The 51792-nt window shown below is 67.5% G+C and carries 57 protein-coding genes and 2 pseudogenes; 41 read left to right on the top strand and 18 right to left on the bottom strand.

The window, feature by feature from the left end; genetic code table 11:
• From FPV26_RS11505 to FPV26_RS11375, 28 genes are all read left to right on the top strand, one after another.
• Positions 1-756 (top strand): terminase gpA endonuclease subunit (locus FPV26_RS11505; protein WP_181952648.1); only part of this gene is annotated, 756 nt, incomplete at its 5' end.
• A gap of 12 nt (positions 757-768) precedes the next feature.
• Positions 769-1260: a hypothetical protein gene (locus FPV26_RS11500; RefSeq protein WP_147654022.1), complete on the top strand. Its 492-nt coding sequence runs from the start codon at positions 769-771 to the stop codon at positions 1258-1260.
• The gene (locus tag FPV26_RS11495) at positions 1260-1652 is read left to right on the top strand and encodes a hypothetical protein (protein ID WP_147654021.1); all 393 of its coding nucleotides are present in this window, start codon (positions 1260-1262) and stop codon (positions 1650-1652) included. The genes FPV26_RS11500 and FPV26_RS11495 overlap by 1 nt, the downstream gene beginning before the upstream one ends.
• Positions 1652-1873 carry a phage head-tail joining protein gene (locus FPV26_RS11490; protein ID WP_147654020.1) on the top strand — a complete coding sequence of 74 codons (222 nt, stop codon included), beginning with the start codon at positions 1652-1654 and terminating at the stop codon, positions 1871-1873. The genes FPV26_RS11495 and FPV26_RS11490 overlap by 1 nt, the downstream gene beginning before the upstream one ends.
• Positions 1873-3360, top strand: coding sequence for a phage portal protein (locus FPV26_RS11485; RefSeq protein WP_147654019.1), 1488 nt, complete (start codon positions 1873-1875; stop codon positions 3358-3360). The genes FPV26_RS11490 and FPV26_RS11485 overlap by 1 nt, the downstream gene beginning before the upstream one ends.
• A gap of 10 nt (positions 3361-3370) precedes the next feature.
• Complete coding sequence (locus tag FPV26_RS11480; RefSeq protein WP_147654018.1) at positions 3371-4579, top strand: S49 family peptidase; 1209 nt, start codon at positions 3371-3373, stop codon at positions 4577-4579.
• Position 4580: 1 nt separating this feature from the next.
• The gene (locus FPV26_RS11475) at positions 4581-4958 is read left to right on the top strand and encodes a head decoration protein (protein ID WP_147654017.1); all 378 of its coding nucleotides are present in this window, start codon (positions 4581-4583) and stop codon (positions 4956-4958) included.
• A 2-nt stretch (positions 4959-4960) separates the two neighbouring features.
• Complete coding sequence (locus FPV26_RS11470) at positions 4961-5962, top strand: major capsid protein (protein WP_009518238.1); 1002 nt, start codon at positions 4961-4963, stop codon at positions 5960-5962.
• Positions 5962-6240 (top strand): head-tail joining protein, encoded by a 279-nt coding sequence (locus FPV26_RS11465; RefSeq protein WP_147654016.1) that lies wholly within the window; start codon positions 5962-5964, stop codon positions 6238-6240. Before FPV26_RS11470 ends, FPV26_RS11465 begins: the two co-directional genes overlap by 1 nt.
• A gap of 10 nt (positions 6241-6250) precedes the next feature.
• On the top strand, positions 6251-6676 hold the full coding sequence (locus FPV26_RS11460; protein ID WP_009518236.1) for a hypothetical protein: 426 nt from the start codon (positions 6251-6253) through the stop codon (positions 6674-6676).
• Between the two features lie 7 nt (positions 6677-6683).
• Positions 6684-6881, top strand: coding sequence for a DUF7210 family protein (locus tag FPV26_RS11455; protein WP_147654015.1), 198 nt, complete (start codon positions 6684-6686; stop codon positions 6879-6881).
• Positions 6882-6883: 2 nt separating this feature from the next.
• Positions 6884-7639 carry a phage tail tube protein gene (locus tag FPV26_RS11450; RefSeq protein WP_147654014.1) on the top strand — a complete coding sequence of 252 codons (756 nt, stop codon included), beginning with the start codon at positions 6884-6886 and terminating at the stop codon, positions 7637-7639.
• Positions 7640-7649: 10 nt separating this feature from the next.
• Complete coding sequence (locus tag FPV26_RS11445; RefSeq protein ID WP_147654013.1) at positions 7650-8057, top strand: DUF6631 family protein; 408 nt, start codon at positions 7650-7652, stop codon at positions 8055-8057.
• 29 nt (positions 8058-8086) lie between these two features.
• A complete protein-coding gene (locus tag FPV26_RS12700) occupies positions 8087-8251 on the top strand; it encodes a hypothetical protein (protein WP_181952647.1) in 165 nt (54 codons plus the stop codon).
• Positions 8248-8889, top strand: coding sequence for a DUF6441 family protein (locus FPV26_RS11440; RefSeq protein ID WP_147654012.1), 642 nt, complete (start codon positions 8248-8250; stop codon positions 8887-8889). The genes FPV26_RS12700 and FPV26_RS11440 overlap by 4 nt, the downstream gene beginning before the upstream one ends.
• Positions 8889-11585 carry a phage tail protein gene (locus tag FPV26_RS11435; RefSeq protein WP_147654011.1) on the top strand — a complete coding sequence of 899 codons (2697 nt, stop codon included), beginning with the start codon at positions 8889-8891 and terminating at the stop codon, positions 11583-11585. The genes FPV26_RS11440 and FPV26_RS11435 overlap by 1 nt, the downstream gene beginning before the upstream one ends.
• Before the next feature lie 3 nt (positions 11586-11588).
• Entirely contained in the window at positions 11589-12656 is a 1068-nt protein-coding gene (locus tag FPV26_RS11430) for a hypothetical protein (RefSeq protein ID WP_147654010.1), read from the top strand.
• Positions 12653-14215 carry a hypothetical protein gene (locus FPV26_RS11425; RefSeq protein ID WP_147654009.1) on the top strand — a complete coding sequence of 521 codons (1563 nt, stop codon included), beginning with the start codon at positions 12653-12655 and terminating at the stop codon, positions 14213-14215. Before FPV26_RS11430 ends, FPV26_RS11425 begins: the two co-directional genes overlap by 4 nt.
• Before the next feature lie 2 nt (positions 14216-14217).
• On the top strand, positions 14218-15006 hold the full coding sequence (locus tag FPV26_RS11420) for a DUF2163 domain-containing protein (RefSeq protein ID WP_147654008.1): 789 nt from the start codon (positions 14218-14220) through the stop codon (positions 15004-15006).
• A 16-nt stretch (positions 15007-15022) separates the two neighbouring features.
• Positions 15023-15250, top strand: a complete 228-nt coding sequence (locus FPV26_RS11415) for a hypothetical protein (RefSeq protein ID WP_147654007.1) — start codon at positions 15023-15025, stop codon at positions 15248-15250.
• Positions 15247-15462: a hypothetical protein gene (locus FPV26_RS11410; protein ID WP_147654006.1), complete on the top strand. Its 216-nt coding sequence runs from the start codon at positions 15247-15249 to the stop codon at positions 15460-15462. Before FPV26_RS11415 ends, FPV26_RS11410 begins: the two co-directional genes overlap by 4 nt.
• Entirely contained in the window at positions 15462-17735 is a 2274-nt protein-coding gene (locus FPV26_RS11405) for a phage tail protein (RefSeq protein ID WP_147654005.1), read from the top strand. The genes FPV26_RS11410 and FPV26_RS11405 overlap by 1 nt, the downstream gene beginning before the upstream one ends.
• The gene (locus tag FPV26_RS11400) at positions 17735-18367 is read left to right on the top strand and encodes a glycosyltransferase family protein (RefSeq protein ID WP_147654004.1); all 633 of its coding nucleotides are present in this window, start codon (positions 17735-17737) and stop codon (positions 18365-18367) included. The genes FPV26_RS11405 and FPV26_RS11400 overlap by 1 nt, the downstream gene beginning before the upstream one ends.
• Before the next feature lie 3 nt (positions 18368-18370).
• On the top strand, positions 18371-18721 hold the full coding sequence (locus tag FPV26_RS11395) for a DUF2793 domain-containing protein (protein WP_147654003.1): 351 nt from the start codon (positions 18371-18373) through the stop codon (positions 18719-18721).
• Positions 18722-18788: 67 nt separating this feature from the next.
• Entirely contained in the window at positions 18789-19091 is a 303-nt protein-coding gene (locus FPV26_RS11390; protein ID WP_147654002.1) for a DUF6127 family protein, read from the top strand.
• A complete protein-coding gene (locus FPV26_RS11385; RefSeq protein WP_147654001.1) occupies positions 19088-19564 on the top strand; it encodes a hypothetical protein in 477 nt (158 codons plus the stop codon). The genes FPV26_RS11390 and FPV26_RS11385 overlap by 4 nt, the downstream gene beginning before the upstream one ends.
• Positions 19561-20043: a lysozyme gene (locus FPV26_RS11380; RefSeq protein ID WP_220429090.1), complete on the top strand. Its 483-nt coding sequence runs from the start codon at positions 19561-19563 to the stop codon at positions 20041-20043. The genes FPV26_RS11385 and FPV26_RS11380 overlap by 4 nt, the downstream gene beginning before the upstream one ends.
• A 363-nt stretch (positions 20044-20406) precedes the next feature.
• Positions 20407-21360, top strand: coding sequence for a hypothetical protein (locus tag FPV26_RS11375; protein WP_147654000.1), 954 nt, complete (start codon positions 20407-20409; stop codon positions 21358-21360).
• On the opposite strand, the gene FPV26_RS11370 is transcribed toward FPV26_RS11375, so the two are convergent.
• A complete protein-coding gene (locus FPV26_RS11370; protein WP_147653999.1) occupies positions 21357-22055 on the bottom strand; it encodes a restriction endonuclease subunit S in 699 nt (232 codons plus the stop codon). The genes FPV26_RS11375 and FPV26_RS11370 overlap by 4 nt on opposite strands.
• Entirely contained in the window at positions 22055-23659 is a 1605-nt protein-coding gene (locus tag FPV26_RS11365) for an HsdM family class I SAM-dependent methyltransferase (protein ID WP_181952646.1), read from the bottom strand. Before FPV26_RS11365 ends, FPV26_RS11370 begins: the two co-directional genes overlap by 1 nt.
• 604 nt (positions 23660-24263) lie before the next feature.
• Between FPV26_RS11365 and FPV26_RS11360 the strand changes: the two genes are divergently transcribed.
• From FPV26_RS11360 to FPV26_RS11315, 10 genes are all read left to right on the top strand, one after another.
• Positions 24264-25481 (top strand): tyrosine-type recombinase/integrase, encoded by a 1218-nt coding sequence (locus FPV26_RS11360; RefSeq protein ID WP_147653997.1) that lies wholly within the window; start codon positions 24264-24266, stop codon positions 25479-25481.
• A gap of 401 nt (positions 25482-25882) precedes the next feature.
• Complete coding sequence (locus tag FPV26_RS13020; protein ID WP_147653996.1) at positions 25883-26161, top strand: helix-turn-helix domain-containing protein; 279 nt, start codon at positions 25883-25885, stop codon at positions 26159-26161.
• A 90-nt stretch (positions 26162-26251) separates the two neighbouring features.
• Positions 26252-26491 carry a helix-turn-helix transcriptional regulator gene (locus tag FPV26_RS11350; RefSeq protein ID WP_147654024.1) on the top strand — a complete coding sequence of 80 codons (240 nt, stop codon included), beginning with the start codon at positions 26252-26254 and terminating at the stop codon, positions 26489-26491.
• Complete coding sequence (locus FPV26_RS11345; RefSeq protein WP_147653995.1) at positions 26488-26886, top strand: CHC2 zinc finger domain-containing protein; 399 nt, start codon at positions 26488-26490, stop codon at positions 26884-26886. The genes FPV26_RS11350 and FPV26_RS11345 overlap by 4 nt, the downstream gene beginning before the upstream one ends.
• Positions 26883-27734, top strand: coding sequence for a toprim domain-containing protein (locus FPV26_RS11340; protein WP_147653994.1), 852 nt, complete (start codon positions 26883-26885; stop codon positions 27732-27734). The genes FPV26_RS11345 and FPV26_RS11340 overlap by 4 nt, the downstream gene beginning before the upstream one ends.
• Complete coding sequence (locus tag FPV26_RS11335) at positions 27731-29233, top strand: YfjI family protein (RefSeq protein ID WP_147653993.1); 1503 nt, start codon at positions 27731-27733, stop codon at positions 29231-29233. Before FPV26_RS11340 ends, FPV26_RS11335 begins: the two co-directional genes overlap by 4 nt.
• Before the next feature lie 169 nt (positions 29234-29402).
• Complete coding sequence (locus FPV26_RS11330) at positions 29403-29870, top strand: hypothetical protein (protein ID WP_147653992.1); 468 nt, start codon at positions 29403-29405, stop codon at positions 29868-29870.
• On the top strand, positions 29825-30466 hold the full coding sequence (locus FPV26_RS11325; RefSeq protein WP_181952645.1) for an HGGxSTG domain-containing protein: 642 nt from the start codon (positions 29825-29827) through the stop codon (positions 30464-30466). Before FPV26_RS11330 ends, FPV26_RS11325 begins: the two co-directional genes overlap by 46 nt.
• Before the next feature lie 316 nt (positions 30467-30782).
• Positions 30783-31076 carry a type II toxin-antitoxin system TacA family antitoxin gene (locus tag FPV26_RS11320; protein WP_019562034.1) on the top strand — a complete coding sequence of 98 codons (294 nt, stop codon included), beginning with the start codon at positions 30783-30785 and terminating at the stop codon, positions 31074-31076.
• A complete protein-coding gene (locus FPV26_RS11315; RefSeq protein WP_245558375.1) occupies positions 31061-31576 on the top strand; it encodes a GNAT family N-acetyltransferase in 516 nt (171 codons plus the stop codon). The genes FPV26_RS11320 and FPV26_RS11315 overlap by 16 nt, the downstream gene beginning before the upstream one ends.
• Before the next feature lie 9 nt (positions 31577-31585).
• On the opposite strand, the gene FPV26_RS11310 is transcribed toward FPV26_RS11315, so the two are convergent.
• Entirely contained in the window at positions 31586-32038 is a 453-nt protein-coding gene (locus FPV26_RS11310) for a hypothetical protein (RefSeq protein ID WP_147653990.1), read from the bottom strand.
• On the bottom strand, positions 32035-33306 hold the full coding sequence (locus tag FPV26_RS11305; protein WP_246109279.1) for a recombinase family protein: 1272 nt from the start codon (positions 33304-33306) through the stop codon (positions 32035-32037). Before FPV26_RS11305 ends, FPV26_RS11310 begins: the two co-directional genes overlap by 4 nt.
• On the opposite strand from FPV26_RS11305, the pseudogene FPV26_RS11300 reads away from it, so the two are divergent.
• Positions 33284-33571 (top strand): annotated as a pseudogene (locus FPV26_RS11300) (anhydro-N-acetylmuramic acid kinase); the annotation flags it as partial. The gene FPV26_RS11305 and the pseudogene FPV26_RS11300 sit on opposite strands and share 23 nt — an antisense overlap.
• Before the next feature lie 70 nt (positions 33572-33641).
• On the opposite strand, the gene FPV26_RS11295 reads toward FPV26_RS11300, so the two are convergent.
• From FPV26_RS11295 to FPV26_RS11285, 3 genes are all read right to left on the bottom strand, one after another.
• Entirely contained in the window at positions 33642-36671 is a 3030-nt protein-coding gene (locus FPV26_RS11295) for a TonB-dependent receptor (RefSeq protein WP_147653988.1), read from the bottom strand.
• An 84-nt stretch (positions 36672-36755) separates the two neighbouring features.
• The gene (locus FPV26_RS11290; protein WP_147653987.1) at positions 36756-37805 is read right to left on the bottom strand and encodes a FecR family protein; all 1050 of its coding nucleotides are present in this window, start codon (positions 37803-37805) and stop codon (positions 36756-36758) included.
• A complete protein-coding gene (locus FPV26_RS11285; RefSeq protein WP_147653986.1) occupies positions 37783-38370 on the bottom strand; it encodes an RNA polymerase sigma factor in 588 nt (195 codons plus the stop codon). Before FPV26_RS11285 ends, FPV26_RS11290 begins: the two co-directional genes overlap by 23 nt.
• A gap of 28 nt (positions 38371-38398) precedes the next feature.
• On the opposite strand from FPV26_RS11285, the pseudogene FPV26_RS12880 reads away from it, so the two are divergent.
• Positions 38399-39235: pseudogene (locus FPV26_RS12880) on the top strand (cyanophycinase); the annotation flags it as partial.
• Between the two features lie 180 nt (positions 39236-39415).
• A complete protein-coding gene (locus FPV26_RS12875) occupies positions 39416-40411 on the top strand; it encodes an isoaspartyl peptidase/L-asparaginase family protein (protein ID WP_246109280.1) in 996 nt (331 codons plus the stop codon).
• Positions 40412-40552: 141 nt separating this feature from the next.
• Here FPV26_RS12875 and FPV26_RS11275 read toward each other — a convergent pair whose 3' ends face one another.
• The 11 genes from FPV26_RS11275 to FPV26_RS11225 form a co-directional block, all read right to left on the bottom strand.
• A complete protein-coding gene (locus FPV26_RS11275; RefSeq protein WP_220429088.1) occupies positions 40553-40825 on the bottom strand; it encodes a hypothetical protein in 273 nt (90 codons plus the stop codon).
• Positions 40826-40920: 95 nt separating this feature from the next.
• Positions 40921-42072: a S1C family serine protease gene (locus tag FPV26_RS11270; protein ID WP_147653984.1), complete on the bottom strand. Its 1152-nt coding sequence runs from the start codon at positions 42070-42072 to the stop codon at positions 40921-40923.
• Positions 42073-42096: 24 nt separating this feature from the next.
• The gene (locus tag FPV26_RS11265; RefSeq protein ID WP_246109278.1) at positions 42097-43041 is read right to left on the bottom strand and encodes a zinc metalloprotease HtpX; all 945 of its coding nucleotides are present in this window, start codon (positions 43039-43041) and stop codon (positions 42097-42099) included.
• Positions 43038-43535, bottom strand: a complete 498-nt coding sequence (gene psiE-GI / locus FPV26_RS11260; RefSeq protein WP_147654023.1) for a heat resistance protein PsiE-GI — start codon at positions 43533-43535, stop codon at positions 43038-43040. The genes FPV26_RS11265 and psiE-GI overlap by 4 nt, the downstream gene beginning before the upstream one ends.
• The gene (locus FPV26_RS11255) at positions 43532-43774 is read right to left on the bottom strand and encodes a hypothetical protein (RefSeq protein WP_220429096.1); all 243 of its coding nucleotides are present in this window, start codon (positions 43772-43774) and stop codon (positions 43532-43534) included. The genes psiE-GI and FPV26_RS11255 overlap by 4 nt, the downstream gene beginning before the upstream one ends.
• A gap of 3 nt (positions 43775-43777) precedes the next feature.
• The gene (trx-GI, locus tag FPV26_RS11250; RefSeq protein WP_033980488.1) at positions 43778-44218 is read right to left on the bottom strand and encodes a heat resistance system thioredoxin Trx-GI; all 441 of its coding nucleotides are present in this window, start codon (positions 44216-44218) and stop codon (positions 43778-43780) included.
• Positions 44215-46095 (bottom strand): ATP-dependent zinc metalloprotease FtsH, encoded by a 1881-nt coding sequence (ftsH, locus tag FPV26_RS11245; RefSeq protein WP_147653982.1) that lies wholly within the window; start codon positions 46093-46095, stop codon positions 44215-44217. Before ftsH ends, trx-GI begins: the two co-directional genes overlap by 4 nt.
• A gap of 27 nt (positions 46096-46122) precedes the next feature.
• Complete coding sequence (gene cls, locus FPV26_RS11240) at positions 46123-47553, bottom strand: cardiolipin synthase (RefSeq protein ID WP_147653981.1); 1431 nt, start codon at positions 47551-47553, stop codon at positions 46123-46125.
• Between the two features lie 17 nt (positions 47554-47570).
• Entirely contained in the window at positions 47571-50420 is a 2850-nt protein-coding gene (clpK, locus tag FPV26_RS11235) for a heat shock survival AAA family ATPase ClpK (protein WP_147653980.1), read from the bottom strand.
• Between the two features lie 95 nt (positions 50421-50515).
• The gene (locus FPV26_RS11230) at positions 50516-51085 is read right to left on the bottom strand and encodes an Hsp20/alpha crystallin family protein (protein WP_147653979.1); all 570 of its coding nucleotides are present in this window, start codon (positions 51083-51085) and stop codon (positions 50516-50518) included.
• 35 nt (positions 51086-51120) lie between these two features.
• Positions 51121-51402 (bottom strand): helix-turn-helix domain-containing protein, encoded by a 282-nt coding sequence (locus FPV26_RS11225; RefSeq protein WP_147653978.1) that lies wholly within the window; start codon positions 51400-51402, stop codon positions 51121-51123.
• Between the last annotated feature and the right edge of the window lie 390 nt (positions 51403-51792).

The raw sequence follows: 51792 nt of genomic DNA, 5'->3' as shown, positions 1-51792 counted from the left end.
GAGCACCGGGTGCTGATGGGCGACACCGCACGGGATGCGGTGTGGAAGGCGCTGGGCGGGATGCTCGCCGAGACCTGGACCCATGCCTCGGGCGCGGCCATGCCGCTGGCCCGCTTGGCGCTGGACATCGGCTTTGCGACACAGGAGGCCTACGCCTTCGTGCGCGCCTGCCGCGACGCGCGGGTGATGGCGGTCAAGGGCGTGCGGACGGGTTCGATGGGGGGCGCAGCCCTGATCGGCACGCCCACCGCCGTCGATGTCTCGCAGGCGGGCAAGAAGCTGCGCCGGGGCATCAAGGTCTACAGCGTGGCGGTCGGCATCGCCAAGCTGGAGCTCTACAACCACCTGCGCCAGAGCGCGGAGGTGGCCGACGACGGCGTGACGGTGACCTACCCGGCCGGTTTCGTCCACCTGCCCAAGATCGACGCCGAGTTCATCCAGCAGCTCTGCGCCGAGCAACTGATCACCCGCCGCGACAGGAATGGCTTTCCGGTGCGGGAGTGGCAGAAGGTGCGCGAGCGCAACGAAGCGCTGGACTGCTACGTGTACGCCCGCGCCGCCGCTGCGGCCTCGGGGCTCGACCGCTTCGAGGAACGCCACTGGCGCGAACTGGAGCGGCAACTGGGGCTGGCCAGTCCGCCAGCCCTTGAAACACCTACTGAATCGATCACCGAGGCCACCCATCGAGGTGGCCTGGGTGTTTCTGGCAACCGCAACACCGGCCGGCGCGTGATCAAGAGCCGCTGGCTGTCCTGACGAGGAGACGCTATGTCACTGACCACCCGTATCGAGAGCCTGGTGCTGCGCGTCGCGCAGGAGTTCAACGACGTCCGCGCGAAGGCCGGGAATCTCGCCAACCTCACCACCACCGACAAGTCGAGCCTGGTGGCGGCCATCAACGAGCTGAAGGCCGCGGTGGTGGCCTCGGGTGCGATCGACGACACCCAGGTCGCCACCACCAGCACCTACTCGTCGAGCAAGATCGTCACGCTGCTCGACACGCTCAAGGCCGAGATCCTGGGCGGGGCCGATGCCGCCTACGACACGCTGCTGGAGATCCAGCAGCTGCTGCAGGATGGCACCAGCGGCCTGGACGCCTTGCTCGCTGCGGTGAACCACCGCGTGCGCTTCGACGCGGCGCAGACCCTGACGGCTACCGAGCAGGCCCTGGCGCGCAGCAACATCGGCGCCGTGGCCGCGGCCGAGGTGGGCGACACCGACACCGACTTCGTCGAGATCTTCGAAGGGGCGCTGCTCTGATGAGTCTGGCTGCGCGCATCGCCGCCTTGGCCAGCCGCATCGGTCTGGAGGTCAAGACCAAGATCGATGCCGGCGACCCCGGGCTGGCGCGGGCCTGGGTGTGTTTCGGCTATGTCGGCAACCAGATCGTCGTGCGGGCCGCGCACAACGTCGCCGCGGTGACCCGCACCGCAGCCGGCCGCTACCGCGTGAGCTTCGCCAGCCCGCTGCCGGATGCGAACTACTGCTGGGTGGGTGTGGCCCGCAGCAACACCAACACGGGCACGCAGCGGCTGCTGATCGTGCGCTCGACCTTGGATGAGAAGACGCCGACGCACGTCGATGTGGGCTGCGCGACCACCGCCGCGTCCTTTGCCGACTCCACCGAAATCAACCTCGTGGTCTACCGCTGATGGCCTACACCCCAGCCCACCTCGAAGCCTTGGAAGCGGCGCTGGCCAAAGGCGAGAAGCGCGTGAGCTTCGGCGACAAGACGGTCGAGTACCGCTCGATCGAGGAGTTGCAAGCCGCCATCCGAGCGGTCAAGCGCGATCTGCACGAGCAGGCCGTGGCCACCGGGCTATGGCCCGGCGCGCCGCGGCAGATCCGCATCACCACGAGCAAGGGGTTCTGATGGCCTGGTACGCGAAGATCCGCAGTCTGTTCGGCGGGCCGCCGGTGCACGAGGCCGCCGGCCGTGGCCGTCGCTCCTTGGCGTGGATGCCCGGCAACCCCGGCGCGGTGGCGGCGATGCTGGCCACGAGCGCCGAACTGCGCACCAAGAGCCGCGACTTGGTGCGGCGCAACGCCTGGGCCAATGCCGGTATCGAGGCGTTCGTCGCCAACGCGGTGGGCACTGGCATCAAACCGCAGTCGATGGCCGAGGATGAAGCCTTCCGCGCCGACGTGCAGGCGCTGTGGCGCGACTGGACGGAGGTGGCCGACACCACCGGGCAGACCGACTTCTACGGCCTGCAGGCGCTCGCCTGCCGGGCCATGCTCGAGGGGGGCGAGTGCCTGATTCGCCTGCGCTGGCGGCGTCCGGAGGACGGCCTGATCGTGCCGCTGCAATTGCAGCTTCTCGAAGCCGAGCATCTGCCGCTGCATCTCAACACGGAACTGCCCTCGGGCAACGTCGTGCGCGCCGGCATCGAGTTCGACAGCCTGGGGCGGCGCGTGGCCTACCACCTGTATCGCTCCCACCCCGAAGATGGGCGGCTTGCGCCCATGTCGGGCCAGGGCGGGCAGGAGACGGTGCGAGTTCCGGCATCCGAGATCATGCACCTCTACCGGGTGCTGCGCCCTGGCCAGATCCGCGGCGAGCCCTGGCTCGCGCGCGCGCTGGTCAAGCTCAACGAGCTGGACCAGTACGACGACGCCGAGCTCGTGCGCAAGAAAACCGCGGCGATGTTCGCCGGCTTCATCACACGGCTTGCCCCCGAGGACAACCTGATGGGCGAAGGCGTGGCCAACGATGCCGGCATCGCGCTGGCGGGGATGGAGCCTGGAACCTTGCAGATTCTGGAGCCGGGCGAGGACGTGAAGTTCTCCGATCCGGCCGACGTGGGCGGCAGCTACGGCGAGTTCCTGCGCGCGCAGTTTCGCGCGGTCGCCGCGGCCATCGGCGTGACCTACGAGCAATTGACCGGAGACCTCTCCGGCGTGAACTACTCCAGCATCCGCGCGGGGCTCTTGGAATTCCGCCGCCGCACCGAGGCTATTCAGCACGGCGTGCTGGTGCACCAGCTGTGTCGCCCGGTGTGGAACGCCTGGCTCGATCAGGCCGTGCTGGCCGGCGGCCTCACGGCACCCGGCTACGCTCGGCGTCGGCGAGAGTACCTGGCCTGCAAATGGATTCCCCAGGGCTGGCAGTGGGTCGACCCCGAGAAAGAGTTCAAGGCGATGCTGCTGGCGATTCGGGCGGGCCTCATGAGCCGCTCGGAAGCGATCTCGGCCTTTGGCTACGACGCCGAGGATGTCGACCGCGAGATCGCTGCGGACAACCAGCGCGCCGATGACCTCGGCCTGATCTTCGACTCCGATCCGCGCCGCACGACCAAGGGCGGCGGCAGCGCCGAGTCCAACGCACAGGCCGCCGATAGCCCTGCGCCGGCCGCCTGAAGGAACCCGCATGATCCCGTTGCCGCATCTTGCGGCGCGTCTGTTTGGCGCGCCGCTGCTGATCCATCGCCCGAAACTTGAGGTCATCCTGGCCGTGCTGGGGCCGCGCATCGGTTTGGCGGATAGAGGAGCGCCGCTACCGCCACCCGCTCTGCGCAGCCCGCCTGCCGCCAAGGCGGGCATCGCCGTCTTGCCGATCCACGGCACGTTGGTGCGGCGCACTGGCGGGCTGGAAGCCGCTTCGGGGCTGACCAGCTACCAGGACATCGCCGCGCAGCTGGATGCGGCGATCGCCGACCCGGAAGTTGCGGCCATCGTGCTCGATATCGACTCACCCGGCGGCGAGTCCGGTGGTGTGTTCGACCTGGCCGACCGCGTGCGTGCGGCTGCGCAGATCAAACCGGTCTGGGCGCTGGCCAACGACATGGCCTACTCGGCGGCCTACGCCATCGGCTCGGCCGCCAGCCGCCTCATGGTCACCCGCACCGCAGGCGTTGGCTCGATTGGCGTCATCGCCATGCACGCGGATCAGTCAGTGCGCGATGCCCAGGACGGCATCCGGTACACGACCGTGTTCGCCGGCGCGCGCAAGAACGATCTCAACCCGCACGAGCCGATCTCGGACGAAGCCCACGCCTTGCTCAAGCGCGAGGTGGATCGGATCTACGGCCTGTTCGTCGACACCGTGGCCCGCCATCGCGGCCTGAGCACGGACGCGGTGCGTGCCACCGAAGCCGGCGTGTTCTTCGGACAGGACGCCGTTGCGGCAGGGCTGGCCGATGCCGTCGGCACCTTCGACGACCTGCTGGCCGATTTGACAGCGGCACTTTCAACCCCAGCGACACGTGCCAGCACGACGCCGGGACACCTTCACCCACCACGACTGGAGCCTCTCATGAATGAACCCGGAACCCTTGCTGACCCTGGGCTTGGCGCTGATCCTGAGCGCGCTGCTGGCGCGCATGCGCCGATGAGCATCGAGGACGCACAGGAGATCGCCGAACTGTGCGCGCTGGCGGGCTGCCCCGAGCGTATCGCCGCTTACCTCGCGGCACGCACGCCACCCGCCCTGGTGCGCAGCCAGCTGCTGGCTGTCCGCGCCAGCGGGCAGGAGATCAACAGCCACATCGCGCCGGATGCGGCCAAGCCGAATCCCCCATCCCTCCACGACAACCCCCTGGTGCAGGCGGCCCGCGCCCGCGCTGGCAAGGAGAAGTGACATGCCCGCCATCACCGAAGGACTGAATCTCGGCGATCTTCTGAAGTACGAAGCGCCCAATCTCTACTCGCGCGACCAGGTCACGGTCGGCGCGGGCCAGAACTTGCCCCTGGGTGCGGTCGTGGGCTTGGTCACCGCCACCGGTAAGGCCAAGAGACTCGACCCATCGGCCACCGATGGCAGCCAGGTGGCCGCCGGCGTGCTGATGCAAGACGTAGACGCCACGCTCATCGACCGCGAGGACGGCCTGATGCTGGCCCGCCACGCCATCGTCGCCGATCACGCCCTGGTGTGGCCCGCCGCCATCACCGCCTCGGAAAAGCAGGCTGCCATCGCGCAGCTCAAGAGCCTGGGCATCCTCGTGCGCAAAGGAGTCTGACGATGAACAACCCCTTCGAGAACCCCGCCTTCTCGATGTCGGCGCTGACCGCCGCCATCAACATCCTGCCCAACAACTACGGCCGCCTGGAAGAGATGGGTCTGTTCCCAGCCAAGCCGGTTCGCTTCCGCTCGGTCGCCGTGGAGGAGAAGAACGGCGTGCTCACCCTGCTGCCGACGATGCCGGTGGGCTCGCCCGGCACGGTGGCCAAGCGCGGCAAGCGCAAGCTGCGCTCGTTCGGCATCCCGCACATCCCGCACGACGACGTGGTGCTGCCCGAGGAAGTGCAGGGCATCCGCGCCTTCGGTTCGGAGACCGAGGTGCAGACCGTGGCGGCCGTGATGGCCGAGCACCTGCAGGCAATGCGCAACAAGCACGCCATCACCCTGGAGCATCTGCGCATGGGCGCCTTGAAAGGCAGCATCCTCGATGCCGACGGCACCGAGCTCTACAACCTGTTCGACTTGTTCGAGATCTCGCCCAAGGTCATCAACTTCCAGCTCGGCAACCCGGGCACCGACGTCAAGAAGAAGTGCCTCGAGCTCAAGCGCTACATGGAGAAGAACCTCATGGGCGAGCGCATGACCGGCATCCACTGCCTGGTATCCGAGGAGTTCTTCGATGCGCTGACCAGCCATGAGAAGGTCGTCGCCGCCTACGACCGCTGGCAGGACAGCCTGGCCCTGCGCTCCGACATGCGCGCGGGCTTTACCTTCGCTGGCATCACCTTCGAGGAATACTCGGGCGAGGCCAGCGACGGCGACACCACGCGCCGCTTCATCGCCGCGGGCGAAGGCCATGCCTTCCCGCTGGGCACGGTGGACACCTTCGCCACCTACTTCGCGCCAGCCGACTTCAACGAGACGGCCAACACGCTGGGCCAGCCGCTGTACGCCAAGCAGGAGCCGCGCAAGTTCGATCGCGGCACCGACATCCACACCCAGTCCAACCCGCTGCCGATGTGCCACCGACCGGCGGTGCTGGTGAAGGTGCTGGCGTCCTGATGGATGTCGAAACGCTGTACGCATCGGCCCGCAATGCCGGACTGCTGACTGCCGTCACGGTGGCGGGCACCACGGTGCATTGCGCCTTCCGCGCCCCGGACGAGACGGTGCTCGAGGGCTTGGCGATCTCGCGCGACTACCAGATCGACTACCCGGCGTCCTGGCTGACGCTGGCCGTGGGCGACACGGTCGAGGTGGCAGGCCACACCTATCAGGTGCGCGACGTGCGGGCGATCGGCGACGGCGCCGAGCATCGCGCCTTTCTCTCCCAGCTCTGAGGAATGCCCCATGAACTCCATCCGCGAGCGCCTCTTGCGGGAGGTCGTCGCACGCTTGTCATCGGCGATTGCACCGATCCCGGTGCTGCGCATGCCGGCCGTGCCGGTTACCCGCGAGGCCAGTCCGGCGCTGCTGCTGTTCGTCGAGGGCGACAGCATCACGGCCCACGCCAACCATCTCGTCGACCGGCAGCTGTCTGTCCGGCTTGCCGTGGTGGCGCGCGGCGCGGATGCCTTCGACGTGGCCGACCGGCTGCTCACCGCGGCGCACGCGGCCATGCTCGCCGACCCGAATCTGGGCGGTTTGGCCATCGCCGTGCGCGAGATCGACTGCGAATGGGAGTTCGACGAAGCCGACGCCGGGGCCGTCGCGCTGCCCGCCCGTTACGAAATCCGCTACCGCACCCACGCCCTCGACCTCACCCAAACAGGATGAACCCCTTATGCCAAATCTCTCCATCGAGCTACTGAAACCCCATACCCACGCAGGCAAGCGCCTCGCTGTGGGTGAGCGCCTCGACCTGCCCGAGGCCAGCGCCCGCTGGCTGATCGCCCAGGGCGTGGCCAAGGCGGCCACCCCGGTTCTCGACGCCAAACCCGCCCGCCGCGAGCCGGCCTCCGGCACCCCCCAAGGAGACTGACCATGGCCTACTTCTCCGGACAAGGCCGCGTCTACATCGGCGCGCGCGACTCGGCCGGCAACCCGGCGGGGCTGACCTTCGTCGGCAACGTGCCGGAACTGAAGGTGTCGCTGTCGGTGGACACCATCGAGCACCAGGAGGCGCAGTCCGGCCAGCGCCTGACCGACCTGCAGCTCATCAAGACCAAGAAGGGCGAGTTCGCCTGCACGCTGGAGGAACTCATCCCGGTCAACCTGGCGCTGGCGCTCTACGGCCACAGCACCCCGATCACGCCGGGCACGGTCACCGGCGAAGCCTTGCCCAACCCGGTCACGCCGGGGCACCTCTATCCGCTGGCGATGCAAAACGTCTCGGCGGTGCAGGTGCAGGACTCGAACTCGACCACCCCGAAGACGCTGCCGGCCAGCCAGTACACCGTCAACGCCAGACACGGCTCGCTGGTGATCCTGGACGCCGCGACCGGCGGCCCGTACACCGAGCCCTTCACGGTGGACTATGCGTACGGCGCGGCCAGCCACACGGCCATGTTCACGCAAGCCCTGCCCGAGCGCTGGATCCGCTTCGAGGGTCTGAACACCGCCGACGGCAACCGCGAGGTGGTGATCGATCTGTACCGCGTGGCGATCAACCCGGCCAAGGAGCTCTCGATCATCACGGACGATCTGCTCAAGTTCGAACTCTCCGGCCAGGTGCTGGCGGACCTCACCAAGCCGGTCGGCGGCGATCTCGGCCAGTTCGGCCGCCTGGTGCTGTTGTAAGGGGATGACGATGGCCCCCACGAGCACCGACTTTCAGACCTTCCCGCCCGTGCCCAGGGTGGTGACAGTGGCCGGCACCGCGCTGGAACTGACGCCGATCCGGCTGGGCGAGTTGCCGCGACTGCTGGCCGCGGTGCGGCCCATCGCCGCCGATCTCTCGGCCGAGCCGGACTGGTTCGATCTGCTTGCACGGCATGGCGAGGCCGTGCTGGAGCTGCTGGCCATCACCACCCGGCGCGAGCGGGCTTGGATCAACGACTTGTCGCTTGATGATGCCGTGCAACTGGCCGCCGCCGTGTTCGAGGTGAACGCGGATTTTTTCGTGCGGCGGGTGGTGCCGGCGATCCAGGGCGCGGCGCAGCATCTGGCGCCGATCCTGGAGCAGATGCAGGCTGGGACCAGGCGGTTGCCCGCCTGATCCGCGCCGGGCACCGGCTCGATGAGGTGATGCGCTACACGCTGCCGCAGGCGCGGGCCTTGCTGGAGGCCGATGCACGGGTCGAGCGGCAGCACCTCGCCCTGCGGCTCGCTGTCCACGCCGTGGCGGCGCAGGGCGACCGGGCTGCGATCGAGCGGCTGCAGCGCGAGTTGTGGGAGGACGTGCGGTCATGAAACTGACGCTGGCCACCTCCGGACTGCTCGATCCGCGGCAACTCTCGGCCTGGAGCACACAGCGTCGGCGGGCGATCCACGCGGCGGTGGCCAAGGGGATGGCGGTAGGCGGCCGGGAGGTGCGCGAGGCCGCCCGCGCCCAGATGAGGAGCGCCTTCGAGGTGCGGCGCGCGAGCTTCGTCTCGTCGATGCAGACCAAGGTGTTCGACCGCAAGCCCGAGCGTCTGCCCGCGCTGTGGGTGGGCAGCCGCATCCCCTGGCTGGGCATCCACACCCAGGGCGGCACCGTGAGCGGCAATCTGCTGATCCCGCTGCTGTCCGGCCGCATCGGCCCCAAGCGCTTCAAGGCCGTGATCGACGGCCTGATGCGCTCGGGCAACGCCTTCTTCGTCGAGAAGGACGGGCGCGTGCTGCTGATGGCCGAGAACCTCCAGGAAAACGCCGCGCAGCTCAACCGCTTCAAGCGCGCCGAGCGGCAGCGCAGCGGCGTCAAGCGCCTGCAGCGCGGCCAGGAGATTCCGATTGCCGTGCTGGTGCGGCGGGTGGATCTCAAGCGCCGGTTCGACCTTGGCGCTGCCGTGCAACCGGCCTTGTCGGGCTTGGCGCGGGCGATTCAACGAGAACTGGACCAGGCCTGATGGCAAACAACCGCGCCCAAATCCTCATCCGCGCCGTCGACGAGACGCGCGGTGCCTTCGACTCGGTCAAGCGGGGCCTGGGCGGCTTGGCTGATGCCGCCCGCAGTGTCAACGGCGTGCTCGCCGGGCTCGGCGTGGCCCTGTCGGCCGCGGGTCTCGGGGCCATGGTCAAGTCGGCGCTGGGCTCGGCCGATGCGCTCAACAAGCTCTCGCAGCGCGTGGGCATCACGGTGGAGTCGCTCTCCACCCTGGTGCCGGCGGCCGAACTGTCCGGTGTCTCGGCGCAGACCTTCGAGACCGGGCTCAAGAAGCTCGCCACCACGATGTTCGAGGCGGCCACCGGTTCGGAGGAGTCCGCCCGGCGCCTCAAAGCGCTGGGCGTGGAGTTCAAAAACCAGGACGGCACACTGCGCGCGACCGATGCGGTGCTGCTCGATCTGGCCGACCGTTTCAAGGCCATGCCCGACGGGGCGCAGAAGTCGGCGCTGGCAGTGCAACTGTTCGGCAAGAGCGGCGCCGAGCTCATCCCCTTCCTGAACCAGGGACGCGAAGGCATCGCGGCCCTGACCGGCGAGATGGAAGCGCTCGGCGTGCAGATCGGCGGCGACACCGCCGCGCAGGCCGAGGTGTTCAACGACTCGCTGGCCAAGCTGCGGCTCGCCGCGACGAGTCTGGCCAACCGGGTGATCGAGGCCTTCCTGCCGGCCCTGAACGAGATGGCCGGCGGGATGGTCGAGTCGGCCAAGCAGGGCGGTGCCTTGCGCGCGATCCTGGATGGCGTGGTGCTGGTGCTCAAGACCCTGGCGCTGGGTGCCGCCACCGTCGGCAAGGCCTTCATCGCTCTGGGTGAGGCGATCGGCGCAGGTGTCGCGGCGGCAGTCGAGGCCCTGCGTGGCAACACCGCCGGAGCCAAGGCCATCATCGCCGAGCTCAAAGGCAATCTGATCAAACGACTCGATGAGCTGGCCGAGTTCCGCGACAGTCTGTTCGACCCCAAGCCCATCGAGGTCCAGGCCCCCAAGGTGCAGGCCGATCCGGCGCTGCTGCGGCGGCTCACGACGCCGGGCAAGACCCGCGACACGGCCAGCGCTCAGGCTGCGTGGATGCAGGCCCGGCTCGACGCCGAGTTCACCCTGCTCAAAGACGGCTTGCGCCGCCAACAAACCGCGCTCGACGCCGCGCTCGAAGATCGTCTCGTTTCCCTGCGCGACTACTACGCCCGCAAAACCGCGCTCGAGCAGCAGGAGATCGACGCCGAGATCGCCCGCACGCAGCAGCGGCTTGCGCGCAGCCGGCAGGTGGCAGCCGGCGGCAAAAGCGAGGAGGAGCGCCTGCGCGGCAAGGCCGAGGTCGCCAGGCTCGAGGCCGAGCTGATCACGCTCAACAACAAGCGCGCCGACGTCGAGCAGAGCAATGCCCGCGCCGCGGCCAAGGCCGAGCGCGAGCTGGCCGATGTGCTGGCACAGGCCCGGGAGGAACTGGCCAGGCTCACCGGCACCGACACGGCGCAGGACCGCAGGGCCGCGATCGAGCGCAGTTATCGCGATCTGCGCGCGCGCCTGCTGGCCGAGAGCGATGCCGACGGCGTTTCGATCATCGACCGCCTGATCGACGTCAAGGCCGCGCAGGCCAACCTCGAGGCGATCGAGGCGCAGTGGCGGCAGGTCACCGAACGCCTGCGCAACGCGCAGGAGGGCATCCAGATCCAGCAGCAGGCCGGGCTGCTCACCGAAGCCCAGGCGCGGCAGCAGATCGTGGCCTTGCAGCGCGACTCCGCCGCCGAGATGCAGCGGCTCTTGCCCGCGCTGGAGCAGGCCGCGCAGGCCATCGGGCCGGAAGCCGTGCTGCGCGTGCAGACCTTCCGCAACGAGCTTGCGCGCACGCGGCTGGTCACCGATGAACTCGCGCCGGTGTGGAACCGCATCGGCGAGGGCTTCGGCCAGGCCGTGCAGGGCATGGTCAGCGGCGCGCAAAGCTTCCGCGAGGCGCTGTCCAACCTGTTCCGCCAGGTGGCCGACGCCTTCCTGCAGCAGATGGTGATCCAGCCCTTCCAGCAATGGGTGGCGATGCAGGCGCGGATGCTTGCGCTGAAGCTCGGCTTCCTCCAGCAGGAGCAGGCCGCCGAGACCGCCGCGGCGGCGCAGTCGGTGGCGACCAAGCAGGCCGAGACGGCGGCCAAGGTCAGCGCAAATGCGGCGGAAGCCGGCTCCGGGGCGGCCGCCTCGCAGGCCGCGATTCCGGTGGTCGGCCCGGGGCTGGCCATCGCCGCGATGGCAGCGATGGTGGCGGCCGTCATGGCGCTGCTGGGCAACATCAAGAAGTTCGCCGCCGGCGGCTACGTCACCGGCCCCGGCACCGCAACCAGCGATTCCATCCCCGCGCGGCTGTCCGCCGGCGAGTACGTGGTGCGCGCGGCGGCCGTGCAGCGCGTGGGCGTGGCGTTTCTGGATGCGATCAACGGCCTCAAGGCACCGCCTACCTGGGACGGGCAGCGCCTGGCCTTCGCCGCCGGCGGCCTGGTGCCGCAGGTGAGCGCGCCGCCCGCCCCGCCGCCGGTGCAGCAGTCCGTGCGCATCGTCAACGCCATCGACCCGGGCGTGACCCACGACCATCTGCAAACGCCCGCCGGCGAGCGGGTGATCCTCAACATCATCGGGCGCAACGCGCGCGCGGTGCGCGCCGCCCTCCAGGGATAAGCCATGGCCTTGCTCTTCATCGACGGTTTCGACCACTACGACCCGCAGGCACTCGACCCCTTCGGCGATCCGTGGCTCGCGCGCGGCAAGGCGGCGTATCTGTCGCCGCAGGCCACGCGCATCCAGGGCCGGCGACCATCGTCCTATGCCTTGCGTCTGCCGGCAGGTGCCGGCGGCGGCTACGTCAAGAACCTCGATGCCACCAAGACCAGCCTCATCATGGGTGCCGCTGTGCGCGTGGCGCCGTTCGAGAACACCGGTGAGGAGCCGGTGCTGCTCGGCGTGCGCGACACCACCGCGCAGGTGACGCACCTCGTGCGCATCGGCGAGGACGGCCGGCTCAAGCTCTACCGGCGGACGGGATCGGGGATGAGCGGCTGGGACCAGTTGATCTCGACCTCGGTCATGACGGCGGCCGTGCGGGGGTGGCACTACGTCGAACTGCAGGTCGTGCAGGGCACGAGCAACGGCACGTTGAACGTGCGCCTCAACGGCGTGCTCGCGATCACCCTGTCGGCGCAGAACACCACCCAGGGCGGTGGCCCGTTGCTGACCGTCTTCGCAGGCGCCGTGCCGGGTCAGCCCTGCCCGGTCACCGTCGATGTGGACGACCTCTACCTCGCCGATACCTCGGGCACGATCAACACCACCTTCCTCGGCGACGTGCGGGTCGATGCGCTCAAGGCCCAGGCCGACGGGGCACTGAACCAGTGGACGGTCGAAGGGGCGGCCAGCGCCTGGCAGGCGGTCAGCGACGGCGACGAGGCCAGCGACATCCGCGCGGCCACGGCGGGCCTGCGCCAGTCATTCGATGTCGAGCCGCTGCCCGTGATGACCACCCCGGCGATCCACGGCGTGCAGGTGACGATGCTGGCGCGCAAGACCGATGCCGGTCTGGGCAAGGTCAAGGGTCTCGTCGTCAGTGGCGCGCAGACGGCCACCAGCGCCGACATCAATTTGCAAGAGCAACTGGCCTGGCACACGGCGCTCTTTGAGCGCAATCCGAACGGCAACGTGCAGTGGACCGAGGCCGCCTTCAACGCGGCGGAGTTCGGCGTGGAGTCGGCATGACCGAGCGCACCGTCGTCGCGCAACGGGTGGAGCTGGGCAGCGCGCCTGCGCCCGGCAGCGGGCTGGCCGTTTTGCGTGCCGAGGCGCTGGCCCGGGCGACCTTCGGTGCGGGCGCGGCCTGCTTCACGCCAGAGACGGCGGCTTCGCCCTGGCCGCCCGATCAGGTGGCCGAACTTCTGGCGGAATCCCTGGCGGCGCCCTGGGCTCCCGTCGATGCACCCGCATGCTGGGTGGAGGTCCTACGCCGGGACACGGCCGCGGCCGCCATCGTCGCCACCGGCATGGACGCCTTCGGCGATGCGCCGTGGCCGGATGCCCAGCGCGGTGTGTTCGCCTTCCGTCACGACTGGGCCGAGCCGCTCGTCGAGCGCCTGGAGTGGCAGACGGCCGTCACGCGGCTTGCGAGCGGCAACGAAGCTCGCCAGGCGCGCCGCCGCGTGCCGCGGCGCTTCCTCACCTACACCGTGGGCCACGGGCGCGTGAGCGATGCGCTGGTCGGGGACTGGCTGGCCGATCATATCGGTCAAATGGCGCTGTGGCCGCTGCCGCAGCACGCGGCGCACCTGACCGAAGCCTGTCCGCGCGGCGCCATGGCGCTGGCCGTGACGGCGGCCGACGAGCGCCGCTTCGGGCCGACCGCGGCCGATCTGTGCCTGCGCTTCGACGGCCTACAGGGCTGGGACGGGGACGAGCGCTGGATCCTGATCCTCGCCGCCGATGGCTGGCAGACCGCGCGGCTGGCGCACCCGGACACCGAGCGGCTGTGGCTGGCCGAACCTCTGGCGCGCGCCGCAGGCGTGGGCAGCGCCGTCATGCCGCTGGTGTGGGGCATGGCCAGCGAGGCGGCCGATCTGGCGCAGTGGGTGCCCGGCGTGGCCGGCGGCCGCGTGAGCGCCAGCCTCACGCCATCCCCGACGCCGGATATGGGCCTGCCGGGCGATCCGCTGCTCGACGGCCTGCCGGTCTGGCCCGACGGCAACTGGCGCGACGATCCATCCGTGACCGCGCAGGCGGTGCTCACCCGGCAGGACCTCTCGCCTGCCGACCCCTGGGTGCGCCGCGACGATCCGTGGCCGACGACGACCTTGCAGCGCCGCTACCTGGCCGGCGACATGGATGCGATCGAGCGCTGGCGCGCGCGGCTGTGGCAAACCCAAGGCCGACTGGCATCTTTCTGGCTGCCCGATGGCCTGGCGCCGGTGCTGCGGGTCACTGCGGAGGCCGATCCCGAAGACGGCTTCCTGCGGGTGACGGGCGAGGACATCTCTGCGTTCTGGCACCGCCCGGCGGGCGCGCTGATCCTGCACCCGGACGGCAGCCGGCAGCACGCGCTGACCGCGACCTGCCACCGCGATCAGGGCGGCGTGCTGGTATTGCGCTCGGGGCTGGAGGCGCCGGTGCCAGCGGGCAGCCGCGTCCTGCGCCTGGCCCGCTGCCGCCTCGACCACGACGCCGTCGAGCTCTACTGGCACGGCCCAGAGCTGGTCGAGATCCCCCTGACCCTGCGCCAGCTGCCCGAGCCGCGCGGCAACGATCTCATCACCTACACCCCGTCCTGACCATGAGCGAGATGCCCCTGACCGATGTCGAGCTCTACGCCTTCGATGGCACGAGCGGCACCTTCCGGCTCACCCCGCACGAGTTCGACGTGGAGATCGGCGGCCAGCGCTACGAGCGCTGCCCCCTCGAGCGCAGCGCGCTGGCACTCGGCGCCGAAGCGGCCAAGTCGGTGCTGGAGTTGAAGCTGCCGCCGGATCATGCGCTGGTGCGCCATCTGCTGCAGGCCAGCCTCAGCGGCGAGGCGACCGCGGTGCGGCTGCTCACCGCCCAGCGTGCTGGCGGGGGCGACTACTGGTGGATCGCCGGCACGCGCTGGATGGGCCGCGTGCTCGGGGTGGAGGTGGCCGATGACGCGGCGCGCATCCGCTGCGAGTCGGCGCAGGTCAGTCTCAAACGCATTGGTCTGCGGCGGCTCTACAGCCGCGGCTGCTCGCACGTGCTGTATTCGGCCGCATGCGGGGCGACGCCGATTTCTGCCAGCGCCTTGGTGAGTAACAGCAATGGCCGCAACGTCGATCTCGACGGCGGCGTACCCAGCAGCGTCAACGGAGGCTTGGCCGGCGGCTGGTTGCAGACGCCGGCAGGCGCGCGCCACATGATCGTGAGCGAGTTCGGCAGCGGCATCGAGCTGCTCTACCCTGTGGCCATCGAGGCCGGCACCGAGGTGCTGCTGACGGTGGGCTGCGACCACAGCACGGCCACCTGCGCCGCGCGGTTCGACAACCTGGCCAACTACGGCGGCTTCCCCTTCATCCCGACGAAGAACCCGTTCTCCACGGGCGTGTTCTGAACGCGCAGATCCTCCCATGTGGTACCTGGTCGTCATCGTCGTGGCGGCGCTGGTCTCCGTCGCCCTCGCGCCCAAGCCGCCCAAACCCAAACCCACCGAACTCTCCGACCTCGACGCGCCCACGGCCGAGGAGGGGCGGCCAATCCCGGTCGTCTTCGGCGCGGTGCTCATCCGTGGCGCCAACGTCGTGTGGTACGGCGACCTCGAAGCCGAACCGATCAAGAAGAAGGGCGGCAAGAAGTGAGCGAGCCCCTCGTCATCACCATCGCCCACGTGCGCGCCGCCGGGATGTGCGTGCACGGCACGCGCGCCTGGTTCGCGCGCCAGGGCCTGGACTTCCGCGTCTTTCTGCGCGGGGGCATCGATGCGGATGTGCTGCTGGCCACGGGCGATGCGATGGCGCGGCGGGTGGTCGAGCACGCACGCAGTCGATCTGAACCGCAGGAGACAGCCTGATGGGTGGCCGCAGCAAGAAGCAGACCGTCGGCTACCGCTACCGGATCGGCCTGCACCTGGTGCTGTGCCAGGGGCCGGTGGATGCGGTGCAGGAGATCCAGATCGGCGACCGCACCGCCTGGGGCGACGCGAGCCGCCTGCCACTGTCGAGCGGCCATGGGCTGGGGCGCATCCACATCGACCGGCCCGGGCTCTTCGGCGGCGACGAACGCGAAGGCGGCGTGGTGGGCGAGATCGACGTGATGGACGGCGCGCCCACCCAGGGCCGCAACGACTACCTGATGGGCCGGCTCGGCGCGGCCATCCCGGCGTTTCGCGGCGTGCTGTCCTTGGTGGCGCGCAAGATCCTGTTCGCCGCGACCAACCCGTATCTGAAGCCCTGGGCGGTGCGCCTGCGCCGCTTCACGGCGGGCTGGCACGGCGAACCCTGGATGCCCTGGAACGCCGAGGTGCGGACCTGGGATACCGACACCGGGGCCTACGTGACCGTCGGCATGAACCCGGCGCACATCCTGGTGCAGTGCCTCACCGACCCGCACTGGGGCATGGGCTATCCGCCATCCACCCTCGGCGCGAGCTTCTGGAACGCGGCCTGGGCGCTCGAAGCCGAAGGCTTCGGCCTGAACCTGGTCTGGACGCGCCAGCAGCCGATCGAGGCCTTCATCGCCCAGGTGCTCGACCACATCGGCGGCATCCTCTACGTCGATCCGGAGCAGGGCACCTTCGAACTCAAGCTGCTGCGCGACGATTACTGGATCGACGGGCTCCCCGTGCTCGGGCCTGACGAGATCGTGCGCATGGAGCGCTTCGAGCGCGCACAGTGGGGGGAACTGCCCAACGAGATCACCGTGGTCTACACCGACTGGGCCACAGGGGGTGAGGCAACCGTCTCCGTGCAGAACCTCGCGGCCATCCAGTTGCAAGGCGGCGTCATCAACCAGCGCCGCGACTATCCGGGCGTGAACCACGGGCCGCTGGCGGCGCGGCTGGCCCTGCGCGACCTGCGCGCCCTGGGCTCGCCGCTGGCCCGGATGAGCCTGACCGTGGCACGCGACACGCTGGAGCGTGCGCCGCTGCCGGGCGATGTGTTCCTGTTGCACTGGCCACGGCTGGGCATCGAGCGCATGGTCGTGCGCGTCACCGGCATCGACACCGGCACCCTGGGCGCGGCCGAGTGGCGCATCGAAGCGGTGGAAGACGTGTTCGGGATGAGCAACACCGTGCTCTCGCCGCCGCCACCACACGCCGAAGAACCGACCATCGAGCCGCTGCCGCCGGCCCTGGTGCTGGCCGTCGAGGTGACGTATTGGGAACTCGCCCGGCGCCTGAGCCGTGCCGAGCTGGACTACCTGACCGACACCGACACCTACGTCGGCGCACTGGCGGCAGCAGGCGGTACCGGGCAACTGAACTGGCAACTGGCCACCGGCGCGTCTGCAAGCAGCCTCTCGCCAGTCGTGGGCGAGGACTACGCGCCGCTGCTCATACTCGATGCGGCACTGCCGGCCAGCGAGGTCGATGCCATCGGCGTGCCGGTGACCGCCATCCGCCAGCCCGAGCGCCTGGCCGTGGGCGACTACGCCTATCTGGTCGATGCCGCAGGCCAGATCCGCGAGGCGGTGGCCATCCTCGCCTTCGATGCCCCCGCCGGCACGCTCGACCTCGCCCGCGGCGTGCTCGACACCACACCGCAATCACACGCGCCCGGCACGCGGCTCATCGGCGTGGGCGAATGGCTGGCCGCCGAGACCATCGAGCGCGCCCCGGGCGAGTCGGTGTTCGTCGCCGCCATCCCGCGCACTTCCACCGACCAGGGCGATGCCGTGCTGGCCGCCAACGGCCAGCCGCTGGTGCTGACCGGCCGCCAGGCACGGCCGTATCCACCCGGGCGCATCCGGCTCAACGGCCAGCGCGAGCCCGTCGTGGTCGCCGGCGACTTGATCCTGACTTGGGCACACCGCGACCGCACCCAGCAGACCGCCTACCTCGTGCGCCAGGACGAGGGCGACATCGGCCCCGAGCCCGGCACCACCTACACCGTGCGCCTGCGCGACCGCAACGGCGTGCTGGTGCGCACCCAAAGCGGCCTCTCCGGCAACACCTGGACCTGGGACGTGGCCAGCGCTGCGGCAGATGCGGGCAGCGCCGGCGATACCGTCACCATCGAGATCGAGGCCGAGCGCGACGGGCTCACGAGCTGGCAGGCGCAGGTACGCACCACCGAGCGCGCCGGCTACGGCCTGCGCTGGGGGCAGCACTGGGGCGGGGTGTGATGGAGTCGCCCATCGACCTGCACCCCCAGCCGCGCATCGACGTGCACATGCTCATGCTCGATGAGCCGGCTGCGTGGCGTGAAGCCTGTCTTGCCAGCCTCGCAGGGGCCCCGATCCGTCTGCACGTGCTGCCGGGCATCCCTGGGCGGATCGGCCAAGCGCGCGCAGCTGGCTACCGGCGAGGGAATTTGCCGCTGCTGTCCTTCGTCGATCCCGACGATCTCTATGAGGCCAGCGCCTTCACGCAGTTGGCCGATGCGCTCGATGCGTGTCCCTCGGCGGTGCTGGCCTACACCGACGAAGCGCTGATGGACGAGCAAGGCCGAGACGTCGGCGTGCGCCGGCTCGCCTACAGCGCCTTCCAGCACGCCCACTCGGCCAGCCACGTCCACGGCCTGATCGTGATGCGGCGCGCTGCGGTCGAGGCCGTGCTCGCCGCCACCACCGACATCCACCCCATGGCCGACTGGCTGTTGACCCGGCTGGTGGCCCAGAGCGGTGGCGTGCTGCACCTGCCCATCGTCGGGCGGCACTGGCGGCAACACCCGCGGCAAGTCCATCGCACCGCAGATCCGGCTGTCGTGCGGCGCATCCGGCAAACGATCGACCAAGCCACGAATCCCTGGAGATAGACCATGCCATTGACCGATCCGAACCTGGGCCTTGCCTACGGCTGGACGCTGGGTGAGTCCGGCTGGCACACCGAGATGAACGCCAACCTCAAGCGCCTGGGCGCCATCGTCGGCCTGTCCGTGAAGGACCGCGACCTGACCACCCCGCCGGCGAGCCCCGCCGAGGGCGATCGCTACATCGTGCCAGCCGGCGCCACCGGCGCCTGGGCCGGCAAGACCAGCCAGATCGCCGTGCGCATTGCTGGAACATGGGAGTTTCACGACCCGAAAGTCGGCTGGCTGGCCTACATCGAGGACGAGGCCAAGCTCGCCGTCTTCCAGCCCACCGGCTGGAGCGCTGGCATCGCCATCTGACCCTCACACCGATCCGTCACCCCTGGACCCGCCCGCGTGGCGGGTTTCGCATTTCTGGAGACCTGCCATGACCGAACCCGCACAACCTCCCGCGCTCGTCGAGAACATGCTGCTTCTGCGCCGTGAGGATTTCGACGAACTGCTCGACCGCGCCGCCGAACGTGGGGCCGAGCGTGTCCTGTCCCATCTCGGCCTGGAAAACGGCAGTGCCGCCAAGGACATCCGCGAGCTGCGCGATCTGCTGGAAGCCTGGCGCGATGCCCGCCGCACCGCATGGCGAACCGCCGTCAAGGTCATCACCACCGGCATCCTGGCCGCGCTGTTAGTCGGCGCTGCCATCAAGTTGAAGCTCATGGGAGGTGGCCAATGATCGAGACCTTGCTCGGCGGCCTCCTGGGAGGAGCCTTCCGTCTGGCGCCCGAAGTGCTGAAGTGGCTGGACCGCAAGGGCGAGCGCGCCCACGAGCTGGCAATGCAGGACAAGGCGCTGGAGTTCGAGAAGCTGCGCGGCGCCCAGCGCATGGCCGAGATCGGTGCCGGGGCCGATGCCGCATGGAACGTGGGCGCCCTCGAGACCCTGCGCGAGGCGGTCGCCGCCCAGGGGCAGCGATCGGGCGCCCGCTGGGCCGATGCGCTGTCGGCGAGCGTGCGGCCCATCATCACCTACTGGTTCATGGCGCTCTACTGCGCGGCCAAGACCGCGGCGTACGTGGGCGCCCTCGAGGCCGGTGCGGATTGGATTCTGGCCATCCAGGCGGCCTGGACCGAGGCCGACCAGGCCCTGTGGGCGGGCGTCCTGAACTTCTGGTTCTTGGGCCGGGTGTTCGAACGGGTGAGAGCATGACGTCGGGGGTGATCGCCGTCCCGCAGGCGGCCATCGAGCTGGCCAAGCGCTTCGAGGGCTTCCACCGCGTGCCAAAGAACGATCCCGGCCGCGCGCATCCTTACATCTGCCCGGCCGGCTACTGGACCATCGGCTACGGGCATCTGTGCGATCCGAAGCACCCGCCGATCACGAAAGGCGAGGCCGAGGCCTACCTCGCCCAGGACCTGAAGGTGGCGCTCGCCGCCACGCTTCGCTACTGCCCGGTGCTGGCTACGGAGCCCGAGAACCGACTCGCGGCCATCGTGGACTTCACCTTCAACCTTGGCGCGGGGCGGCTGCAGACATCGACGCTGCGGCGGCGGGTCAATCAGCGGGACTGGGATGCTTCTGCGCGTGAGCTAAGAAGGTGGGTATACGGCGGAGGTGGGGTGCTGTCGGGGTTGGTAACACGCCGCGAGGCGGAAATCGAACTGCTGAAAGCTGGAGACTTGGGGTGACTTCGTTCTGGCTGTCATCTGCCTCAGATCCCTTACTGCCTGCTAGCTCCAGAAGCTCCCTGACGCTACAATCAGAATCCTGAGCGTTCGGAGAGTAAAAGTGGATCACGAGTTTTCGGGGAAGCTCGTGAACATGACAAAACACTCGGTTCTGTGCGCTTACTGGGCGCCTTAGCTTTAACCGCCATCCCGTTCGATGTGGGGTGATTAAAGGATTTCCTAGCGCCTCACCATTTGCCCGCTCCGGCGAAATAGCCATTGGCGAGCTCTCCGCCGCTAAACAGGCGATTGGAACGTCAGTCTCATAAATAACCACAAATTAGCCATGGCATCAAATAGCGTAGCAGGAAGGTTCTTCAAGTGATGCGACAGATTAAGAGTGCAGATGCAGTGACGATACTGCATAACGATGCGCCGAAAGTGATCGAAGAGATCAACGATTTCACATCGCAGACGTTCAAGACACGAGGGGGACGCCTAGGCAGTGGCATGGGTAGCCTGCTCGAAGCCCTGTGGGTCTATTACATGAACAAAACCCTCATGAATGAGGGTGGATTGGCACGGGAATGTGAACTTGCGTGGATGCAAGATCACGAGCCCTCCGATTTTGCCTGCCTGCAAAGAGGGGCCGAATGGGAGCCTCGGAGTCGACGTGGCGAGTTGTTTCGTATCGAAGCCAAGTCCATGAATATTGGCGTAGACGAAGCCAAAGGACACTTCACAAACCTTGCCAAGGAAACGGCAGAGCATGATCAGCTTCTTGTGCTCATCTGGTCATGGACCGAGCTGGGAAATAATTATTCATGGCCAAGAATTCACGATTACTTCCTTGGCCCTTCGCTGCCGATTATCAGGGCGCGAGATCAGCTTCACCTCGCGCGAGGAGGGTTGTTCGTTGATAGAAGAGAATGCCCTGATGGGTGTGCGCCAGAAGCATGTACACACGATGGAGAGCCACTAAACGCAGCAAGGAAGCGCGAGCGCCGATCAGGTCCGCAGTCATGCAAGCCAGCAAACGTCGAGTATGCTGCCAATTTTGGCGGCCTCGTGCGGATGCTGAAGACCGACAATGATGCTGCGCGTTCGGTCTTTCGGAGACTGCGGAAGGCCGATGATGTGGTTCATGCCTATATATCCTTCATTCACACGCACTTTCCGTCCGAGGAGATCAACCACTTTAAGAAAGCTGAATGGCAATCTGTGTTGAAATCCCTTGGGATCAAAGCTAACAATGTGACCGCCGCCGAAGCTAATAAACTGTTGCGGGAGCATGTGCCCGACTACCAAGATCACCTGCGGAGATTATTCTATAGTTAGGTCGCCACCTCAATTTCGATGACCGGTGTTCCTGACGAGAGCGCAGCCAAGAGTCCTTTAGCCTGTTGTGCAGGAAGCGTATCCAAGCGCGAACGCAAGGCGATGATCTCTTGATCGATCTGGGCAAGCTGTTCAACCAGTTTTGCTTGCACATCGAGAGGTGGAACGGGAACTTCGATGTCGAGTAGATCCCGCGTTGACATGCGCGGCAGAGATGCGCCTACGGTGAACTTGCTTGCAAACTGTGTGACGAATGACGAAGCGAGGATGTGTCGCAAATAGCGTGAGAGAACAACGTCTTTGCGTGGAGAAAGTACGATGAACTCGCCGGAACACATGCCTTCGGACACCGGGGGGTGTGCCAGATAGACTTTGTTTAACTCAGGGCGCAGACGTCCATAGAGAACGTCGCCGACCCGAAACGTCTTCGACCGAGACTTTATCGACGACGCAGGTCGTGGAGAGAATTCCACCAACTCTCCGGTCGTCGATCGGACGTTTTCGAGGCCCACGTAGACAATGGGCTCGCTCCCGTACTGCCGGGGGTCGACTGTGGAGCGGCGCTCGTCGGCCAACTCTTTCAAGGGACGCATCCGGTAAGCAGATTTCCCGGCGAACTTCGTCTCAGTGAAATAAGAAACCGTCCACCGATCAGCCCGAAACAGTTTTGCACTTTCGACTACCATCGTCCACATCACCAACCCTCCTTATCAATGAATGCCTTGAAGCGATCCGCAACCGCATTGAGGTTGCTTTCGCCGCACGTGCGGCCGCTGGCGTCATAGCCAATGGAATCAACATCGGCCAAAAAGATGTTGTAGTTACGTGTATACGTTTCACTAACCTCGTGCTTTCTGAGAATCAGAACGCTGGTCTTGATGTTTGCCCCGAAGGGGGAAAACGTCTCGATAGGGAGGCTAATGATTGCGCGAACACGTGCATGTCGTTCAATCCAACTGCGAACTTTCGCGGTGTTTCGATTGCTCAATACACTATCGGGAAGGACGATGGCGAGGCGCCCTCCGTGGCGAAGTAGCTGGAGGCAACGTTCCAGAGCCACGATTTCTAGCGAGACTGTTGATCCGCATACTGTTGCAAGCTCAAATGGTCCAAGTTGTGTAAGGCTGTCACGCGGTAGATCTATGCCAAATGGCGGATTGGTCATCACGAGGTCGAACGTTTCGCGATAAAGGTCTGGGTAATTGGAGAACGGCAAGAGCGAATCGCTGCACCGGATGTTGCTATGCCCGTCGCCATGTAGCCGCATGTCGGTCATGGCGATTCTGACCATACGATCGCTCTTCTCGATGCCGTGCAGCCGCGTGAAGGCAAACTCGTGGAACAGCTTGTCGGCCTTGGCGTGCATTCGTCGCACGTAATCGATAGCAGAGGTCAAGAAGTGGCCGGAGCCGCAGAATGGATCAATGATTAGCTCGCGAACGTTTGGCTGCATTACCCTCACGATGAAGTCGATGACTTCTTTTGGTGTGAAGTACTGCCCCATTCCTGCGCGGATAGCTGGAGCTAGGACGTTTTGGAATGCGCGGCCCTTGATATCTACGGGTGATGCGGTCAGGTCGTGGTGTTGTAGGAGCTCAACTGCTCGAACGATGGCTGGACTTGATAGAAGCAATGGCTCACGAAAGACGCCACGGGAACGTTCATATGTCGGTATCTTATTGGAGAAAATTGCTCTGTCTTCATCGATCGCTCGCAGATAGAGCTGACGGATTTCGGCCGCGCATTCTTCGACCGATCTGTAGCGTGAACGTTGGAATAAGAGTTCGCCCGTCTTAACGCTTTGCTCCTCATCGAAAAGCTTGGCGTAGATTAACTTGCAAATTTCGTCCAGTGCATCGGGTGCGTGAAGTCCATCGATGTCTCGGAACGCGCTGTGCACTTCAAACAGTACGTTTTCAAGATTGCTTGTAAGGGGTTTGAGAGATTTAGGCTCAAGGCGATAAGCGGATGCCAGAATGTTTGGTTTCTCGAACGATGCGACGTAGTCGAAGTCGCCCGTGCGGAAACTGCGCCGGATGATCTTTGTGACTTGCCCTGTGGCGTCTAGCTGAATCCCTATGCTGGCAGTGGGCACGGAAAGGAGACACTTTCGAAGATGCGCGTCGGCATCCGGCGCAGCCCCCTTGGCAACTCCGCAGACTATGTACTTGGTCCCTCGGTCGTTGTGAACGACATAGACATCGTTGTCTGACTCTTGTGCGTAGCGGGAAATAACGTGGCCGCTGTCGGCTGGCAGCGAGAGCGCCGCAGCGATGAGTTGTTGAACCGTGGTGAGCAAGGGCCACTCCATGAGACTATACGTCTGAGTGAGTTAGGACATCTTGTCGCATTTTAGCCCATGAGTCCACAGACAACACCCCTTTGTGCCGGCCAAGTCATAATCCCCCAACGGCCCGCAGGCGATTGCCAACGTCGAGGTACTGGCCGCGATCGCCGAGCAGACCGGCCGACCGGTGCGACTGGTGGCGATCAGCCATGCACAAGCGGTTGCAGGCATGCGCCAAGCCGGGAGGTCTGAGCTCCTCGTACAGGTCATGTCCAACCTCAACCGCTTCATTCAGTGAGTCCGTGTGCAGCGAGGCTACAGCGCGCTCCCGCAGGTTCGGCGGGAAACGGACATACGCCCTAAACTTTCCGGTCTGGTCCGATGGATTGCGCAGGGGTTTGGGAAATGAGTTCGAAATCGGTGGTTGTCTGCACCACCACCTACCAGTCCAAGCAAGTCCAAAACAGGCCGGAATCCTTCGCAAAATCAAGGGTTTCGGCCTTTTTCTTGCCCGATGGCGTCCGAAGTGGGCTATTGCAATCCGACGGTAGCAGACGGTAACTATGACGGTAGCCGGGCTCCTTGCCCGGACAGTTACCGTCAGGAGGTTACCGTCATGCCGCTGTCCGATACCGCCATCCGCAAGGCCAAGCCCGGCACCGCACCGCTCAAGCTGTCCGATGGTGGCGGGCTGTACCTGCTGCTGCGCCCCGATGGTGCGCGCTGGTGGCGCTGGGACTATCGCCGTCCCGTCACCGGCAAGCGCAACACGCTGAGCCTGGGCACGTATCCCGACGTGACGCTGGCGGAGGCGCGCAACCGGCGCGACGCTGCACGCAAGCTGCTAACCGCTGGCGCCGATCCTGGGGAACACCGCAAGGCGGAAAAAGCGGCGGGCGCAGAGCGTGCCGCAAACAGTTTCGAAGTCGTCGCCCGCGAATGGCTGGGCAAGCGCGACTGGGTGCCGAGCTATACCGTCAAGGTCACGGCGTGGCTGGAGAATGACGTGTTCCCGTGGATCGGTGGCAAGCCCGTCTCCGCCCTCACCGCCCCTGACTTCCTAGCCGTCGCACGGCGCGTGGAGGAACGTGGCGCCATCGAATCAGCCCACCGCATCCTGCAAAACTGCGGGCAGGTCATGCGCTACGCAATCGCCACGGGGCGCGCTACACGCGATCCGGTCGCCGACCTGCGCGGCGCCCTGTCCCCGGCACCCAAGCGCCACCATGCCGCCATCACCGATGCCAAGGCCATCGGCGGCCTGCTGCGCGCGCTGGACGCCTACACCGGCACCTTTGCCGTGCGTTGCGCCTTGCGGATGGCGCCGCTGGTGTTTTGCCGTCCGGGCGAACTGCGGCAGGCCGAATGGTCAGAATTTGACCTGGACGCCGCGCAGTGGAACATCCCAGCCCACCGCATGAAGATGCGCGAACCGCACCTGGTGCCGCTGTCGGCGCAGGCCGTGGCGATCTTGCGGGAACTGCAACCGCTCACGGGGCGCGGGCGCTACGTCTTTCCTGGCGCGCGCGACCCGAAGCGGCCCATGAGCGACAACGCGATCAATGCCGCCCTGCGCCGCATGGGTTTCGACAAAGACACCATGACCGCGCACGGCTTCCGCGCAATGGCGCGCACGGTGCTGGATGAGGGGCTGGGCTTTCGCCCCGACTACATCGAGCACCAGTTAGCCCACGCGGTACGCGATCCGAACGGCCGCGCGTACAACCGCACCGCGCACTTGACCGAACGCCGCAAGATGATGCAGGCGTGGGCCGACTATCTGGACAGCCTGCGCACGGGCGCAAACGTGGTTCCCATCCGCAAGGCAAGCTGACAACAACCGAGAGGAAGACGATATGGCAACCGCACCGATGGCACTACGCGATCATTTCTGCCGTTACCCTGACAAATGCGACCGCTGCGATTGTGAAGTTAGCTATTCGGCCGGCTACCAAACTACGGAACGCGACACCGTGGCCGGATGCTTCAAGTGGACGCTGTGCCGAGATTGCAGTAAAGCCGTGCGGAAAATGACGAAGCCGCGACGGGCGCGGGCGGAAACGCTTGCGATCATCCGTCGCGCGTCGCGGTACTCGCCCGATTTCGCGGCTTTCGTGGCGTCATGGTATGGCGTGAAGTTGCCCGCCGAACGATAGAGGGCGCCCTACGTACGTCCTGCCCTCGGGATGAGCGAGGGCAGGCGCGGGATCACCACTTGCCAAGGAGCCTAGTGAAGTGAGCGTGGCGACGCGTTGTACCAAACCACCGCTAGCGGTGTCCGGTTACGCCCTTCCGAGCGAGCAGGAGGTCTTACGTGCGCTGGGGCAAGTCAAGAGACGGCAAAGGCTTTCGACAAAGACGGTGGCCGAAAGGATGGGCGTGGCGCCTTCCGTGGTCTCTCGACTAGAGAACCAGCGCAAGCACCCTACGTTTGAAACGCTGCAGCGCTACGCCGCGGCTATCGGCTGCGAAATCGGATTGGTAGTTGTCCAGGACGGGCGCACGATCTTCTGATGAATTAGCTGATCGGCTAATTTTCCGTTGAAGCTCATTTCGGGCTCTCTACTGTGAGGCTCCATGTCCCATGACGCCCCAATGAGGGGCATGGAGTCTGATGTGGCGCTATCCCTTCCGGAAACGGGTTATCTCCGGCTCCGCGACATCATCGGCGACCGAGAGGCGGGAATCCCCGCGCTGATTCCTGTCAGCAAGTCCACCTGGTGGGCAGGCACTCTGGACGGGCGCTTTCCGAAGCCCGTCAAGCTGAGCCCTGGCGTCACCGCCTGGCGTGTGGAGGACATCCGAGCGCTGATCAAGCAGTCGGCGCCGGGAGCTGCCGCATGAGCCGCCCAAAGAAAACCCCGCGAGTTGGCGGGCTCGCGGGGCTAGCCAAAAGCATGCAGGCGCTCTATGGCAACCCCGAGGCTACTCCCGCGAAGCGAGGGTGGCAATCGCCGTCGCTGCCGCGGAACTGGCGGGATCGCCTGCCGGACCCTGCGGCCTACTACGGCGCGCGCGTCGCCAAGCTGGGCAAGCCGAACGCCGCCGGCTGGGCGCAGGGGCAATGCCCGTTCCACGATGACCGCAACGCATCCCTGAGCGTGCACCTGTCGCACGCGCGCGGCGGCTGGCGCTGCACCGAATGCGGCGGCGGTGATTTGATCGGCTTCCACCTGCGGATCACGGGCTTAGGTTTCGTCGAGGCCGTGCGTGACCTGGTGGTGGGGGTGGGGCGATGAACGCCGCTGCTGACTTCACCGATGCCGCCCGGCGCTACGGCCTGGCGATTGATGGCCCGGCCGTCGGCGATGGCGCCGTGCACCGTGTCCACGTCGAAGGCGACCGGCGCGGCAGCCGCAACGGCTGGTATCTGTTGCACCTGGACGGGGTGCCTGCCGGCGCCTTCGGGAGCTGGAAAGGCGGCTGGCGGCAGACCTGGCACGCTGGCAGCGCGTCCCTGTCCACGTCGGAGCGGATGCGGCTGGACGCCGCTGTAGCGGCCGCCAAGCGCCGGCGCGCGGCGGAGCAACGGCAACACTGGCAAGACGCCGCAATGGCCGCACAAGCGCACTGGTGCGCCGCCGGCCCGGCTGACGCGGAGCATCCCTACCTGCGCCGCAAGGGCGTGCGGGCGCATGGCATCCGGCAATCCGGCAACGTGCTGCTGGTGCCGATGCGCGATGCCGACGGCACGTTGTGGAACCTGCAAAGCATCGCTGGGGACGGCACGAAGCGGTTTCGCACCGGCGCCCGCAAGGCCGGCACCTATCACGCCATCGGCGGGCCAGTCTGCGACGTACTGCTGATCGCCGAGGGCTACGCCACGGCGGCCAGCCTGCACGAAGCGTCCGGGCTTCCCGTCGCGGTGGCGTTCGACTGCGGCAACCTGGCGCCGGTCGCGCGCGCGCTCCGCGCCAAGTATCCGCACGCCCGCATCACGCTATGCGCCGACAACGACACCGGCACGCCGGGCAATCCGGGGTTGACCAAGGCGCGCGCCGCCGCCGTCGAGGTGCAGGGCTACGTGGCGATCCCGCCGGAGGGATTCAACGACTTCAACGACGCCGCGCGCGGGGTGGCCGCATGAACGCCATCATCAAGAGCCTGGAAAGCGCCACGCCTGCGGCTTGCGCGCCGGAGCCGCTACGCCGCCCCACACCGCCGCCGGAACCGTACCCACTGGCCGAGCTGGGCGAAGTCCTGGCCCCAGCCGCCGAGGCAATCAGGCGCGTGATACAGGCGCCGGACGCGATCATCGGCGGCGCATTGCTGGCGGCGGCCTCACTCGCCACGCAGGCGCAGGCGGACGTGCACCTGGACGGCCGGGTCATCCCGCTGTCGCTATGGCTGCTGAGCGTGGCCGAATCCGGGGAGCGCAAGAGCGCCGTTGACGGCGAGGCGATGCAGGCCGCGCGCGAGTACGAACGGGAATTGTCGAAAGCCTACGGCGAGGATTGCGACCGGCACGCGGCCGACCTGGCCGAATGGGAAGCTAGGCGCGACGCAGTGCGCGGCGAGGCCAAGCAACGCAAGGGCGACGGGCTGGCCGCGAAGCTGCAAGCGTTGGGGGCTGGGCCGCCTGCACCGCTGCTGCCGCGCGTCACCGCTGCCGACTTCACCGCCGAAGGGTTGTTCAAGCTGCTGAGCGCGGGCAGGCCCACCATCGGCGCGTTCACGGACGAAGCGGCGCTGGTGTTTGGCGGCCACGGCATGGCGAAGGAAACCGTCATGCGCACCGCCGGCACCTTGTGCAAGCTATGGGACCGGGGTGAGCTTGACCGCGTGCGCAGCGGCGACGGCGCGGCGAAGCTGTACGGCCGCCGCTTCGCGTTGCACCTGCTGGCGCAGCCGGTCATCGCCGAGCGCGCGCTGTCGGATGACGTGCTCGCCGGGCAAGGCTTCCTGGCGCGCTGTCTGCTGGCCTGGCCCGAGGGCACCGCCGGGACGCGCCCGTATCAGGCCGTAAGCCTGCGCGACGATCCGGCCATGCAACGGCTACGGGCGCGGCTGCTGTACCTGCACCGGCTGGCGTTGCCGCTGGCCGAAGGGGAGCGGCAGGAACTGGCACCGCGCGCGCTGCGGCTGAGCGCCGATGCGTTCGCCTACTGGCGCACCGTGCATGACACCGTGGAAGGGCAATGCGGGCCGGGCGGACGCTTCGCGCAGGTGAAGCCCTGGGCGAGCAAGACGGCGGAGCAAGCCTTGCGCATCGCTGGCGTGTTGACGCTGGTCGAGGCCCCGGACGCGCAGGTCATCGAGGTTGGCACCGTGGAGCGGGCGGCGGAACTGGCGCTGTGGCATCTGAACGAAGCCGTGCGCCTGGCCGGAACGGCTGCGCTATCGCCCGAAGTCCGCGACGCCGAAGCCCTGCTGCAATGGGCGCACGCGACCGGTCGGAGCTACCTGCACTCCCGCGAAGCCCTGCGGTTGGGACCAAGCCGCATCCGCGAACGGGACACGTTTGAGCGCGCCATCGGCGAGCTTGTGCGGGCAGGCTGGGCGGAGCCGGTCGAAGGCGGGATGCACCTGGACGGCGCCCACCGTCGCCACGCCTGGCGCATCGTGCCGGCGAGCGAGGGCCGCTGACATGGGCCGGCTACTGGAAGCCTTGCGCGCAGACAGCGAACCTGCCTGGCTTGCGACTTCCGCGACACTTGCGACACTTCCGGCCGATCCGTCCGAAAAGTCGCAGAGTCGCAACTGTCGCAACGGGGGCAGGCCCGAAACGATGGGGGCAAGAGTCGCAGGGTCGCAAGTGTCGCAACGGGTCGCCGACCTGCGCGCCCACCTGCTGACCCTGGCCGCCGACGAAGGATTGCCCGCGGACCGGGTGCACGCCCTGGACGATGCCGACGTAGCCGCCTGCGCCGACCTGCCCGACGACACCCTGCGCGCCTACCTGCACCTGCCGGAGCGAGGCCAGCGCATGGACGCAGGACAGGTGCCGCCCGAGTGGGGCGAGCCTGCACGGCGCACCTGCGAAGGCTGCGGGCCGGTCCTGCTGTGGCCGGAGTGTCCGCCCGTGGTGAAGGCGTGCCCCTGGTGCTTCCGCAGGAAAGCCGGGAAGGCCATCCCGCGCCCGCCCGTGACGTGCGGCGACTGCCGGCATTACCTGCCCGATGCCGTGAACCCTGACGCCGGGTTGGGCCGCTGCGCGCTGGGCGCCCGGCGCGCCTATTGGCCGATGAAGCCGCACCGCTGCGCGGACTGGCGGGCGCCATGAGAGGCGGCTATCTGAGCAAGGACCGGGCGCACCTGGCGGAGCTGCAACGCCAGCGGCGGCGGCGCATGACCCGGATCGACTACATGCCCAGCGCCGAAGCCCTGGCCGCAATCGAGGCCAAGCGGGCGACGTGCCGGCCGGGCAGCGTGGCGGCCACGAACAGCGCCGTGATTGACGCCATCGTGGCGGAGTGGGCGACCCTGACCGGAACCGTCAAGAGTCCGGCGAAGCGGCCGGAATTAAGCAACGCATCGCGTAGGCGTGCGTGCGCGAGTGACTTCGAGCCAGTCCGGAATAATGTCACCACTACGCACGCGGGCGCGAACAAGTCCGGACGCGTCCCCTGCGGCGCCCGCCGCCGCCGCGACGGCCAGCCGTGCGAAGCCCTGAGCGTGCCGGGCAAGCGCCGCTGCAAATGGCACGGCGGCTGTTCCACCGGACCACGGACGCCGGAGGGGAAGGCCCGTGCGCTGGCGAACCTACGGCACGGGAAGGCGGCAAGCGCGCAATCGGTAACGGTAACTTTGACGGTAACCGCCGACACCGAACGCACCGAACTTCGCGCAAATCAGACATTTGATCGCACTATTCGGTAGAGCCCACCCTCACCAGGGCCCGGAAAGTCTCCGGGCCCTTTCCTTTTGACGCCGGCCCCGCGCCACGCGGGATTCTGGCCATCCGCCCTGCGGGTGGGGGCCAGCCAAAACACCCAAAATCGGCCATTGTCTCGGCCAGAGCCGTCTCTGTTCTCCGGCTGGCTTGCGGGTAGCCGCAGCGCCTGATTCATCAAAATCAACGACTTACGCGCGGCGGTTCATCGTCAACCAGGGCGGCGATCGCCCCAGCGAACTGGACCGCGTGCGTCGGTTGTACTAACATGGCGTCCATTGATCGAACAAGAAAGGCGCCGCCATGACCGCCATCGCATCCTCGCCTGCTGCCCGTACTGCCCGCCTGGGGCTGCGCGCCACGCCCGAACAGGAGGCCGTGCTGCGCCGTGCCGCCGAGGTGGCCCACAAGTCGCTGACCGACTTCATCCTCGACAGCGCCTGCCTGGCCGCCGAGCAGACCTTGCTGGACCAACGATTGTTCATGGTCTCGGGCAGCCAGTACCAGGCCCTGATGGAGTTGCTCGAGCGCTCCGAGCAGGCCAACGACGGCTTGGCCGACCTGTTCGCCCGCAAGGCCCCTTGGGACGCCAAGTGACGCTGCGGGCACCGGCGCCTCTGGCCGCACAGCATCGGCTGGAAGGCTTCGACTGCGGCAAGCCTGCGCTGAACGATTGGCTGCTGCGCCACGCCCGCCAGGCGCAGGGCAGTGGCTCGGCCAAGACCTTCGTCGTGGCCGCCGATGGTGACGACCGCGTCGCAGGCTACTTCAGCCTGACCGTAGGCCAGGTCGACACGCTGGAAGCGCCGGAGCGTATCCGCAAGGGCATGGGACAGTACCCGGTGCCGGTGGTGATCTTGGCCCGGCTCGCCGTGTCACGCGAGCACCAGGGCCGCGGGATCGGCATCGGGATGCTTCAGGATGCGATCCGCCGCACGCTGGTGATCGCCGAGCAGGCCGGTGTGCGGGCCATGCTGACCCATCCGATTGATGAAGACGCGACCAGGTTCTACACCCGATTTGGGTTCATCGCCTCGCCGCTGCGCGAGCAGCAGTTGCTACTGCTCTTGAAGGACGCCCGTCGCTGGGTTCGTTGAGTCACACCCTCACGCATCGAACCTCGCGAGCACCTCCCGCTGCGCCACCCAGTCGGTTGGCAGCGGATTGCGCTGGAACCACAGCAGGCTCATGCAGCGCGGCTGCTTGCCTGCCAGGATGGCCTGGATGATGGCGGGCTCCAGCAGCGTCAGACGCAGCAGCTCGTTGACCGTCGAATGATGCAGGCCTTCGCGTCGGGCGATCTCGCTGCCGCTGGCGACCACGCCGTCGTCGAGCAAACATTGCCAGTAGAAGGCCCGCGTCAGTGCCACCAGCAAGGGTTGGTCGATCTGGCTGGCGACCTTGCCCGGCGACTCGACCTGGCCATCCGGGCGCAGCACCACCTTGCTGGCGCCGCGCTTCCTGATCTTCAGCGGGATGAAGGTGGACAGCTTGACCTGGCCGCCGTCCCGGTGCTCGCGCGCAACGGGGCCACCCAAAGCCTGCACTTTGGGCTTCATACGGTTTCCTCCATCTCCTGCAGTTCCGCGCCGATGGTGCCGGGCAGCAGTTCCCCGGCCAGTTCCTGCCAGCCCTGATCGCGCCAGATGATTTCCAGCCCACCGTCGGCAATCACCACGCGCTCGATCAGCAACTGCGCCAGTCGACACTGTTCGGCGGGGAACAGCTGTTGCCACAGGCCCGCCAGATTTCGCATCGGAAGCACGACCTCAGGCTCCGACAGGTCTGGGCGGGCTGTCCGAATCCGATCCCACACCGATTGCACGATGTGCGGGGCCGAGAGCGCTGCCACGATTTGCTGCGTCACCAATTCCTCGATGGGTGCCGCTGGCAACGGTCCGTGGCTGCTGGCCCACGCGCCAAAGCGCCGGTGTCTGATCGGCGTGTAGTAGCGGTAGGTCTTGCCCTTCTTCCTGGTGTAGCTGGGCACCAGCCGTTCACCATCGGGCGTAAACAGCAGGCCACGCAACAACGCTGGCTCACGCTGGCGGTCGTTGGTCTCGCGCCGCCGTTCGATGCCATCGGTGGCGATCAGTGCGTGCACGGCATCCCACTGCGCCTGCGTCACGATGGCCTGATGCTGGCCAGGGAAACTCTGCCCCTTGTGGACGATCTCGCCCAGGTACATCCGGTTGTTCAGCATCTTGTAGATCGTCTGCTTGGTGAAGGGCTTGCCCCCCTTGGTGACCACGCCTTCTGCACCGTAGGCCTTGGCCATCAGCGTGGCTGACCGCATGGTCACGAAATCGTCGAAGATCCGGCGTACCAGCTTGGCCTCTACCTCATTGATCACCAGCAGACGATCCCGAACGTCGTAGCCGAGCGGCACCGGCCCGCCCATCCACATGCCCTTGCGCTTGCTGGCGGCGATCTTGTCGCGGATGCGCTCGCCGGTCACTTCCCGTTCGAACTGCGCAAAGGACAGCAGGACGTTGAGTATCAACCTGCCCATCGAGGTGGCCGAGTTGATCTGCTGCGTGACGGCGCTGAAGCTGACACGGTGGCGGTCGAACACATCGACCATCCGCGCGAAATCAGCCAACGAGCGCGACAGGCGGTCGATCTTGTAGACCACCACGATGTCGATCTTGCCGGCCTCGATGTCGGCCATCAGGCGGCGCAGGGCGGGCCGGTCCATGTTGCCGCCGGAGTAGCCGGGATCATCGTAGTCGTCGGCCACGGCGATCCAGCCCTCGTGGCTCTGGCTCTTGATGAAAGCGTGCCCGGCTTCTTTCTGGGCGTCGATGGAGTTGAACGACTGGTCCAAGCGCTCGTCGCTGGAGACGCGGCAGTACACCGCGCAGCGCTTCGGCGGCGGGGTGCGCAACCCGCTGTTGATGGCGCGCCTGGCCGCGCGCCTGCCCGGCGTGGTGGTGGAGTCCACCGCCGTGCACGGGCTGGACCCGGACTACGTCGAGGCCATGGCCTTCGCCTGGCTGGCGCGGCAGACCCTGGCCGGCCTGCCCGGCAGCCTGCCGGCGGTCACCGGCGCGCGCGGGCCGCGCGTGCTGGGGGTGGTCCACCCGGCCTGATCCGGCCGCTGCGGCGCACGGAAAGGCGCCGCGGCCGGGACCGCGGCGCCCATGCCCTCCCGGGCGGCGCCTACGGTCTGCTGCCGCCGAAGCGGTGGGTGAACTGCAGGTGGATCTGCCGGCCCACCGAGTCGAACCAGGCGATGTCGTAGTACGGATACGCCGTGTAGGTCGGATCCTTCGGCGGCATCTTGTTGGCCAGGTTGGTGATGGCCAGGCTCAGGCGCGAGTGGTCGTTGAAGCGGAACTGCGCCGAGGCGTTGTAGCGGTAGGTCGCCGGGATCCACGGACCCGGGTCGCCCTCCTCCCACACCTGGTTGTACGACCAGCCGTTCGGCAACCGGCCCAGGCGCGAGCCATACAGCGTCACCGTCCACGGACCGCGATCCCAGCCGATGCTGGCGTTGCTCTTGGTCCGCGGGATGTCGAAGCCGCTGTTGATGGCGAACTGGTCCTCGACCGGATCGCCCGGGAACTGCTGGAACTCGTGCTCCTTCACCCAGGTGTGGTTGAAGGTGAGGGTGAAGCGGCCGATGCCGGTCTCCAGACGGTAGCGCGCGGCCACGTCGACGCCGCGGGTGCGCTCGCGGGCGACGTTGATCGGGCTGACGTGGATGCCGTACAGCGCGCCGCTGGTGGCGCTGCGGGACACCCGCGCCAGCGCGTCCACGCAGGTCGGCGAGGCCGGGTCCAGGCTGCCCAGGCGGCAGGCGGCCTCGTCGCGCAGGATCGCGTCCACGCTCATGTCCTGCACCTGGTCGCGCATGTCGATGTCGAACCAGTCGGCCGACAGGTCCAGGCCTTCCAGCGGCGACCACACGAAGCCGGCGGTCCAGGAGGTGCTGGTCTCCGGCCCCAGCTCGCGGTTGCCGGCGCGGGTGCGGATCAGGCCCTCCTCGTAGTCGGAGCAGTCGTCGGCCCCGTCCACCAGGCACCAGTAGTAGTCGATGCCCGAGGTCTCGTCGTTGCCGGTGCCGGCGAAGACGTAGTGCAGGTCGGCGGCGCGGAAGGCGGTACCGTAGGAGCCGCGCAGCAGCAGGCTCTCGACCGGGCGCCACTCCAGGCCCGCGCTCCAGGTGGCCTTGCCCACCGAGTTGCCGGCGTAGCGGTACTGGTCGTAGCGGCCGGCCAGGCTCAGGTTGAGGGTGTCGTGCAGCGGCAGGCGCAGCTCGGCGGCGGTGGCCCAGCGGTTGCGGCTGCCGTGGCCGTCGGAATCCTTCCAGCTGTAATAGTAGTACTGCGTCGCCAGCGGGTCGGGGTTGAGGTCGTAGCTCTGGTGGCCGTACTCGACCGTGGCGGCGAAGCCGGCATCGCCGCCGGGCAGCGCGAACAGGTCGGCGGTGCTCACCGTCGCCGCCAGGGTCGCCGTCTCCGACTGCGGGTGGTAGACCGTGCGCGCGGCGATGCTGTCGTACTCGGCGCGGCTGAGCGGCCGGTACAGGCGCGACGGGTCGGCGTCGAACACCGGGAAGCCGTCGTCGTCCACGCCCAGCTGCGGGCCGAGGAACAGCTCGTTGGCGCGCGCGGCGACGATCTGCGGCCAGCTGATCCTCGCCTTGTACTGCGACCAGCTCAGCGAGGCCTCGTAGTCCCACGCCTCGCCCAGCCTGCCCTTGAAGCCGGTGGTCAGGCCGAAGGTCTTCTGCGTGGTTTCGATCATGTTGCGGTCCAGGCCGCCGATCTCCTCCGGCGAGAACTGGCGCTGCCAGTACTCCACCTGGCCGGTGGCCCGGTTGAAGAAGTAGCCCTCCTCGTTGCCGTCGGCGCCCATGTGGCTCCACGAGGTCACGTCGCGGAACAGCTCGACCTGGTGGTGGCCGGCCTGCACGTCGGCGAACCACTGGTGGCCGTTGCCGAAGTCGTAGTTCAGCGAGGCATAGCCATTCACGCCGCGGCGCTTGCTGAGGATGGTGCCGTAGCCGATCGACTCGTCGCTGCCGCAGTAGTAGCCGTAGCGCGGCCGGTAGGCGTAGTAGGTGGTGCCGCCGTTCTGCCCGGACAGCGCGTCGCAGGTGGCCTGGCCCGGGTCGATGTAGTCGTCCCACCAGTCGGTGCGCAGGTAGGCACGGCGGGCGATGCGGGTGTTGGCGGTGGGCGCGTCCCGGGTCGAGTCCTGGATGTCGCGCTCGTAGGCCCACAGCGGCACCTGCGAGACCAGGTCGACGCTGTACACGCCGCCCAGGCGGCCGCGCTCGAAGCCGCTGACCAGGCTGGCATCGAACGACTCGCCGCCGCCTTCGGTCGTGGTGCCCAGGCGCATGTCGACGATGGTGCCGTCGGCCTTCTTCTTGAGGATGAAATTGACCACGCCGGAGATCGCGTCCGAGCCGTAGATGGCCGAGGCGCTGCCGGTCAGCACCTCCACCCGCTCGATCATCGCCACCGGGATGTTGGAGATGTCGGTGAAGTTGCTGCGGCCCTTGAACGGCAGCGGGAAATCGGCGATGCGGCGGCCGTTGACCAGCACCAGGGTGTGGTTGGGGCCGAGGCCACGCAGGTCCACCTGCTGCGCGCCGGGCGAAAAGTCGGCGCCGCTGGCCGACTGCTGGCTCTGGGTTTCGCCGCTGTTCTGGGTCAGGCTGCGCAGGATGTCCGGCACGGTGGTAAAGCCGTTGGCCTGGATCTGCTCGGCGGTGACCACGGTGATCGGCGCCGGGCCCTCGATCTGCGCGCGCGGGATGCGCGAACCGGTCACCGTGACCGTGTCGATCTCCACCACCGGCTCCTCGGCCGGGGCGCTGCCGGCGGAAGCCTCCTGCGCCTGCGGCGCCGGGGCGCGGCGCCGCGCCGGCGGTTCCACCCGCGCCACCAGCACCGCGCCGCTGGCCTGGTCGCGGCGGGCGACCAGGCCGCTGCCGCGCAGCAGCTGCTCCAGCGCCTGGTCGGCGGAAGTGGCGCCGCGCACCCCGGCGGTGCGGCGACCCTTCAGGTCCTCGGCCCGGTACACCAGCTGGGTGCCGGACTGGCGGGCCAGGTCGTTGAGGGCGGCCGCCAGGTCGCCGGCGGGCACATCGATGGTGGTGGAACGGGCCTGCGCCTGGGCCGCCAGGGCGACCGAACAGGCCAGGGTCAGCAACAGGACACGCGAGGGCGCATGCATCGGTTCTTTCTCTCCCGTGCCGGGACGGCACGCCCATCCTGCTGTGACGAACGAGGCGGCCGTTGCCCCCATCCCGGGGAAGCGTCAGCGCGCGTACAGCACGATCCGGTCCGGGTGCCGCTCGGCGCGCACCGGGAAGCCCTGCTCCAGCAGCCCGACGAAGGCGTCCAGCCCGGACCAGCGGAAGTGGCCGCCGATCCGCAGCTGCGCCACCGCCGGATCGGCCAGCTCCAGGCGGCGCAGGTTGAAGCGGTTGAACTCGGCCGCCGCCTGTTCCAGCGGCGTGTCGTCGAAGACCAGGAAGCCGTCGCGCCACTCCAGGTAGCGCTGCGCCTCCTCCACCGGCAGGCTGCGCACCAGCACCCCGTCTCCGCCGGCGGTGGCCACGCTGCCGGCCGGCAGCAGCGACACCGGCCGCGGCGCGCCGGCGCCGGGCAGGTCCTCCAGGCGCACCCTGCCCTCGGTCACCACCACCCGCAGCGCCCCGGCCTCGCGCCTCACCGCGTAGCGGGTGCCCACCGCGACGGCGCGGTAGCCGCCGGCCTCCACCGCGAACGGGCGTGCCGGGTCGCGCGCCACCTCGAACAGGGCCTCGCCCTGCTCCAGCACCACCCGGCGCTGGCCGCGGTCCAGGTACACGGCCAGGCGGGTGCCGCTGCTGAGCGTGGCGCGCGAGCCGTCGGCCAGCGCCACCTCCCGCACCTGGCCAACCGCGCTGGCGTAGTGGGCCTGCTGCCGGCCGGACAGCTGCCAGGCGCCCCAGCCCGCGCCGGCGGCCACCGCCAGCGCCAGGCAGGCGGCCAGCCGCCGCGGCCAGCGCGCGGGCCGGGACGGGGGGCGCGGGGCGAAGCGCAGCGCGCGCAGATCGGGCACCGGCGATGCGGCCGGGGCTCCGTCGCCGGCAGCCCAGCGGCCGCGCTCGGGCACCTGGCCCGGCGGCAGGCCCGCGGCCAGCGCGCGCAGGCGCCCGGCCTGCTCCCAGACCGCATGCAGGCGCAGCCAGGCCACGCGGTGCTCGGTGCGCTGCTCCAGCCAGGCCTCCAGGGCCTGCTGGTCGCGCGCGCTCCACGCGCCCGATTCGCGCCGCGCCAGCCACTGCGCGGCGGTGCGCTCAATCGTCCTGCTGTCGTCCATGGCCTTCCTCCAGGGGCGCGGCTGCGGCCGGCGCCCCGCGCCCACGCGCCGGGTCGCCGCCGAACAGGTGGTCGGCGATCAGGCGCATGCCCTTGGCCAGGTGCTTCTCCACGGTCCTCCCATTGATGCCCAGCCGCCGCGCGACCTCCTGCTGCGGCAGCTCCTCCACCCGTCGCAGCCACACCACCTCGCGGCAGCGGTCCGGCAGCGCGTCCAGCGCCTCCACCAGGCGCCGCAGCGCCTGGCGGCCGCCGGTCCAGCGCTCGGGGCAGAGCTCGTCGATGGGGTAGACGTTCGAGGACTCGAAATCCCCCATCGGCTCGATCGACACCACCCGGCTGCGGCGCACCCGGTCGGTCATCAGGTGGCGCGCGGTGGCGAACAGGAACGCCCGCGGCGAGGCCGGGCGTTCGCGGCGGGCGGCCTCGTAGACCCGCGCGTAGACCTCCTGGCGCAGGTCGTGCAGCTCGTCGCGGTGCGGCCAGCAGCGCTGCAGGTATCCGGCCAGCGCGCGCTCGTGCACCAGGATCTCGCGGACGAACCATGCGTCGAGGTCGTTGAGCATGGCCGCACTCTAGCCCAGCGATGGGGGCATGCGCGCGCCGGTTCGTCTAGTACCTTGGTGCAGGCCGCGGCACGGTGCCGCGGACGGATCCGTTGTGGGAGCAGGTGCGATGAGCAGACGCGTGGGTACGGTGTGGAAGCTGGCCGGGCTGGCCCTGGCCTGGGCGCTGGCCGCCTCGGCGGCGGCGGCCGAGTACGGGCATTACCTGGTCGGCGACCGCACGGCCAGGACGCCCGGCAAGGTGCAGCCCGGTCTGCTGCTGATGGGCGGCGGCGACCGCAACCACGACGCCCTGCGCTGGTTCACGGCCAAGGCCGGCCATGGCCACATCGTGGTCCTGCGCGCCTCCCAGGGCGGGGAGATCGGCGAGGAGTTCCACAACGAGGTCGGCGGCATCGCCTCGGTGGAGACCTTCGTGTTCCACGACCGCGCGGCGGCCTACGACCGCGCCGTGCTGCGCGCGCTCAGGCGCGCCGACGGCATCTTCATCGCCGGCGGCGACCAAGCGCGCTACGTGCGCTTCTGGCGCGGCACGCCGGTGGCCGCGGCGCTGGAGGCGCACGTGCGCGCCGGCAAGCCGCTGGGCGGCACCAGCGCCGGCCTGGCAATCCTGGGCGAGTACCTGTACGGGGCGATGGACGGCGGCAGCATCACCAGCCCGCAGGCTCTGGCCGATCCGCTGGGCGATGCGATCACCATCGAGACCGGCTTCCTGCGCCTGGCCCTGCTCGAGGGCGTGCTCACCGACACCCACTTCGGCGAACGCGACCGCCTGGGCCGGCTGCTGGCCTTCCTGGCCAAGGCCGAGGCCATGGCCGGCCGGCCGCTGCTGGGGCTGGGCGTGGACGAGGACGCGGCGGTGGCGGTGGAAGCCGACGGCCGCGCGCGCGTGTACGCCTCCGCGCCGGGCGCCGGCGCCACCGTCGTGCGCGGCCCGCTGGCCGCGCAGGCGCAGGACGCACCGATGCGCCAGGAACGGGTGCAGGTGCTGGTGGCCGGCCCGGATTCGGTGCTGCACCTGCCCTCGGGCGAGGTGGAGAACCCGCTGGCGCGGCGCGACTTTGCGGTGCGTGACGGCGTGCTGGTGGCCCTGGACCGGCCGCTGCTGGTGGTCCACGGCGGCGCCGGCGTGGAGCCGGGCGATCTCACCGCGGAGGAGGAGCAGGCCGCGCGCGCGGCGCTGGCCGAGGCGCTGCGCGCCGGCTACGCGCGGCTGCAGGCCGGCATGCCGGCGCTGGACGCGGTGACCGCGGCGGTGACCGTGCTGGAGGACGCGCCGATGTTCAACGCCGGGCGCGGCGCGGTGTTCACCCACGACGGCCGCAACGAGCTGGACACCTCGATCATGGACGGTGCCAGCGGCCGCGCCGGCGCGGCGGCGGGCCTGCACCGCGTGCGCAACCCGATCACCCTGGCGCGGGCGATCATGGAAAAGTCGCGCCACGTGATGATGGTCGGCGACGGCGCCGAGCAGTTCGCCAGGGAACAGGGCATCGCCCTGGTGGATCCGTCCTACTTCCGCACCGAGAAGCGCTGGCGCCAGTTGCAGCAGGCGCTGCAGGACGACAGCAAGCCGCACGCGCTGCACTCGGACGCACCGGCCAGGGCCTACTTCGGCACGGTGGGCGCGGTGGCGCTGGACGCCGATGGCCGCCTGGCCGCCGGCACCTCCACCGGCGGCATGACCAACAAGCGCTACGGCCGCGTGGGTGACTCGCCGATCATCGGCGCCGGCACCTGGGCCGACGCACGCTGCGCCGTGTCCGGCACCGGCTGGGGCGAGTTCTACATCCGCACCGCCGCCGCGCACGAGATCTGCGCGCGCGTGCGCCTGTCCGGCAGCAGCCTGGCCCGCGCCGCCGACGAGGTCATCAACCGGCTGGTCCCGCAGGCCGGCGGCGACGGCGGCGCGATTGCCCTGGACGCGCAGGGCAAGGCCGCCTTCCCGTTCAACACCGGCGGCATGTACCGCGGCTGGATCGGCGCCGACGGCGTGCCGCACGTGGCCATCTGGCGCGACGAGCCGCTGCCGCTGCCCTGAAGCCGCGCTCCTCCCGCCCGGCGCGGGGTGCCGGGCGGGCCTTCCGGCACGCGCAGGTGGCGTGCCTGGCCTGTTCACACGGGATCCCCACGGCGGCCTGAACGGACGGCGCGCAGGCTGAAGGGTCAGAGCCGGCGGCAATCAGCGATCGATGATGGCTCGCTGCTCATCCCACAACAGCGGCGTCCCCGACGCCAGATCAAACAGGGTGACGTGATTCGGCAGCGTATCGTCCAGGATCGCGGCCACGATGTCCGGCGCCAGCGTGGTCAGGTTGACCATCCGGCTCACGTAGCTGTTGTCGATCTCCTCCCGCGCGGCGATCTCCTTCAGTGACGTCGCTTTCCCCGACTCCAGCATGGCCAGCCAGCGGTGCCCCCTGGCCAGCGCCAACTGGAGCGGCGTCGGTGTCATATCCCACGGCCTTACGGGAGCGGTTTCGCCGTTCGGCAGCGTGATCAGCTTGCGCCCGCTGCGCCGCTTGATCCCCAGAAGTCCTCAACTCCAGATCAGGCGCCAGGTTGCAACTCCACGCGCACTTCCCGTGGTTTACCGGCCCGCTCAACTGACAAGACCACAACATCTCCTACCTTTCGCTCGTCAAGCCGTGCGAGCAGTTTGGCGACATCGTCGACGGGAGCGCCGTCTATGCCTGTGATGCGGTCTCCCGGCACGATACCTTCGGGGCCAACGGTGATACCGCTCAGCCCCGCCTTTTGCGCCGCTGAGCCAGGGGCGACGCGGAGCACAAACACGCCTTGGGTGCCGGTCAGCGCCTGCAATCGGCGGTTGAGCTGCTCGTCTACCTCGATCCCAAGCGCCGGACGGATGTATTTGCCGGTCTTGATGAGTTGTGGCACCACACGCATGACCGTGTCCACCGGCACGGCGAAGCCGATCCCCGCCGATGCACCGGAAGGGCTGTAGATCGCTGTGTTGATGCCGATCAGGCGGCCGGCCGAATCGAGCAACGGCCCACCCGAGTTGCCGGGGTTGATGGCGGCATCGGTTTGAATCAGGTGTTCGATGGTCACTCCGCCAGATTCCCCGGGCAGCGATCGATCGAGCGCGGACACGATGCCGGTGGTGAGTGTCCAATCCAGGCCGAAGGGGTTGCCGATGGCGAATACCTTTTGTCCCACCTTGAGGTCTGCGCTGGTGCCGACCGGAACGGCGGGCGGGCGCTGGAAACCGACGCCGATTTTGAGCACCGCGATATCGTGGGCCGGACTCACGCCGACCAGCGCGGCTTGGTAATCGCGGCCGTCGGCCAGTTTGACAGTGGCCTCCGACGCCCCCTGAATCACATGAAAGTTGGTAACGACATGACCGGCGTCATCCCAGATGAAACCCGAACCCGTCCCGCGCGGCACGGAGAAGACATTGCGCGTCCAGACGTCGCGCACCAGCTGCGCGGTGGTGATGTAGACCACCGAGGCGCGTGATTTTTCGAACAGTTCGATGGTGGCCTGTTCGTCAGCGGCCAGATCGCCACGCGGCGTGACGGTGCGCTCAGCGGCTTGGCGCGGGCTGAACCAGGCTTCGATGGCGGGCAGGAACTGCCACAGCAGCATGAGCGTGGCAATACACGCGGTGATGAAGAGCCAGCGCCGGATGAAGGGATCCGGTGCGGGGCGTGGGTACGGGTCAGGGTAGGCCATGAGAAGTCTCCTGTTGATAGACAATCAGCGCCATAGCCCGCTCGGGCGCCAGCGCGGCGGGCGCGGCGTCACAGCGGATTCCGGCAAGAAATGGGGCGCGTGAAACGGCAAGGCTGTTGCTGGTCCAGGCGCCAACGTCAGCAGGCGTGAGATGCGATCTTGCGTTGCCGGATGCGTGCGCAACCAGGAAGGCTCGGGATTGCCCCATCCCGGCCACAGCCAGGCACGCCAGGAGCGGCTGACCCGCTCGATTTTCGCCAGCGCGGACGCCAGCCCTTGCGGGTCGCCGGTCAGTTCCGCCGCGAGGCGGTCAGCGTCGAACTCACGCACGCGAGACAAGCCGAGCTGTGCGAGCAGGGCCAGCTGGGGCGAGGCGGCCAGCAGAAGCAGTCCAGGCCAATTGACCGCCACCGCGCCGGCCAGCAGTGCGGGCAAGCTGAACACAATAGCGATCTGTCCGACCATAGCCAGCAGGCTCGTGAGGCGACTGACGGAATCCGCCAGCCCCATGACACGCATATCCTCATTAGCGATGTGCGCGACCTCGTGCGCTAGCACACCCGCCAGTTCGCGCGGACTCAGGTTGCGCAGCAGGCCATCGGTGAGGGCGATCGATGCATGCTGCTTCGAGCCGGTGGCGAAGGCGTTGACGACGGCACTGGGCACGTAGTGCGGCACCGGCGTGGCGGGCAAACCGGCACGGGCGGACAGCTCGCGCAACAGGGCCCAAATTTCCGGGGCTTCGTGCGGGCGCAAAGCCCGTGCGCGGTACAGGCGCAAGGTCAAGGCGGATGCGGCTGCCGGTTCCAGCAACAACGTGCCTGCAACTGCAAACAGCGCGAGCCACAGGCCGCTTTCCCCGAACAGCAGGCTTCCTGCGGCGGCTGCGATCCCGACCAGGGTCAGGACCAACAGCCCGGTCTGCAGGCGGTTGAGCCAGCGGTGTTGCAACAACGCCGCGCGGGTCACTGGGATGATGACGGGTCATGCTCAGATGTCTCGGCGGCACGGTCGTCGCGCTCGCGCATCAACCAGTAAGTGACACCGAGCGCCAGTGTGGCTCCTGCAAGCGCGGCGATCTTGCCAGGGCTGGCCTCGGGGTCGAGGATCACGAACTTGCGCGCCAGCGCAATCAGGCCGATGAGGATCACGGTCTTGACCTGGATGATGCTGTCCCGGCGCAGCGCCACGCGCACGATGGAATGTTTGAACTCCATCGCGATCAAGAGCGTCATGATCATGCCGAACACGCTCTGGAACACCTTGTGGTCCAGGGGATTGAAGGCATCGAGGACCAGCAGCGTGAAGACGATAGAGATGAGCTGGAACAGCGACACCACGATGATGACGGCAATCACCGCCGACAGCACGAGGGCGACGACCTGCTCGAAGCGCTCGTATAAACTCATGACGGCCCATTGGTCACGCAAGACCTGAAATGGATTGCGGCCTGTTGACTTCATGCAGATGGACTCCATGCGAAATTGTCGCTGTCGGGACGATGGCGCATTGCACTGATGTTTCGTTCGACTATCTCGGCCGGCATGTCCAGCGCCGACATTACCTGTTCCGTCAACCCAAGGGCTGCGGCAAAGGACTGCTGATAACCCAGCAAGGTGGGTACTCTGAACGCAGCCGTCACCACGGCCGCCACACTGCACCCCACTAGCAATATCAGCGTGACGCTCAGCAGGCTCTGCATCGATCAGCGCCCAACCTGCGCCTTTGCCCAGCGCACGATGTCCTGCGCGCCCATGGCGCCCGCCTGACGCCCGATCTCCCGCCCACCTTGGAACAGGGCCAGCGTCGGAATGCTGCGGATACCGAACTGCGCGGCCAGGTGCGGCTCAGCCTCGGTGTTCACCTTCGCCAGCCTGATCCAGGGTTCGAGCTGGCGCGCCGCTTGCTGAAACTGCGGTGCCATCATCTTGCAAGGCCCGCACCACGGCGCCCAGAAATCGACAAGCAAAGGAAGATCGCTGCGCTCCACGTGGCGCCCGAATGTCGCCGTGGTCAACTCGATGGGCTCGCCCGTGAACAAGGGCTGCTGGCAGCGGCCACAGTTAGGTTGATCCGCGAGCTTGGCGGCCGGCACACGGTTGATGGACTGGCAATGCGGGCAGACGATGTGAAGGTGTTCGCTCATGGTGTGGCCCCTTGGGATGTAGAGAGTGAGGTTTCGGACTGGGGGGGCGCCGACTCGCGGGATTCGGACTTCAGCCCCTGGGTCAGCTGACGGATGTCGTTTTCGTCCAGGGTTTCCCGCGCCAGCAGTTCGCGCGCGCAGCGCTCCAGCACCGCGCGGTTGGTATCGAGAATCCGGTAGGCGCGCTCGAACACGCCCATCACGATGTCGCGGATCGCCTGATCGATGCGCGCCTGGGTGGATTCCGCCACCCGGCAACCACCTTGGGCCAGCTCGGGGACGTCGAGAAAACGCGGCCGCTGCGCCTCAAACGCGATGTAGCCGAGTCCCTCGTCCATGCCAAAGCGGGTGATCATGTCGCGCGCGATGTCGGTGGCCCGCGCCAGATCGTCTGCGGCACCGGTCGACAGTTCGCCAAACACCAACTTCTCTGCGGCGCGCCCGCCCAACAGCACGGCGATCTTGTGCTCCAGGTCGGCGCGCGTCATCAGGAAGCGGTCTTCGGTGGGGCGTTGCAGCGTGTAGCCCAGCGCGCCGATGCCGCGCGGGATGATCGAGATCTTGTGCACGGGGTCGGTGCCGGGCAGCGCCAGCGCCACCAGCGCATGCCCCATCTCGTGATAGGCCACGGTTTCCCGCTCCTTGGGATTGAGCACGCGGTTCTTCTTCTCCAGGCCCGCCACGATGCGCTCGATGGCGGCGGTGAAGTCCTGCAACTCCACGGCGGACGCTTTGCGCCGGGTCGCGGCCAGCGCGGCCTCGTTGACCAGGTTCGCGAGGTCTGCACCCGAAAAGCCCGTGGTCAGCGCGGCTACCTGTTCGAGGTCTACATCCTGGGCCAGCGTCACCTTCTTGACATGAACCTTCAGGATGTCCAGCCGCCCCTTCTTGTCGGGCCGGTCCACCAGCACCTGACGGTCGAAGCGACCGGCGCGCAGCAGCGCCTGGTCGAGGATTTCGGGGCGGTTGGTGGCGGCGAGGATGATCAGCCCGACCGAGCTGTCGAAGCCGTCCATCTCGGTGAGCAGCTGGTTGAGGGTCTGCTCGCGCTCGTCGTGGCCGCCGATGGGGCCGCCGACGCCGCGCGCGCGGCCCAGCGCATCGAGCTCGTCGATGAAGATGATGGCCGGCGCCTGCCCGCGGGCCTGCTCGAACAGGTCGCGCACGCGCGCTGCACCCACGCCGACGAACATCTCGACGAACTCCGAGCCTGAGATGGAAAAGAACGGTACCCCGGCCTCGCCCGCCACGGCCTTGGCCAGCAGGGTCTTGCCCGTGCCGGGCGGGCCAACCAGCAACACACCTTTCGGGATGCGCGCCCCGAGCCGTCCATACTCCTGCGGATTCTTGAGGAAATCGACGATCTCAACCAACTCCGCCTTGGCTTCATCGACGCCAGCGACATCGGCAAAGGTCACGCCAGTGTTCTTCTCCATGAACACCTTGGCGCGGCTCTTGCCGATGCTCAGGAAGCCGCCCATGCCCTGCTTCTCGGCGAAGCGGCGGAACAGGAAGAACCAGACGCCGAAGAAGGCCACCGCCGGCAGAATCCAGGAGAGCACATCACGTAGCCAGGTGTTTTCCACCACCCGCGCGTAAGGCACGTCGTACTTGGACAGCCGCTCGGCCAGGTCGGGTTCGACACGGGTGGCCACGATGGTGGTCTTGCCCTGGCTGTCCGGCGATTTCAGGCGCCCGGTGACCGTGCGGTCCGACACCAGCACTTCGGCGATGCGCCCCTCGGCCAGCGCCTTCTCGAATTCGCTGTAGGGCACGGGCTCGACGGTCTTGGCCGCCTGCCAGTAGTTCTGCAGCGTCAGCAGCAACAGGCCGGCGACGATCCAGTAGCCAATGTTCCATTGATCTTTCTTTTCCATGAGCAATGTTCCTCGCAAGTCGTGTCGCTAGAGAATGGGGGTGAACAGACGGGCCACCCCGTCGCGCAAGCGGATGGCCAGCGGGCGGGCGCGCAACGCCTTCGCCGATATCTCGCCCGACGCATCACGGGCGGCATCAAAAAGGGATTCCAGCCGCGTAGACAGCGCGGTGTCGTACACCTCCACATTGAACTCGAAGTTGAGGCGCAGGCTGCGCGCATCCCAATTGGCCGAACCCAGGCAGCACCACTGGCCGTCTATCAGCATCAGCTTGCTGTGGTCGAACGGGCCAGGCCGTTCGAAGATGCGTACACCGTGCTCCAGCACCTGCCAGTAGTGGGCGCGCGCGGCCCATTGCACCGTGGGATGGTCGCCGTTTGCGGGCGTCAGCACCTCGACGCGCACGCCGCGCAACGCGGCCGTGCTCAGCGCCGCGATCATCGGCTGATCGGGCACGAAGTAAGGTGTCCAGATGCGCACCGAATGCTTCGCCGCGCTCAAAGCGCCCATGAAGGTCCAGCGCATCCTGTCCAGGGCCTCATCGGGACCGGCCTCGATGCCGCGCGCCCAAGAGGTTCCTTGCTCATCAGCCGTTGTGGGCGGTTCGCCCCAGAAACCCTTGCTGAGCCGCTCGCCCGTGGTATCGCACCAATCATCGGTGAAGCACCGCATCAGATGCGCAACCACCGGCCCGCGCAGACGAAAGTGCAAATCGTGACAGGCCTGCTCCGGCGCATCGGGCCGCCAATACGGGCTGAAGATGTTCATGCCGCCGGTGAAACCCGTCTCGCCATCGATCACCAGCAGCTTGCGGTGATTGCGCAGATGCGCGGCATGCAGGCGCGCGGGAATCAACGTCGGGTTGAACGTCGCCGCCGGAACACCGGCGCGTTGCAAGGCGCGGTAGGCGCTGCGGGGCCTCCAGCGGGCATAGACGTCGTCGATCAGCACCCGCACTTGCACGCCGCGCTCATGAGCCCGGCGCAGCGCATCGACGAACTGCGCCCCGATGCCTTGGCTGTCGAAGATGTACGAAGCCAGCGCGACGCTGTGCCGCGCCGATTCGATGGCGGCGAGCATGGCCGGGTAGGCCTGCTCGCCATCGACGAGCGGCTCGATGCGGTTGCCGCCGGTCAGCGACTGGCCGGTGGCGCGTCCCACCAGGTGGGCCAGACCGGCAAGCGGCGGCGATACAGCCTCGGGCATCGTGGGCGACAGGTCCTGCTGAACAGCAGGATCTGCCCCCGGGAAGAGCCGCCGCGCGCGCCGCTGGTAGCGGTTAATACCGAACAGCAAGTACAACAGCGAACCGCCCAGCGGCAACAGCGCGATCAGCAGCACCCACAGCGTGGCCGATCGAGGGTCACGCTTGTAGATGACCGCGTGCCCTGCCGCCGAAATGGCGACCGCCAGCGACACGAGGGTGGCTGCCCATGTCAGCCCGTTGGGGTCGGACACGACAGCCTCCCCATGACTCAAGATTCGCCGCCCGCTGACTTCTTCTTGCGCGCAGGCTTGCTCGCGTCGCTCGGCGGCGTCTCGGCCACGTTCGCGGCATCGGGCTTCTCAGGCTCGGCCGGCTTCGCGGGTGGCTCCTGGCGCTCGAAGACCACCCGTTCGGCCTTGTCGTCCCAGCGGGCGCTGACGTGATCGCCCTTGCCGATACCGCCACCCAGCATCTCACGCGCCAGTGCCGTCTCCAGCTCGCTGCGGATCAGCCGCTTGAGCTCACGCGCGCCGAACTCGGGCTTGTAGCCTTCCTCCGCGAAGTGATCGATCAAGGTCTGATCGAAGGTCAGCGTCACGCCCTGGCTGGCGGCGTTGCGGGCCACACGATCGAGCTGCAGGCCGACGATATGGCGGATCTCCTCCTTGCCCAGCGCATGGAAGACGATGATCTCGTCGATGCGGTTGAGGAACTCGGGGCGGAAGTGTCCGCGCAGCACGTCCATCACCTCGGCCTTGGTCTTCTCGTATTCCTCGCCGGCGGCGCCACGGGCCTTCAGCCGACGCTGGATGATGTCCGAGCCCAAGTTCGAGGTGGCGATGATGATGGTATTGGTGAAATCCACCACCCGGCCCTTGCCGTCGGTGAGCCGCCCGTCGTCGAACACCTGCAGCAGGATGTTGTAGACGTCGGGGTGAGCCTTCTCGATCTCGTCCAGCAGCAACACGCTGTAGGGCTTGCGACGCACCTTCTCGGTGAGCTGGCCGCCCTCGTCATAGCCCACATAACCCGGAGGCGCGCCCACCAGGCGTGCCACGGTATGGCGTTCCCCGTACTCGGACATGTCGATGCGCAGCAGCGCACCTTCATCGCCATAGATGGACTCGGCCAGCGCCTTGGCGAGCTCGGTCTTGCCCACGCCGGTCGGCCCGAGGAACAGAAAAGTCGCCACCGGCTTGCTGCCTTCGCGCAGGCCCGCGCGCGACAACCGCACGGCATCGGCCACCGCGCGCACCGCTTCGTCCTGGCCCACCAGGCGCTCGTGCAGCCGCTGCTCCAGATGCAGCAGCTTCTCGCGTTCTTCCACCGTCAGCTCGTTGACCGGAATGCCGGTCAGGCGCGAGACGATCTGCGCGACATGCTCGGCCTTGACTTCGGCGCTGCCCGAGGCGCGCTCGCGTTCCCATTCCTCGACGAGCTTCTTGAGTTCGGCTTCCTTGGCCTCGATGCGCTTGCCAAGTTCAGCAGCCTTGTCGTACTGCTTGCGTGCCGCCACATAGTCCTGCTCACGCCGCAGCTGGTGCAGTTCGGACTCCAGCTCTTGCACCGCCACCGGGCGGGCCGTGGCCGACAGCTTCACGCGTGCGGCTGCCTGGTCGAGCAGATCGATGGCCTTGTCGGGCAGAAAGCGGGCGGTGATGTAGCGGTCGGACAACTCGGCGGCGGCGATGATCGCATCCTCGGTGATGCTGACCTTGTGGTGCGCCTCGAAGGTGTCGCGCAGGCCGCGCAGGATCATCATGGTCTGCGCCACGGTCGGCTCGGGCACCATCACCGGCTGGAAGCGACGCTCCAGCGCGGCGTCCTTCTCGATGTACTTCTGATACTCGTTGAGCGTGGTAGCGCCGATCAGGTTCAGTTCGCCGCGCGCCATCATCGGCTTGAACACGTTGGCCACGTCCAGCCCGCCTTCGCCGCCACCCTGGCCTGCACCGACGATGGTGTGCACCTCGTCGATGAAGAGAATCAGCTCGCCCTGGTGCTCGGTCACTTCCTTGAGCACCTTCTGCACGCGCTCCTCGAACTCGCCGCGGTACTTGGCGCCGGCCACCATGGCGTTGATGTTGAGTTCGACCAGACGCTTGTCGCGCAGCGTCTCGGGCACTTCGCCGGCGACCATGCGCTGCGCCAGCCCTTCGACGATGGCGGTCTTGCCGACGCCGGGCTCGCCGATCAGCACCGGGTTGTTCTTCTTGCGCCGGGCCAGCACTTCGATGGTCGTCTCGATCTCCTGCGCGCGGCCGATGACCGGATCGAGCTTGCCCTCGCGCGCCATCTTGGTGAGGTCGCGCGAATACTTGTCGAGTTCCGGCGTGTTGGTCGGCGTCGAGGCGCGGCCATCCTCGGCCCCTTTGCCGACCACCTTGCTTACCTGCTGGCGCAGCGCTTGCGGCGTGAGGCCGTAACGGCGCAGCAGGTTGGCCGCCAAACCTTCGCCTTCCTCGGCGAGCCCGATCAGGAAATGCTCCGGCCCGACATAAGAGTGGCCGAGTTCGTTGGAGGCCACGAAAGCACGGCTGAGCGCGTCCTTGACCCGGGGCGACACGCCGATCTCGCCCTCGAACGGCTTATCGCCGCGCTTGGCTTCGGATTCGATCTGGCGCTTGAGGTCATCGACCTTGATCTTGAATTGCCCCAGGATGGTCTTGACCACGTCGCTGTCGGATAGCGCCAGCAGCAGGTGTTCGGTATCGACTTCGGCGCGCCCGAACTCTGCAGCGTGTCGGGCGGCCTCCTGCAATAGGGCCTCGGACTGTTCGCTGATACGGCTGGCGAGCCCACTGCCGCGACGGCGCGCGGTGCCCGTACCGGCCGGGGCGGGTTCGCCGAACGAGGCATCGACCACCTCGTCGGTATCGGCCGCCATGGACCGCGCGTCGTCACCGATGCGGAAGAAGTCGCTGCCAAGGAAGTCTTCGAACAGCCCGCTGCGCGAGCCGAACAAGGCTTCCAGCGGTGAGACGGTGCGCTTTTGCTGGCGCACCAGTTGGCGATAGTGATCGTCACACAACAGCATGGTGCTGTGGCGACCATTGAGATTGGCTTCCACCCGCACCGTGGCGGGCTGGCCGCAGACTTGGCATTGCTTTCTGACCATGCTGATGCTCCTTGAGAGGACTGATTTGACGAGGCGCCGAAGGTCACGGCGCCTCGACCTTCACCTGGTTTTTTCGGAGGACGAGCCGATCGGCGTCAACCGTTGATCGGGATCGAGCGCCCCTGCTTGGGGGCACTGGCCTCGCGCTTTTCCATCGTGATCGTGAGCACGCCGTTCTTGAAAGCGGCCTTGATCGTGTCCTGGTTGGCATCGGCCGGCAGGTTCAGAGCGCGCTGAAAGCTGCCGTAGGAGCGCTCCACCCGGTGGAAACCACCGTCTTTGCTTTCCTGCTCCTGACGCTTTTCACCGCGCACCAGCAGCACGTCGTTGTCGAGCGTGATCTGGATGTCCTTTTCCTCTACGCCGGGAACCTCCAAAGAAATCTTGTACTGCTTGTCGGTTTCCTGGATGTCCAGCGCCGGTTTCAGCAGGCCCGGCCACTCCGACGGCCAGCGTGGCATGGCCAGTGTCGGGAAACCGAAGCCTCGAAACGCGTCGTCGAACAGGCGATCGATCTCGCGATGCAATTGCAGGAGGGGACTGACGGGCCCACCCGCCACCGGCAGGTCATAGCGCTGCACCGGCAGCGAGGCAGTGCTCTGTTGTTCTTCCTGCTCCTTCTTGAACCAGTTCCAGGGAGCCAATTTCTTGAAATCAATGTCCATGTCACACCTCCAGAAGAAAAATTGAAGACTCTCGCTCACTCCGTTTGCCTGCGGCGACGGACAGCGCGCCCAGACGACACGGAGTGTTCCGCTGACTTTGGCTGCTCATCTGTGCGTATCACCTCCTTCATTCTGCCTGCTTGGATCTGATCATTGATCCATCGATCGATTTCACTTTGACGAAACCGCCATGTCCCGCCGACCTTGAAGGCCGGAATCTCCCCGTGCGAGGCGAGCCGGTAAAGCGTCCGCTTGCCGACTTTCAAGTAGGCGGCCAACTCGTCGAGTGTGAAGATCGCCTGCTGGCGCGCTGTCATACCACCCCCACAAGTTCCGTCGTCACGCGGCCTCGCTCGAGGAAATTCTTGCAAGACTTTGCAAGATATTGCGCCTAACATGCCGAAAGTCAAGAGTCAACATCCAGCGACCTGCTGGGCGATTGATGTGACTCAAATCTTCAAGGACGGTATGCCAGGGCGGGCCGGTCCGGCGCAGGGGACAGTGGGTTGATCGGGACCTTGCGGGCGCCGCCCACGGCCGCAGATCAAACACCGATCCTCACGTTGTAACCGAGCGCCCGAGAGGTGGCCCCGTTTGTTTGAACAGCTCAGCCCGGTTCGATAAGTGGATTCCTGCCGGGGTTACGCAGCCTTGGGCAACGGCTGCGGTTGCGGTTTGAAGTAGACCTGATCGGGTGTGCGTCGATC

The organism is Vulcaniibacterium gelatinicum, assembly GCF_008033445.1.
Taxonomy (GTDB): domain Bacteria; phylum Pseudomonadota; class Gammaproteobacteria; order Xanthomonadales; family Xanthomonadaceae; genus Vulcaniibacterium_B; species Vulcaniibacterium_B gelatinicum.
The sequence above is the reverse complement of the archived record's forward strand: the minus strand, read 5'-3'. Positions and strand labels throughout refer to the sequence as shown.

Coding starts and splice junctions, on each gene's coding strand:
- FPV26_RS11395 (WP_147654003.1), top strand. CDS start 18,371: ATGCCATTGACCGATCCGAACCTGGGCCTTGCCTACGGCTGGACGCTG.
- FPV26_RS11370 (WP_147653999.1), bottom strand. CDS start 22,055: ATGTGGACGATGGTAGTCGAAAGTGCAAAACTGTTTCGGGCTGATCGG.
- FPV26_RS11425 (WP_147654009.1), top strand. CDS start 12,653: ATGACCGAGCGCACCGTCGTCGCGCAACGGGTGGAGCTGGGCAGCGCG.
- FPV26_RS11225 (WP_147653978.1), bottom strand. CDS start 51,402: ATGACAGCGCGCCAGCAGGCGATCTTCACACTCGACGAGTTGGCCGCC.
- FPV26_RS11500 (WP_147654022.1), top strand. CDS start 769: ATGTCACTGACCACCCGTATCGAGAGCCTGGTGCTGCGCGTCGCGCAG.
- FPV26_RS11450 (WP_147654014.1), top strand. CDS start 6,884: ATGGCCTACTTCTCCGGACAAGGCCGCGTCTACATCGGCGCGCGCGAC.
- FPV26_RS11485 (WP_147654019.1), top strand. CDS start 1,873: ATGGCCTGGTACGCGAAGATCCGCAGTCTGTTCGGCGGGCCGCCGGTG.
- FPV26_RS11270 (WP_147653984.1), bottom strand. CDS start 42,072: ATGGCCTACCCTGACCCGTACCCACGCCCCGCACCGGATCCCTTCATC.
- clpK (WP_147653980.1), bottom strand. CDS start 50,420: ATGGTCAGAAAGCAATGCCAAGTCTGCGGCCAGCCCGCCACGGTGCGG.
- FPV26_RS11295 (WP_147653988.1), bottom strand. CDS start 36,671: ATGCATGCGCCCTCGCGTGTCCTGTTGCTGACCCTGGCCTGTTCGGTC.
- FPV26_RS11345 (WP_147653995.1), top strand. CDS start 26,488: ATGAGCCGCCCAAAGAAAACCCCGCGAGTTGGCGGGCTCGCGGGGCTA.
- FPV26_RS11320 (WP_019562034.1), top strand. CDS start 30,783: ATGACCGCCATCGCATCCTCGCCTGCTGCCCGTACTGCCCGCCTGGGG.
- FPV26_RS11430 (WP_147654010.1), top strand. CDS start 11,589: ATGGCCTTGCTCTTCATCGACGGTTTCGACCACTACGACCCGCAGGCA.
- FPV26_RS11475 (WP_147654017.1), top strand. CDS start 4,581: ATGCCCGCCATCACCGAAGGACTGAATCTCGGCGATCTTCTGAAGTAC.
- FPV26_RS11360 (WP_147653997.1), top strand. CDS start 24,264: ATGCCGCTGTCCGATACCGCCATCCGCAAGGCCAAGCCCGGCACCGCA.
- trx-GI (WP_033980488.1), bottom strand. CDS start 44,218: ATGAGCGAACACCTTCACATCGTCTGCCCGCATTGCCAGTCCATCAAC.
- FPV26_RS12700 (WP_181952647.1), top strand. CDS start 8,087: ATGCGCTACACGCTGCCGCAGGCGCGGGCCTTGCTGGAGGCCGATGCA.
- FPV26_RS11470 (WP_009518238.1), top strand. CDS start 4,961: ATGAACAACCCCTTCGAGAACCCCGCCTTCTCGATGTCGGCGCTGACC.
- FPV26_RS11435 (WP_147654011.1), top strand. CDS start 8,889: ATGGCAAACAACCGCGCCCAAATCCTCATCCGCGCCGTCGACGAGACG.
- FPV26_RS11405 (WP_147654005.1), top strand. CDS start 15,462: ATGGGTGGCCGCAGCAAGAAGCAGACCGTCGGCTACCGCTACCGGATC.
- FPV26_RS11390 (WP_147654002.1), top strand. CDS start 18,789: ATGACCGAACCCGCACAACCTCCCGCGCTCGTCGAGAACATGCTGCTT.
- FPV26_RS11350 (WP_147654024.1), top strand. CDS start 26,252: ATGGAGTCTGATGTGGCGCTATCCCTTCCGGAAACGGGTTATCTCCGG.
- FPV26_RS11460 (WP_009518236.1), top strand. CDS start 6,251: ATGAACTCCATCCGCGAGCGCCTCTTGCGGGAGGTCGTCGCACGCTTG.
- FPV26_RS11335 (WP_147653993.1), top strand. CDS start 27,731: ATGAACGCCATCATCAAGAGCCTGGAAAGCGCCACGCCTGCGGCTTGC.
- FPV26_RS11290 (WP_147653987.1), bottom strand. CDS start 37,805: ATGGACGACAGCAGGACGATTGAGCGCACCGCCGCGCAGTGGCTGGCG.
- FPV26_RS11415 (WP_147654007.1), top strand. CDS start 15,023: ATGTGGTACCTGGTCGTCATCGTCGTGGCGGCGCTGGTCTCCGTCGCC.
- FPV26_RS11400 (WP_147654004.1), top strand. CDS start 17,735: ATGGAGTCGCCCATCGACCTGCACCCCCAGCCGCGCATCGACGTGCAC.
- FPV26_RS11495 (WP_147654021.1), top strand. CDS start 1,260: ATGAGTCTGGCTGCGCGCATCGCCGCCTTGGCCAGCCGCATCGGTCTG.
- psiE-GI (WP_147654023.1), bottom strand. CDS start 43,535: ATGAAGTCAACAGGCCGCAATCCATTTCAGGTCTTGCGTGACCAATGG.
- FPV26_RS11445 (WP_147654013.1), top strand. CDS start 7,650: ATGGCCCCCACGAGCACCGACTTTCAGACCTTCCCGCCCGTGCCCAGG.
- FPV26_RS11340 (WP_147653994.1), top strand. CDS start 26,883: ATGAACGCCGCTGCTGACTTCACCGATGCCGCCCGGCGCTACGGCCTG.
- FPV26_RS11380 (WP_220429090.1), top strand. CDS start 19,561: ATGACGTCGGGGGTGATCGCCGTCCCGCAGGCGGCCATCGAGCTGGCC.
- FPV26_RS11385 (WP_147654001.1), top strand. CDS start 19,088: ATGATCGAGACCTTGCTCGGCGGCCTCCTGGGAGGAGCCTTCCGTCTG.
- FPV26_RS11255 (WP_220429096.1), bottom strand. CDS start 43,774: ATGCAGAGCCTGCTGAGCGTCACGCTGATATTGCTAGTGGGGTGCAGT.
- FPV26_RS11275 (WP_220429088.1), bottom strand. CDS start 40,825: ATGACACCGACGCCGCTCCAGTTGGCGCTGGCCAGGGGGCACCGCTGG.
- FPV26_RS11230 (WP_147653979.1), bottom strand. CDS start 51,085: ATGGACATTGATTTCAAGAAATTGGCTCCCTGGAACTGGTTCAAGAAG.
- FPV26_RS11310 (WP_147653990.1), bottom strand. CDS start 32,038: ATGAAGCCCAAAGTGCAGGCTTTGGGTGGCCCCGTTGCGCGCGAGCAC.
- ftsH (WP_147653982.1), bottom strand. CDS start 46,095: ATGGAAAAGAAAGATCAATGGAACATTGGCTACTGGATCGTCGCCGGC.
- FPV26_RS11490 (WP_147654020.1), top strand. CDS start 1,652: ATGGCCTACACCCCAGCCCACCTCGAAGCCTTGGAAGCGGCGCTGGCC.
- FPV26_RS11465 (WP_147654016.1), top strand. CDS start 5,962: ATGGATGTCGAAACGCTGTACGCATCGGCCCGCAATGCCGGACTGCTG.
- FPV26_RS11420 (WP_147654008.1), top strand. CDS start 14,218: ATGAGCGAGATGCCCCTGACCGATGTCGAGCTCTACGCCTTCGATGGC.
- FPV26_RS11285 (WP_147653986.1), bottom strand. CDS start 38,370: ATGCTCAACGACCTCGACGCATGGTTCGTCCGCGAGATCCTGGTGCAC.
- FPV26_RS11455 (WP_147654015.1), top strand. CDS start 6,684: ATGCCAAATCTCTCCATCGAGCTACTGAAACCCCATACCCACGCAGGC.
- FPV26_RS11480 (WP_147654018.1), top strand. CDS start 3,371: ATGATCCCGTTGCCGCATCTTGCGGCGCGTCTGTTTGGCGCGCCGCTG.
- FPV26_RS11375 (WP_147654000.1), top strand. CDS start 20,407: ATGCGACAGATTAAGAGTGCAGATGCAGTGACGATACTGCATAACGAT.
- FPV26_RS11440 (WP_147654012.1), top strand. CDS start 8,248: ATGAAACTGACGCTGGCCACCTCCGGACTGCTCGATCCGCGGCAACTC.